Source organism: Neomesorhizobium albiziae (assembly GCF_900114255.1).
Lineage (GTDB): Bacteria > Pseudomonadota > Alphaproteobacteria > Rhizobiales > Rhizobiaceae > Neomesorhizobium > Neomesorhizobium albiziae.
This window is the reverse complement of sequence record NZ_FOSL01000001.1, coordinates 222,730-280,400: the sequence shown is the minus strand read 5'-3', so window position 1 is coordinate 280,400 and position 57,671 is coordinate 222,730. Positions and strand designations below refer to the sequence as shown.

46 protein-coding genes (2 of these 46 only partly in view) are annotated in these 57,671 nt (G+C 63.9%); 22 read left to right on the top strand and 24 right to left on the bottom strand.

The window, feature by feature from the left end:
* The 4 genes from F3H98_RS01330 to ligD form a co-directional block, all read left to right on the top strand.
* A protein-coding gene (locus F3H98_RS01330) for an ABC transporter ATP-binding protein (protein WP_149757489.1) crosses the window boundary here: on the top strand, positions 1-908 show its 3' portion. The gene continues 31 nt to the left of window position 1, outside the view; only the last 908 of its 939 coding nucleotides appear in the window; its start codon lies off the left edge, out of view; its stop codon occupies positions 906-908.
* Positions 905-1,651: an ABC transporter permease gene (locus tag F3H98_RS01325; protein WP_149757487.1), complete on the top strand. Its 747-nt coding sequence runs from the start codon at positions 905-907 to the stop codon at positions 1,649-1,651. Before F3H98_RS01330 ends, F3H98_RS01325 begins: the two co-directional genes overlap by 4 nt.
* 403 nt (positions 1,652-2,054) lie before the next feature.
* On the top strand, positions 2,055-2,930 hold the full coding sequence (gene ku, locus F3H98_RS01320) for a non-homologous end joining protein Ku (protein WP_149757485.1): 876 nt from the start codon (positions 2,055-2,057) through the stop codon (positions 2,928-2,930).
* Positions 2,931-2,942: 12 nt separating this feature from the next.
* A complete protein-coding gene (ligD, locus tag F3H98_RS01315) occupies positions 2,943-5,465 on the top strand; it encodes a DNA ligase D (protein ID WP_149757483.1) in 2,523 nt (840 codons plus the stop codon).
* A 248-nt stretch (positions 5,466-5,713) separates the two neighbouring features.
* On the opposite strand, the gene F3H98_RS01310 is transcribed toward ligD, so the two are convergent.
* On the bottom strand, positions 5,714-7,501 hold the full coding sequence (locus tag F3H98_RS01310) for a glucan ABC transporter ATP-binding protein/ permease (RefSeq protein ID WP_149757481.1): 1,788 nt from the start codon (positions 7,499-7,501) through the stop codon (positions 5,714-5,716).
* Positions 7,502-7,734: 233 nt separating this feature from the next.
* On the bottom strand, positions 7,735-16,299 hold the full coding sequence (locus F3H98_RS01305; protein WP_149757479.1) for a glycoside hydrolase family 94 protein: 8,565 nt from the start codon (positions 16,297-16,299) through the stop codon (positions 7,735-7,737).
* 238 nt (positions 16,300-16,537) lie between these two features.
* Between F3H98_RS01305 and F3H98_RS01300 the strand changes: the two genes are divergently transcribed.
* Both F3H98_RS01300 and F3H98_RS01295 read left to right on the top strand, forming a co-directional pair.
* Positions 16,538-17,437: a UTP--glucose-1-phosphate uridylyltransferase gene (locus F3H98_RS01300; protein ID WP_149757477.1), complete on the top strand. Its 900-nt coding sequence runs from the start codon at positions 16,538-16,540 to the stop codon at positions 17,435-17,437.
* A 284-nt stretch (positions 17,438-17,721) separates the two neighbouring features.
* Entirely contained in the window at positions 17,722-18,939 is a 1,218-nt protein-coding gene (locus F3H98_RS01295; RefSeq protein WP_149757475.1) for a winged helix-turn-helix domain-containing protein, read from the top strand.
* A 144-nt stretch (positions 18,940-19,083) separates the two neighbouring features.
* Here the strand turns inward: F3H98_RS01295 and F3H98_RS01290 are convergent, their stop codons facing one another.
* Together F3H98_RS01290 and F3H98_RS01285 are read right to left on the bottom strand one after the other, a co-directional pair.
* On the bottom strand, positions 19,084-19,884 hold the full coding sequence (locus tag F3H98_RS01290) for a creatininase family protein (protein WP_149757473.1): 801 nt from the start codon (positions 19,882-19,884) through the stop codon (positions 19,084-19,086).
* 195 nt (positions 19,885-20,079) lie between these two features.
* On the bottom strand, positions 20,080-20,463 hold the full coding sequence (locus F3H98_RS01285) for a RidA family protein (protein WP_149757471.1): 384 nt from the start codon (positions 20,461-20,463) through the stop codon (positions 20,080-20,082).
* 253 nt (positions 20,464-20,716) lie between these two features.
* On the opposite strand from F3H98_RS01285, the gene F3H98_RS01280 reads away from it, so the two are divergent.
* The 7 genes from F3H98_RS01280 (at position 20,717) to F3H98_RS01250 (ending at position 27,588) form a co-directional block, all read left to right on the top strand.
* A complete protein-coding gene (locus F3H98_RS01280) occupies positions 20,717-21,721 on the top strand; it encodes an ABC transporter substrate-binding protein (RefSeq protein ID WP_149757469.1) in 1,005 nt (334 codons plus the stop codon).
* Between the two features lie 54 nt (positions 21,722-21,775).
* On the top strand, positions 21,776-22,552 hold the full coding sequence (locus F3H98_RS01275) for an ABC transporter ATP-binding protein (protein ID WP_149757467.1): 777 nt from the start codon (positions 21,776-21,778) through the stop codon (positions 22,550-22,552).
* A complete protein-coding gene (locus F3H98_RS01270; RefSeq protein ID WP_149757465.1) occupies positions 22,549-23,400 on the top strand; it encodes an ABC transporter permease in 852 nt (283 codons plus the stop codon). The genes F3H98_RS01275 and F3H98_RS01270 overlap by 4 nt, the downstream gene beginning before the upstream one ends.
* Before the next feature lie 312 nt (positions 23,401-23,712).
* Positions 23,713-25,008, top strand: coding sequence for a cytosine deaminase (locus F3H98_RS01265; RefSeq protein WP_149757463.1), 1,296 nt, complete (start codon positions 23,713-23,715; stop codon positions 25,006-25,008).
* Positions 25,008-26,411: an FAD-binding oxidoreductase gene (locus F3H98_RS01260; protein ID WP_149758344.1), complete on the top strand. Its 1,404-nt coding sequence runs from the start codon at positions 25,008-25,010 to the stop codon at positions 26,409-26,411. Before F3H98_RS01265 ends, F3H98_RS01260 begins: the two co-directional genes overlap by 1 nt.
* An 11-nt stretch (positions 26,412-26,422) precedes the next feature.
* Positions 26,423-27,004 (top strand): NAD(P)H-dependent oxidoreductase, encoded by a 582-nt coding sequence (locus tag F3H98_RS01255; RefSeq protein WP_149757461.1) that lies wholly within the window; start codon positions 26,423-26,425, stop codon positions 27,002-27,004.
* Complete coding sequence (locus F3H98_RS01250; protein WP_149757459.1) at positions 27,004-27,588, top strand: NAD(P)H-dependent oxidoreductase; 585 nt, start codon at positions 27,004-27,006, stop codon at positions 27,586-27,588. Before F3H98_RS01255 ends, F3H98_RS01250 begins: the two co-directional genes overlap by 1 nt.
* A gap of 143 nt (positions 27,589-27,731) precedes the next feature.
* Here the strand turns inward: F3H98_RS01250 and F3H98_RS01245 are convergent, their stop codons facing one another.
* The 4 genes from F3H98_RS01245 to F3H98_RS01225 form a co-directional block, all read right to left on the bottom strand.
* Positions 27,732-30,179 (bottom strand): GcvT family protein, encoded by a 2,448-nt coding sequence (locus F3H98_RS01245; protein WP_149757457.1) that lies wholly within the window; start codon positions 30,177-30,179, stop codon positions 27,732-27,734.
* Positions 30,176-31,369, bottom strand: coding sequence for a pyridoxal phosphate-dependent aminotransferase (locus F3H98_RS01240; protein ID WP_149757455.1), 1,194 nt, complete (start codon positions 31,367-31,369; stop codon positions 30,176-30,178). The genes F3H98_RS01245 and F3H98_RS01240 overlap by 4 nt, the downstream gene beginning before the upstream one ends.
* Positions 31,370-31,456: 87 nt before the next feature.
* Positions 31,457-33,907, bottom strand: a complete 2,451-nt coding sequence (locus F3H98_RS01235; protein ID WP_149757453.1) for a GcvT family protein — start codon at positions 33,905-33,907, stop codon at positions 31,457-31,459.
* 220 nt (positions 33,908-34,127) lie between these two features.
* On the bottom strand, positions 34,128-34,721 hold the full coding sequence (locus tag F3H98_RS01225) for a helix-turn-helix domain-containing protein (protein ID WP_244621556.1): 594 nt from the start codon (positions 34,719-34,721) through the stop codon (positions 34,128-34,130).
* A 183-nt stretch (positions 34,722-34,904) separates the two neighbouring features.
* Here F3H98_RS01225 and F3H98_RS01220 point away from each other — a divergent pair, with 183 nt between their 5' ends.
* On the top strand, positions 34,905-35,615 hold the full coding sequence (locus F3H98_RS01220; protein WP_149757451.1) for a nitroreductase: 711 nt from the start codon (positions 34,905-34,907) through the stop codon (positions 35,613-35,615).
* 294 nt (positions 35,616-35,909) lie between these two features.
* Here F3H98_RS01220 and F3H98_RS01215 read toward each other — a convergent pair whose 3' ends face one another.
* Entirely contained in the window at positions 35,910-38,018 is a 2,109-nt protein-coding gene (locus F3H98_RS01215; RefSeq protein WP_149757449.1) for an ASKHA domain-containing protein, read from the bottom strand.
* 283 nt (positions 38,019-38,301) lie between these two features.
* On the opposite strand from F3H98_RS01215, the gene F3H98_RS01210 reads away from it, so the two are divergent.
* On the top strand, positions 38,302-38,604 hold the full coding sequence (locus tag F3H98_RS01210) for a GIY-YIG nuclease family protein (protein ID WP_149757447.1): 303 nt from the start codon (positions 38,302-38,304) through the stop codon (positions 38,602-38,604).
* 178 nt (positions 38,605-38,782) lie between these two features.
* On the opposite strand, the gene F3H98_RS01205 is transcribed toward F3H98_RS01210, so the two are convergent.
* The 7 genes from F3H98_RS01205 to F3H98_RS01175 all read right to left on the bottom strand — a co-directional run bounded on the left by F3H98_RS01205 (position 38,783) and on the right by F3H98_RS01175 (position 44,145).
* Positions 38,783-39,754 carry a methyltetrahydrofolate cobalamin methyltransferase gene (locus tag F3H98_RS01205; RefSeq protein WP_149757446.1) on the bottom strand — a complete coding sequence of 324 codons (972 nt, stop codon included), beginning with the start codon at positions 39,752-39,754 and terminating at the stop codon, positions 38,783-38,785.
* A 77-nt stretch (positions 39,755-39,831) separates the two neighbouring features.
* The gene (locus tag F3H98_RS01200) at positions 39,832-40,932 is read right to left on the bottom strand and encodes a methylenetetrahydrofolate reductase (RefSeq protein WP_188130298.1); all 1,101 of its coding nucleotides are present in this window, start codon (positions 40,930-40,932) and stop codon (positions 39,832-39,834) included.
* Positions 40,933-41,002: 70 nt separating this feature from the next.
* A complete protein-coding gene (locus F3H98_RS01195) occupies positions 41,003-41,578 on the bottom strand; it encodes a methylenetetrahydrofolate reductase C-terminal domain-containing protein (protein WP_149757444.1) in 576 nt (191 codons plus the stop codon).
* A complete protein-coding gene (locus F3H98_RS01190) occupies positions 41,571-41,876 on the bottom strand; it encodes a virulence factor (protein WP_149757442.1) in 306 nt (101 codons plus the stop codon). The genes F3H98_RS01195 and F3H98_RS01190 overlap by 8 nt, the downstream gene beginning before the upstream one ends.
* Before the next feature lie 156 nt (positions 41,877-42,032).
* Complete coding sequence (locus F3H98_RS01185; protein ID WP_244621555.1) at positions 42,033-42,695, bottom strand: exopolysaccharide biosynthesis protein; 663 nt, start codon at positions 42,693-42,695, stop codon at positions 42,033-42,035.
* A gap of 127 nt (positions 42,696-42,822) precedes the next feature.
* Positions 42,823-43,398: a DUF4893 domain-containing protein gene (locus tag F3H98_RS01180; protein WP_149757440.1), complete on the bottom strand. Its 576-nt coding sequence runs from the start codon at positions 43,396-43,398 to the stop codon at positions 42,823-42,825.
* A gap of 99 nt (positions 43,399-43,497) precedes the next feature.
* The gene (locus F3H98_RS01175) at positions 43,498-44,145 is read right to left on the bottom strand and encodes a DUF1638 domain-containing protein (RefSeq protein WP_149757438.1); all 648 of its coding nucleotides are present in this window, start codon (positions 44,143-44,145) and stop codon (positions 43,498-43,500) included.
* Positions 44,146-44,209: 64 nt separating this feature from the next.
* Here F3H98_RS01175 and F3H98_RS01170 point away from each other — a divergent pair, with 64 nt between their 5' ends.
* Positions 44,210-44,347, top strand: coding sequence for an entericidin A/B family lipoprotein (locus F3H98_RS01170; protein ID WP_149757436.1), 138 nt, complete (start codon positions 44,210-44,212; stop codon positions 44,345-44,347).
* A gap of 61 nt (positions 44,348-44,408) precedes the next feature.
* On the opposite strand, the gene F3H98_RS01165 is transcribed toward F3H98_RS01170, so the two are convergent.
* Complete coding sequence (locus F3H98_RS01165) at positions 44,409-45,107, bottom strand: corrinoid protein (RefSeq protein WP_149757434.1); 699 nt, start codon at positions 45,105-45,107, stop codon at positions 44,409-44,411.
* A gap of 254 nt (positions 45,108-45,361) precedes the next feature.
* Here F3H98_RS01165 and F3H98_RS01160 point away from each other — a divergent pair, with 254 nt between their 5' ends.
* From F3H98_RS01160 to F3H98_RS01145, 3 genes are all read left to right on the top strand, one after another.
* Complete coding sequence (locus F3H98_RS01160; RefSeq protein ID WP_149757432.1) at positions 45,362-46,939, top strand: trimethylamine methyltransferase family protein; 1,578 nt, start codon at positions 45,362-45,364, stop codon at positions 46,937-46,939.
* A 238-nt stretch (positions 46,940-47,177) separates the two neighbouring features.
* Positions 47,178-47,870 (top strand): hypothetical protein, encoded by a 693-nt coding sequence (locus tag F3H98_RS01150; protein WP_149757428.1) that lies wholly within the window; start codon positions 47,178-47,180, stop codon positions 47,868-47,870.
* A gap of 106 nt (positions 47,871-47,976) precedes the next feature.
* Positions 47,977-48,411, top strand: a complete 435-nt coding sequence (locus tag F3H98_RS01145; RefSeq protein ID WP_244621554.1) for a DUF1810 domain-containing protein — start codon at positions 47,977-47,979, stop codon at positions 48,409-48,411.
* 108 nt (positions 48,412-48,519) lie between these two features.
* On the opposite strand, the gene F3H98_RS01140 is transcribed toward F3H98_RS01145, so the two are convergent.
* The 3 genes from F3H98_RS01140 to F3H98_RS01130 all read right to left on the bottom strand — a co-directional run bounded on the left by F3H98_RS01140 (position 48,520) and on the right by F3H98_RS01130 (position 50,999).
* On the bottom strand, positions 48,520-49,491 hold the full coding sequence (locus F3H98_RS01140) for an SDR family oxidoreductase (RefSeq protein ID WP_149757424.1): 972 nt from the start codon (positions 49,489-49,491) through the stop codon (positions 48,520-48,522).
* Positions 49,492-49,647: 156 nt separating this feature from the next.
* On the bottom strand, positions 49,648-50,025 hold the full coding sequence (locus F3H98_RS01135; RefSeq protein WP_149757422.1) for a COG4315 family predicted lipoprotein: 378 nt from the start codon (positions 50,023-50,025) through the stop codon (positions 49,648-49,650).
* Between the two features lie 170 nt (positions 50,026-50,195).
* Positions 50,196-50,999: an SH3 domain-containing protein gene (locus F3H98_RS01130; protein WP_149757421.1), complete on the bottom strand. Its 804-nt coding sequence runs from the start codon at positions 50,997-50,999 to the stop codon at positions 50,196-50,198.
* A 398-nt stretch (positions 51,000-51,397) separates the two neighbouring features.
* Between F3H98_RS01130 and F3H98_RS01125 the strand changes: the two genes are divergently transcribed.
* Together F3H98_RS01125 and F3H98_RS01120 are read left to right on the top strand one after the other, a co-directional pair.
* Positions 51,398-51,976, top strand: coding sequence for an RNA polymerase sigma factor (locus tag F3H98_RS01125; RefSeq protein WP_149758330.1), 579 nt, complete (start codon positions 51,398-51,400; stop codon positions 51,974-51,976).
* A gap of 2 nt (positions 51,977-51,978) precedes the next feature.
* Entirely contained in the window at positions 51,979-54,054 is a 2,076-nt protein-coding gene (locus F3H98_RS01120) for a vWA domain-containing protein (RefSeq protein ID WP_149757419.1), read from the top strand.
* A gap of 75 nt (positions 54,055-54,129) precedes the next feature.
* Here F3H98_RS01120 and F3H98_RS01115 read toward each other — a convergent pair whose 3' ends face one another.
* Positions 54,130-54,672 carry a hypothetical protein gene (locus tag F3H98_RS01115; RefSeq protein ID WP_149757417.1) on the bottom strand — a complete coding sequence of 181 codons (543 nt, stop codon included), beginning with the start codon at positions 54,670-54,672 and terminating at the stop codon, positions 54,130-54,132.
* 192 nt (positions 54,673-54,864) lie between these two features.
* On the opposite strand from F3H98_RS01115, the gene F3H98_RS31685 reads away from it, so the two are divergent.
* Positions 54,865-55,281, top strand: a complete 417-nt coding sequence (locus F3H98_RS31685; protein ID WP_244621553.1) for a hypothetical protein — start codon at positions 54,865-54,867, stop codon at positions 55,279-55,281.
* Positions 55,282-55,394: 113 nt separating this feature from the next.
* Here the strand turns inward: F3H98_RS31685 and bmt are convergent, their stop codons facing one another.
* The 3 genes from bmt to F3H98_RS01095 all read right to left on the bottom strand — a co-directional run.
* A complete protein-coding gene (gene bmt, locus F3H98_RS01105; protein ID WP_149757415.1) occupies positions 55,395-56,414 on the bottom strand; it encodes a betaine--homocysteine S-methyltransferase in 1,020 nt (339 codons plus the stop codon).
* A gap of 84 nt (positions 56,415-56,498) precedes the next feature.
* Entirely contained in the window at positions 56,499-57,095 is a 597-nt protein-coding gene (locus F3H98_RS01100) for a DUF1989 domain-containing protein (protein WP_149757412.1), read from the bottom strand.
* A 91-nt stretch (positions 57,096-57,186) separates the two neighbouring features.
* Positions 57,187-57,671, bottom strand: the 3' portion of a protein-coding gene (locus F3H98_RS01095; protein WP_149757410.1) for a helix-turn-helix domain-containing protein. The gene runs 373 nt beyond the window's last position; the window shows 485 of its 858 coding nt (coding positions 374-858); its start codon lies off the right edge, out of view; its stop codon occupies positions 57,187-57,189.

The window sequence follows — 57,671 nt, the reverse complement described above, 5'->3', positions numbered from 1 at the left end:
ACGCCGATACTGCGGTGGTGGACAATGTTTCGCTGACGATCGAGCCGCGTACGGTGGCGGCCATCGTCGGCACCTCGGGCTCCGGCAAGACGACGCTCCTCAGGATGATCAACCGGCTGGTCGAGCCGACCTCGGGCATCGTCAAGCTCGACGGTGTCGACAACCGCGCGCTGCCGGGCCATGAGCTGCGCCGCAGCATCGGCTACGCGATCCAGGGGCACGGGCTGTTTCCACACCGCACGGTGGCCGAAAACATCGCCACGGTGCCGGCGCTGCTGGGCTGGGACAAGGCGCGGATTTCTGCCCGTGTCGACGAGTTGCTGACGCTGTTCCAGCTCGACCCCGCCGATTTCGGGCCGCGTTATCCGCACGAACTGTCGGGCGGCCAGCAGCAGCGCGTCGGCGTGGCGCGGGCGCTTGCCGCCGAACCCAATGTGCTTCTGATGGACGAGCCGTTCGGCGCGCTCGACCCGATCATCCGCGCCAAGGCGCAGGAAGACCTGCTGGCAATCCAGAAACGTTTCGGCACGACGATCATCCTGGTGACCCATGACATGGAGGAGGCGATCCACCTTGGCGACAAAATCGCGGTGATGGACGCCGGCAAACTGGTGCAATACGCGGCGCCGGCGGAAATCCTGGCGCGGCCGGCGACCGAATTCGTCGAGACGCTGATCGGCACCGGCGAGCGGCCGTTCAAGCTTCTGTCGCTGGAGGCGGTCAGCGAGGCGGTGGAGCCGGGCAGGGCGCAAGGCGAGGCGATCCCCGCCACTGCGACACAGCGCGACGCGCTGGCCGAACTGCTGTGGTCGGGCAGGCAGGCACTGCCGGTGAAAGGCGAGGACGGCGCCGATCTTGGCAAGGTGACGGTGAAAGGCCTGGTCAAGCGCGCGGCGAGGCCGGCATGAGGCTTTGGCTGCCGACGCTGCTTCGGCTGGTTGCGCTGGTGCTGCTGGTGGCGTTCATCGTCGAGCCGCAATGGTTCGAGCCTATCTTCAAGCCGCTGACGGAGAACAACGCGCCGGCGATCTACAACCAGGGCAGCCTTTTGTCGCTGACGGTCCAGCATTTGCAGATCGTGGCGCTGGCGACGCTTGCCGCGATTGTCGTGGCGGTGGCTCTCGCCATCCTGGTGACGCGGCCGTTCGGGGCCGAGTTCCTGCCGCTGTCGCGCAGCCTGGTCAATATCGGCCAGACCTTTCCGCCGGTGGCGGTGCTGGCGCTGGCCGTGCCGGCGGTGGGTTTCGGCGAAAAGCCGACGCTGATCGCACTGTTTCTCTATGGCTTGCTGCCGATCTTCGAGAATTCACTGACCGGCCTGACGACGCTGCCGCAGCCGGTGGTCGAGGCGGCGAGGGGCGTCGGCATGACCGGCTGGCAGCGGCTCATGAAGGTGGAACTGCCGCTGGCGCTGCCGGTGATCCTGGCCGGCGTCAGGCTTTCGGTGGTGATCAGCCTCGCCACCGCAACCATCGGCTCGACAGTGGCGGCAAAGACGCTGGGCGAGGTGATCATCGCCGGGCTCTTTTCCAACAACCTGGCGTTCGTACTCCAAGGCGGCCTGATCGTGGCCGTGCTGGCGGTGCTGATCCACGATGCGCTCAGTGCGCTGGAGCGGTTCGCGGCGCGGCGGACGGGGCGGGCTGTGTAGTTTTGTAGTTCAGAGAATTGCCCCTCATCCCCCTGCCGGGACTTTCTCCCCGCACGCGGGGCGAAGGGGGCTGGCCGCAACGTCGGCGCCATCGAAAAAAATCGAAAATAATTTTGAGTTGTCGTGGAACCTTTCTTCGGACGGCGCATTCTTGTGGTCTACGGCGGGCGATCCCACCCCCCACCCCATGCCCGCCGTTCTCACTCAGCCGACCGCAAGGTCGGCTTTTTCTTTGCGCAAGGTCCAGGGAACCCGTTCTTGCAGCCGGCGTTACGCCCAGAGCGGTTCGCGATTTTCATGGAATCGTGAAGCCGTTCCAGTTTCGTCGCGTTTCCCTACCGGAAAACCGCCACGCACTTTTCCTGGAAACGCTCTCGTGTGCGAGGGGATGAAGGGATTTACCATGGCTTCGCGTCCCGCCTGGAAAGGCTATCTGAAACTGTCGCTGGTGACCTGCGCGGTCGAACTGTTCAACGCCACGACCCACACCGAAAAAGTCTCGTTCCGCATCCTCAACCGCGCCACCGGCCACACGGTGCGGCGCATCTATGTCGACGACACGACCGGCAAGCCGGTGGACGACGAGAACGAGGTGAAGGGCTACGAGATCGGCAAGGACGAATACCTGCTGGTCGAGGAAGACGAGATCGAGGCGGTGCAGATCGAGTCCTCGCACACGCTCAACGTCGAGGGTTTCGTCCAGAAATCCGAGATCGAGCAGATCTACCTCGATACGCCCTATTACCTGGCGCCGGCCGACGAGGTCGCGCAGGAGGCGTTCGCCGTCATCCGCAAGGCGCTGGCGGAGAAGAAGATGGCGGGACTGGCGCGCATCGTGCTTTACCGGCGCGAACGGCCGGTGGTGGTGGAGGCGCTGGGCAAGGGCATGCTTCTGACCACGCTGCGTTACGACAACACCGTGCGCCGGCCAGAAACCGTGTTCGACGACGTGAAGGACCCGAAGCTCGACGACGAGATGATCGAACTGGCGGCGCACGTCATCGACAAGAAGAAGAGCAAGTTCGATCCGTCGAAATTCGAGGATCGCTACGAGAACGCGCTGCTGGAACTGATCAAGGCCAAGCAGAAGGGCAAGAAACCGCCGGTCGCCACGCCGGAACCTAAGCCTTCGAACGTTGTCGACCTGTTCGATGCGCTGAAGAAGAGCCTCGCCTCAGAGGGCGGCAAGGCGCCGGCAAAAGGCGCGAAGGCGGCGGCAAAGCGCAGCATCGCAAAGAATGCGTCGTCGGACGCGCCCAAGAAACGCAAATCGGCGTAGGGCCGGCGCGCCATGGCCAACCTCGAACAATACCGCGCCAAGCGCGACTTCAAGGTGACCCGCGAACCGTCCGGCAAGGCGGCGAGAGCGAGGTCGAAAACGGCAGGCGGCATCTTTGTCATCCACAAGCATGACGCGACACGGCTGCACTACGATCTCAGGCTCGAACATGGCGGCGTGCTGTGGAGCTGGGCGGTGACGCGCGGCCCGAGCCTCGATCCTTCCGAAAAGCGGCTTGCCGTGCATGTCGAGGATCATCCGATCGACTATGGCTCGTTCGAGGGCAACATCCCCAAAGGCCAGTACGGCGCCGGCGCGGTGATCGTCTGGGACGAGGGGAGCTGGGAACCGGAAGGCGACCCGGCGGCCGGCATGAAGAAGGGGCATCTGAGCTTCACGCTCAAGGGCAACAAGCTGAACGGCGCCTGGCACCTGGTGCGCCTGAAACGCCGTCCCAAGGAAAAGCGGGACAACTGGCTGCTGATCAAATCCGACGACGCGTTCGCCAGCCGCAAGGGCGACATACTCGAAGACGCGCCGCAATCGGTGAAGTCGGGTTTGAGTATCGAGGATATCGCGGAAGGCAAGCGGCAGGCGAAGGCGAAGCCGGTCAAGGCGAGGGCGAAGCCGGGCGCCGGCACAAGGAAGCCGGCAAAATCGAAGGCAAAAATGCCGGGCTTTGTTGCGCCCTGCCTGGCGCGGCTGCAGGACAAACCGCCAGCCGGCAACGAATGGGTGCATGAGGTGAAGTTCGACGGCTACCGCATGCAGGCGCATGTGGACGGCGGCGCGGTGAAGCTCCACACCCGCACCGGGCTCGACTGGACGGCCAAATTCGGCAAGGCGATCGCAGACACGCTTGCCAGCCTCGATCTCGACCAGGCGATCATCGACGGCGAGATCGTGGTGCTGGGCGACAATGGCGTCTCGGCATTCTCCGAACTGCAGCTTGCGCTTTCCGAAAAGCGCACAGAGCGCATGACCTTCTACGTGTTCGACCTCCTTTTCCTCGATGGCGAGGATCTGCGCGCCGAACCGCTGGTCGACCGCAAGGAGCGGCTGCGCGACCTGCTGGAGGGCAGCGACGAGGAAGGGCCGGTTCGCTACAGCGAGCATTTTTCGGAGCCGGGCAAGACGATGCTTTCGCATGCCTGCCGGATGGGGCTGGAAGGCGTCGTCTCCAAACGCGCCGACGCATCCCATTCGAGTGGCCGCGGCCATGACTGGATCAAGTCCAAATGCACGCTGCGGCAGGAGTTCGTCATTGCCGGCTATCTGCCCTCGCAAGCGGCGGGCAGGGGGCTTCGCTCGCTGGTCGTCGCTTATCACGAGGACGGCGCGCTGAAATCGGCCGGGCGGGTCGGCACCGGCTTTGCCGGCAACGCCACCAGCGACCTCAGGAAGAAGCTCGACGCCATCCGCGCGGACGCCTCCGCGTTCGAAGGCACTGCGGCCAGGGAAAAGGGCGTGGTGTGGGTGAAGCCGCAACTCGTTGCCGAAATCGAGTTCCGTTCCTGGACAAGGGGCGGTAGCATCCGCCACGCTTCATTCCAGGGCTTGCGCGAAGACAAGCCGGCAGAGGAGGTCGTCGTGGAAAAACCGGAACCGGCAAGCAAGCCGAAAACCGCAGCCAAGACCGGCGCTGCCGCCAAGCCAAAGCCGGTGGCTGCCGCGGCGGAGACTTCGGTGCAGCTTTCCAGCCCTGACAAGAAGCTGTGGCCCGACGAGGGCGTGACCAAGCAGCAACTGCTCGATCATTATGCGGCGGTGTGGCCACGCATGCGCGACTATGTGGTCAACCGGCCGCTGGCGCTGGTGCGCGCGCCTGACGGCATCAAGGGGCAGCGCTTCTTCCAGAAGCACGCCATGCCCGGCATGCACAAATCGATCTTCAAATCGAACGATCCGGAGGACAATGAGGAGTTCCTGTTCGTCCGTGATTTCGACGGCATTGCCGGACTGGTGCAGCTCGGCGTTGTCGAGATCCACATCTGGGGGGCGACGGTCGACAAGATCGCCACGCCCGACCAGATCGTGTTCGACCTCGATCCGGACGAGGGGCTGGGCGTCGAGGAGGTGCGCGCCGCGACACTCGACGTGAAGGAACGGCTCGACGATCTTGGCCTGCCGAATTTCCTGAAGACATCCGGCGGCAAGGGTTTCCATGTCGTGGTGCCGCTGAAGCCCAAGGCCGACTGGGCGACGGTGAAAACCTTCTCGCATGATTTTGCCCGCGCCATGGAGCAGACCGATCCGAAGCGCTACACGGCCACACTTTCAAAGAAGGCGCGGCAGGGCCGGGTGTTCATCGACTATCTGCGCAATGGCCGCGGCTCGACCACGGTGGTGGCCTATTCCAGCCGCGCCAAGACGGGCGCTACGGTCTCCATGCCGGTACCGTGGGAGGCGCTCGACGGCCTATCGCCGGCGGCGTTCAAGATCGGCGACAAGGCGCTGGTAAAGGCTCTGGCGGCGGACGATCCGTGGAAGGATTATGAAAAGCGCCGCAAGCTTCTGGCGCTGAACGGCGGGTAGGGGTTTTTAAGGTGCAGGCGAAGCTGAGGTCTGCACCGTTCCCACATGGCGCAAACGTCACGGCATGGATCCCCGGGTCTGCGCGACGGCCTTCGGCCTGCTTCGCCCGAGGATGACGATGGAGGTCACGCTGCCCCTCTCCCGTAACCCTTCGACAAGCTCAGGACGGGGAGAGGGAGAGGCGTCGGGCCACAAAAAAACCGCCAGCGTTTCCGCCAGCGGTTTTTGCTTGAAGAGACAGGTGCGGCTCAGGCGGCTTCGACGGGAACTTCCAGCGGAACCGAGATGCGGCTGAGGCGGCGCACTTCCTCGTCGTTGAGCAGGCCGCCGGCGCGCAGCAGACCGGCAAAGCGGCCGTTGCTGACAGCCAGTTCATGGAACGCGCCGGATTCGATGATCTGGCCGTTGTCCATGAAGATGACACGGTCGGCGTCGCGCACCGTGGTCAGCCGGTGGGCGATGATGAAGGTGGTGCGGCCGCTGCGCAGGTGATCGATAGCCTCCTTGACGCGCGCCTCGGTCTCGACGTCGAGCGCGCTGGTCGCTTCGTCGAGCACCAGGATCGGGGCGTCCTTCAGCACGGCGCGGGCAATCGCGATGCGCTGGCGCTCGCCGCCGGAGAGCTGGCCACCGCGTTCGCCGACGACGGTGTCGTAGCCATCGCTCTTCGACAGGATGAAATCCTGCGCGGCGGCGGCAACGGCGGCGGCGTGGACGTCCTGGTAGCTCGCGGTTTCGCGGCCGACGCGGATGTTGTCCTCGATCGAGCGGTTGAACAGGCCGGCATCCTGGAACACGCTGGCGATCGACTGGCGCAGCGACTTGCGGCTGACCGTGCGGGTGTCGATGCCGTCGACGAGGATGCGGCCTTCGTCCGGATCGTAGACGCGCTGCAAGAGGTTGATCAGCGTCGTCTTGCCGGCGCCGGTCGGGCCAACGATGGCAATGGTCTCGCCGGCCTGCACCTCGAAGGAAACCTCACGAACGCCCTGGCCACAGTTAGGGAAAGTGAAGCCGACGTTCTCGAAACGCACGTGGCCGGTCACCTTCGACAGCTCGCGCAGGCCTTCCGGCTCGCGGCGAAGTGCGGACGCATCTTGCATCTCGTAGAAGTCCACAAGCTTGGCGCGGGCTTCGAACACCTGGTTGACGAAGGCGCTGACCTGGTCGAGGCGGCTGATCAGCAGCGTCGCAAAGCCGGTGAAGGCAATGATCTCGCCGATCCGCAGTTCGCCGCGGCTGACCAGCAGCGCGCCGATCAAGAGCACGATCATCATCGACAGGGTCGAGGCGAGGCGGTGCATGGCGCTGGCCAGCGCCCACCAGTCGAGCACCGGATACTGCGCCTTGATCAGCTGGTTGGTGTAATCCTGCAGGGCCTTCGTTTCCTGGCCCACGCGGTTGTAGCTCTGCAGCACCGACACGTTGCCGATGGCGTCGCTGACATGCGAGAAGACCTTGTGGTAGTGGCGCTCGACGGCGGCCTGGCCGTCCTTGGTCTTGCGCATCACCAGCCGGCCGATGGCGACATAGAGAACGCCGAGGCACAAAAGCACGGCCGACATGCGCAGGTCGAGCGAGAGCGCGGTGGGGACGAGCAGAACCAGCGCGACGGCCGTCGACAGGTGCTGGCGCATGAATTCGAGCCACAGGCTGAACATCGCCTCGACGGCGCGCAGCAGCGTGTGCAGGGCGTGCGAGGTGCCGCGGGTGTGATGCCAGGAGAGCGGCATGGTGATGATGCGCTCGAAGGATTCCGTCAGCACGGCGGCGCGGCGCTCATGCGCAAGGCGGTCGGCGCCGCGGGCGACGAGCACGAAAGCGACGATGTTGAACGCGCCGAGGCAGGCCCAGATGGCGAGACTGGAGAAGAGATCGCGCTTGTCCGATATCGCATCGATGATGTTGCCGAACATGATCGGCTCGGCGATCGACACCATCGCCAGCACAATGTTGGCGGCGCAAATGAAGAAAACCCGCCGCTTTGCCGGTGCAAGGTGACGGAGCGCTCTCAGATAGACTTGGAACAAGGACACTATGCTACCCCCACGGGGAAAAATGGTGCAGTGCGATTGGCGTGACAGGTATCGCTAGATGAAGAACTTTACAATGCTGCTGGATGACGCAGGTTCCCTTGTCTTGGACAACAATATGCAGGATCGTTAATTTGATGTGATCGCGTAACGAACTGAGAAATAAGGAAAAATGGCCACACTACGGCGAAAGCAAGGCCCCGGCTCTAGTGGCTAGATCAATTCCGGCCCTGCCATTAGGCCGGAATCGTCACAAGAACATCGCTGTCGCCACTGTCTGAAAGCTCAATTGTGGAGCCTTTTATCTTGCGGCCGTTGACTTCAATGGCGGGAGTTCTTTTGTCGGGGGCTCTTTTGACCTGAATCTTATAGACAGCGCCCGCGAGATTTACTGTGGCGGCGAAGCCTTCCCAGTGGCTGGGCAGCCTCGGCTCGATGCGCAAGCGGTCGCTTTCCCTGCGAATGCCCAGGATTCCCTCGACTGCGGCGCGGTAAAGCCAGCCCGCCGAGCCCGTGTACCAGGTCCAGCCGCCGCGTCCGCCCTTGTCGCCTACGGAGTAGATGTCGGCGGCCACGACATAGGGCTCGACCCGATAATGTTCGGCGGCGTCGGCATCCAGCGCGTGGTTGACCGGGTTCAGCATCTGGAAGCAGCGCCAGGCATCGTCGACCCGGCCCATCTCCGCCAGGGCGATGACGAACCAGGTGGCGGCGTGGGTGTATTGCCCGCCATTTTCGCGAACGCCCGCCGGGTAGCTCTTGATGTAGCCCGGCTCCTTCTCCGTTTTGGAGAAGGGCGGCGTGAACAGCTTGACGATCTTCAGGTCCTCGTCGACCAGCCGCTTCATCGCCGAATCCATGGCGGTTGCCGAGCGCGCGGGGTCGCCGTGACCCGACAGCACGCTCCACGACTGGGCGATGGAATCGATCTGGCATTCGTCGGAATTGCGCGAGCCGAGCGGCGAGCCGTCGTCATAGGTGCCGCGACGATACCATTCGCCATCCCAGCCAGCGCCTTCGAGCGCCTTCTTCACGGTCTTGGCGTGTTTCAGCCAGGCATGGGCGCGCTTGCCGTCGTTCTGGCTTTCGGCGATCGGCGCAAAATCCTCCAGCGTTTTCAAAAGGAACCAGCCCAGCCACACACTTTCGCCGCGGCCTTCGGCGCCGACGCGGTTCATGCCGTCGTTCCAGTCGCCGCCGAGGATCAGCGGCAACCCGTCCGGACCCGTGCGCTGGACCGCGAGGTCGAGAGCGCGGGCGCAATGCTCGTAGAGGGGTGCGTTCTGCTTCGACACTTCCGGCGTGAAGAACGCGTCGTGTTCGCCCTCGGCCAGCTTCTGGCCTTCGATGAACGGGACGCTCTCGGCGAGAATGGAGACATCGCCGGTGACGCGGACATAATGCGCGACGGCGTAACCCAGCCACACCACGTCGTCCGAGATCAGGGTGCGCACGCCGGCATTGGTGCGCGGCAGCCACCAGTGCTGCACGTCGCCTTCGGGGAACTGCCGGCGCGCCGCGTTGAGAATCTGGTCGTGCGCCAGCTTTGGGTCATGCAGAAGCAGCGCCAGCGTATCCTGCAGCTGGTCGCGGAAGCCGAACGCGCCGCTCGCCTGGTAGAAGGCCGAGCGGGCGCGGATGCGGCAGGCGAGGCTCTGGTAGGGCAGCCAGTGGTTGACCATGGCGTCGAAGGCCTTGTCCGGCGTCTCCACCTGCAGCGTGTCGAGGAAGCCGCGCCAGGCACCATCGATTTCGGCCAGTCGCGCGTCGAAATCGACGGCGCGGTGACGCGCTACCAGTTCGCTCGCCTCCTGCGGCGAGCCGGCGTCGCCGAGCAGCCACAGGAGCTTTACTTCGCCGCTCGGCGCAATTTCGATGTCGCGCGCCATCGCCGCGCACGGGTCGGTGCCGGCCTCGATGCGGTTCGAGAGCGCGGCACCGCTGGCCACCGTTTCCGGCAAGGCGACGGAGCCGCGCGCGCCGATGAATTCGTGACGGTCGGCGGTGACGCTGTCGGCGGCCCTGTCGCCGGCCAGGAACGCCACCCGGTCGCCGAAGTCGAGGCTGTAAGCGTTGCGGGCAAGCACGGCACCCGTCTTGTCGTCCTGCGTGGGGACGATGTAGGGCGCCGAGCGCGGGCGGTTGGCGCCGAGCACCCATTCGGCATAGGCGTAGACGCGAAGCCGCAGCGGCACCGAACCGGAGTTGCGCAATGTCAGCCGCGAGATCTTCACCGGGTCGGTGGCGTCGACAAGCTGCGTAACCTCCATCGTCAGCGGACCGCGCCGGGCGCTGAAGGTGGAGAAGCCCTGGCCATGGCGGGCTTCGTAGACCACCGAGGTGTCGCGGGCGATCGAGGCAAAGGGCGAGAACGCCTTGCCGCTGGCATGGTCATAGACATAGATCGCCTCGCCGGGCCGGTTGGTGACCGGATCGTTCGACCACGGCGTGAGCTGGAAATCGCGGCTGTTGCGGCTCCAGGTGAAGGAGGCGCCTTCGGCCGAGGTGTGGAAGCCGAACGAGGCGTTGGCGATGACGTTGACCCAGGGCTGCGGCGTGGCGCGTTCGTCCGATAGCCGCACGACATAATCGCGGCCGTTGCGGTCGAAGCCGCCGAAGCCGTTCCAGAACGCCAGTTCGTCCGACGGGGCCGGCGTCTTGCCGACGGCGCGCAGCTTCGGCGTCGGCGTGGGCCGCGGACGCTCCTCGGACGGCTCGGCAGTCGCCAACGCCGCCAGGTCCGCGTCGCGGCTGGCGAGCGCGGTCGCCTCGGCACGTTCGAGCTGGTCGAAGATGGTGCCGTTGCGGGTGTGGAAGGCGATGCGGGCAGCACCAAGCAGCGTGCGGTAGGACGCCTCGTCCATCAGGTCGCGGCGCACCGCGAAGATGTGCTGGCGGGGTCCGAGCTCACGGCCACGCAGGCGGCTGTTCTCGCAGTGCCATTCGATCGCCTGCTGCAGGTCCTGGACATAGGAGGACGACTGCTCGTTGAGGATGACCAGATCGGCGACGAGGCCGCGGGCGCGCATGTACTCCTGAAAGCGCAGCGTCTGCGCGACGATCTCCAGGTCGGCCTGGTCGTCGATCCTCAACAGGAAGATCGGATAGTCGCCGGAGATCGCCATCGGCCATAGCGCCGACTGGCGACCGAGGCCCGACGCGATCGCCTGCGCGGCGACCCGCACCGACGGATCGGGATAGAGCAGGTAGCGGGCGAGCTTCTGGACGTTGGCGGCCTGGGTGAGGGTGAGGCCGATATGCCTGGTCTGCACCTGCGAGGCGGTCCAGGACAGCATCGCCTGGCGCGAGAAGCTTTCCGTGTGGTCGAGGCGCGAAATCGTCGCCTCGACTTCCTTGCGGTCGGCGCCGACGACGCTCCAGAAGGTGAGCGAGACCTTCTTGCGGGCCGGGATCCTGACCCGGCGTCGGATCGCGGCGATGGGATCGAGCACGAAGCCATGGGCGCCGGTGAGCTTTGCGCCGGGGTCGAATGCGGCGGCGTTGCCGATCGAGCGGCCGCGCCCGAGGAAAGCGCGCCTGTCGGTTTCGGCTTCGATGTCGCGGCCGAAGCCAGAACCGCCGGTGACGAAATGGCCGAACGCGAAGTCCGGATCGTTGTTGTCGCGCTTGCGGCGGCTGGCGAAGATCGTGTGCTTGTCTTCGGAAATCTCCGTCTCGACGAACATCTTGGAGAAGGCGGGGTGGGCGCTATCGGAAACCTCCTGAGCCAGCGCCAGTTCGGCGAACGAGGTCACGTCGATCAGGCGGTCGGTGGTGCCGCCATTGGTGATGGCGATGCGCCGGCCTTCGCCGTTGCCTTCGGAAATGACGATGCATTCGACTTCCGAGCGCAAGGTGCCGACCGACTTCACGAAGGTCGCCTTGTCATCGGAGAAGAGCGTCTGCAGCGTTTCGTCCGGCGCCTGCTTGGGCTCGGCCGTGGCCGACCACCATTCGCCTGTCTCGGCATCGGAAATGAACAGATAGGTGCCGAGCCGGTCCTCTGTCGGGTCGGGCTGCCAGCGGGTCACCGCCAGTTCGTCCCATTTGCTGTAGCCGGAACCGGTCGCCGTCACCATCACCGAGTAATGGCCGTTCGACATCAGGTTGGTGGAGCGCAGCGCGTGCAACGGATTGAGCACGATGCGGGTGTCGGGGCTCACCTCGACGACTTCGGCCTTGAGGCGTTCTTCCGCCTCCGGCTTGATCACCGCGATCGGGATGTCGCGCGGCGCCTTCTCCTGGAGCAGGAGTTCGGCCGCCTCGATGACGGGATCGCTGTGGAAGCGGTCGCGCATGCGGCCCTCGAAGATCGCGTTGGCGATCGCGACGATCGACATGCCGGAATGGTGGGCCATGTAGTTGTAGACGACAGCGCGGTGGTCGCCCTCGGGCACCCGCTGCGGTGTGAAGTCGACCGCGTCGTAGAAGCCAAAACGGCCCATCGCGCCGATCAGCCGAAGCCGGCGCAGGTTGTCGGTGGCTTCACGCGGCATGAACTGCGCGGCAAGCACCGTCGCATAGGGCGCGATCACCGTGTTCTGCGCCAGGCCGCGCTTTAGGCCCAGGCCGGGAACGCCGAAATTGGTGTACTGGTAGGTCATCTCGCGGTCGCGGCCGTTGTAGGCGGCCTCCGAGATGCCCCACGGGATCTGCTTCGAGCGGGCGTACTGGATCTGCCGCTTGATGACGAGGTGGTTGGTCTGGTTGAGGATGCCGCCCTGCGGCTCCTTCATCACCAGCGGCGGCATCAGGTACTCGAACATGGAACCCGACCACGACATCAGCGCGCCGCGGAAGCCGATCTCGACGATCGGCCGGCCGAGCCTGAACCAGTGTTCGGTCTGGATGTCGCCCTTGGCGATGGCGAACAGGCTGGTCAGCCGCGCTTCGGACGCGAGCAGGTCGTAGCAGCTTTCGTCGAGCTGGTGCTCGGCGACCCGGTAGCCGATCGACAACAGCTTGCGGTCTTCGCGCAGCAGGAAAGAGAAGTTCATCTCGAAGGCATATTTGCGGGCGCGGTCGCGCAACTGCTCCAGCCGCTTGCGCAAGGCCGCCAGGTTGCTCTGGTCGCTGTGCGCGTCATGCACATGCGCCTCGCAGGTGGCTTCCAGCTTGGCTGCCCAGCCGGCCAGTTCCTCGCTCCTGGGCGAACCCGTTTCGAGATGGATGGTGTCGGCAAGCTTGCGCAACTCCGCCGCGATGACGGCGAGGTTGATGGTGCGGATCGACGCCATCTCCGGTTCGTTCTTGATGGTGTCGACAGCGCGCCGCATGCCGCCGATGCGGTCGCGCAGCCGCTGGCGCAGCGGCCGCAACTGGCGACGGTCGTCGGGCAGCGCGTCGAGGGTCTCCTCGAGGATCACAACGGTATCAAGCAGCCCGTCGAAATCACCCTGCAGGTGCACGGCAGGCGCCTCGGCCCATTCCTGGCAGGCAGCGGCGAGCGCCACCAGATGGCCGGCGAGGTTGCCGCTGTCGACGCTCGAAATGTAGAGAGGGTAGAGGGGATTGAGGGTGCGCGTGTCGTACCAGTTGTAGAGATGGCCGCGGTGCCGCTCCATGCGCTCGATGGTCGACAGCGTTGCGTCGATGCGGTCGACGGCGTTGGCGAGGCTGATCCAGCCAAAGTCGCGGGCCGAGACGATCGACAGGAAATAGACGCCGATGTTGGTGGGCGAGGTGCGGCCGGCGACGACCGGCGCGGGGTTCTCCTGGAAATTGTCCGGCGGCAGGTGGTTGTGTTCGGCCGTCACGAAGGTCTCGAAATAGAGCCAGGTGCGGCGCGCGATGGAGCGCAGCCGCAAGCGGTCGGGCTCGGATATCTCCAGCCGGTCCTCGGTTTCGGCCGAACGGCTGACCAGCCAGGCGAAGACCGGCGACAGGATCCAGAACAGCGAGAAGATCAGGGCGAGATAAAGACCGGAGGACTTGAACAGGAGAGGCAGCAGCGGTCCGGCGAGCCCGATCACGACTGCGCCGTACATCATGCGGTAGTGGGCGCGGATGTCATTGCCGCGCGACTGTCCGGCCTGCGAGGCGGTGCGCCATTCCAGGAGATAGCGCCGGCTGACGAACAGCCGGTAGAGGGTGCGCACGATGGCGTCGCCCATCATCCACGCGGTGTCGGCGATCAGCATGATCTTCATGGCAACCTGCGCGGTGCCGAAAGCGAAGTCGCGGGCGAGCGCATTGACGTGGCCGCGCACGGTGGCGTCGCGGCTGTCGGGCAGCAGGGAATCGACAACGTCGAAGGTCAGCGCGACGAACAGGCTGAGGATCAGCAGCGCCTGCCACTGGACCGCCGCACTGAAGGGCAAAAGGGTCCAGCCGGCGATCGAGGCCAGCACCCACGCGATCGGGGTCAGCGAGCGGCGAAGGTTGTCCACCATCTTCCAGCGCGATAGCGCAGGAACGCCGGAAGCGCCGAAGATGAAGGGCAGGAGCTGCCAGTCGCCGCGCGCCCAGCGATGATGGCGCGAGGCGTCGACGGCGTAGCGGGTCGGATAGTCCTCGACCACCTCGACATCGGTGACCAACGCGGCGCGCGCCATCGAGCCCTCGAGAAGGTCGTGGCTGAGCACAGTGTTCTCGTCGATACGACCGTCAAGCGCCGCCTCCATCGCGTCGACGTGGTAGAGGCCCTTGCCGGTGAAGGTGCCGTCGCCGAAGACATCCTGGTAGAGATCCGAAACCGCAAAGACATACGGGTCGAGACCGCGATTGGCGGAGAACACCCGCTGGAAGAACGAAGCGTCGTCGCCGGTGGTCAGCGAGGCGGTGACGCGCGGCTGCAGGATGCCATAGCCGGTCTTGACGCAGCGGGTCACGGGATCGAGGACGGGACGGTTGAGCGGGTGGCCGAGCTTGCCGACCAGCCGGGTTACCGCCTCACGCGTCGTGCGGGTGTCGGCATCGAGCGTCATGACATAGACCACGCCCTCGGGAAGCGGGTCGGGCGAGGGCAGGAAGGTCGTGTCCGGGTCGCCGCGCAGCAGGCGGTTCAGTTCATGCAGCTTGCCCCGCTTGCGCTCCCAACCCATCCAGCTGCCCTGCGCCTCGTTGAAGAGGCGGCGGCGGTGCAGGACGTGGAAACGCGGCGAGCCCTCCAGCGGGTAGCGCCGGTTCAGCTTGGCGATCTCCTCGCGCGCGAAATCGAGCAGCTGCAGGTCCGCCGGTTTCTGTTCCAGATCGCTGTCGGGCCAGTCCGACAAAAGGGCGAAGCGGATGTCCCCCTTGCTGTTTGCCAGATAATGAACTTCGAGGTTGCGGACGTTTTCCTCGATCTCGTCGCGGGAACCGATAAGCACCGGAACCACGACCAGCGTGCGCTGGTCCGCGGGAATGCCATCCTTGTGTTCGTAGCCGACCAGACGCGTCGGCTTGAGGAACAACAGTACGGCGGTGTTGAAGAAGCCGAGTGTCGCTTCGGCGGCTGGCAGCGCAAACAGCACCAGCATCACCGCCACCGCGCCAGCGCCCAGTCCGAGGGCGGCGAGTGCAGCACCCGTCACCCACAGGAACAGCGCGGTGAGCAGGGCGACAGGCACAGCGATGCCCGCCCAGCCGCTTTTCTCGAACGACCGGAGGAACCGCTTGCCGAAAGTCGGCCGGTAGCCGATCTCTTGTTCCAGTTCCTCGCGCCGTGGCCCCACCAGCCAGAAGCCGATGTCATCCCCGCTGGGCACCCTGGTCTCGACGTCATCAACGGGAATGTCGGCCGCCTCTTCCGCAAGCTGAAGCGCACGGTCGGTGACGTAATATTCGCTGAGATTGGAACGGCGTGCCAGCTCTTCGATCGCCTGGCGGTACTGGTCGCGCGAGGGGAAATCGAGTGCCGCGAAATCAGTGCGTTCGCGCAACAGCGCGTCGACCCGGCTGATTTCCTCGAACCACTCCGTCCACTCGATGTCGTTGATCTTGCGCAGGCCGCGGATGATGTTGCCGGTGGTGACGTTGCCGCTGGAGAGCGTGCGGTGTTCGCCGATGATGATTTCTTCGGCGTCGGAGCCGGACTTTTCCAGCTCGCTTTCCAGCCAGACCAACGCATTTCCGGCATTCTGCGAACCGTCGCGCAGCCGATAGAGAAGCTGGGTGGCGAAAGTGGTGTCGCGCGCGTGCTCGGCGTAGCCGGCCAGGATGGTTTCGCGGCTGTCGCCGTCACCGGCGGCCAGCACCGCGTCAGCAACGGTGTTGGCGATGTGCCTGAGTTCGCGCGAGCGGTTCACGCGCAGCGCCAGCCGGCGCAAGTTCTCGGTCAGAACGAAACGCAGGAGCGAGGGCAGGGCCCAGAGCTCGCCGATGCGCAGCGGATCGACGGACTGGTAGCCTTCGACGATGGCCTGGAACATGTTGGCCGAAACGGTGCTGTCGACATGGGCGACGTAAATCCAGGCCAGCGCCAGCGCGCGGGGCACTTCGCGGCCGTTGACGGTAAGCGTCGGCAGTTCCCGGTAAAAGCGCCGCGGCAAGTCGCGGCGGATCTGGTAGATGGTTTCCTCGACCAGATAGTGGTTGTCGAGCAGCCACTGCGCCGCCGGCGTGATGGCTTCGCCGCGCGCCTGGGCGTCGTTGGTCAGCCGGTAGACTTCAAGAATCTTGGCCGCGTTTTCGCGGTTGCGTTCCTGGAAGTCGAAAGTTTCGAGCCCATGGAAGAATTCCAGCTCTCCCTTGGCAAGACTCTCGCCCAGTTTTCGGAGTTTCTCTTCTGGAAGAAAAGTCGAACGGATCGGTAGTTCGGCGTTTGCCGGAAGCGGGTGAATACCCTTTTCCAAATGGGTGGGCTCAGTCCGGATATTCATTCAGTCCAATCCATACAACACAAATCGAGCCGCTCCGTTGCCGGGGCAGCCCCACCCCTAAACCGATTCAGGATACCTTGGTTGCAACCTATATCCTGACGCCAAGGCAATTTCTATTTCGCGGCGCAACAAAAAGATTGTTGCGACGCCTGGGAACCGTCGCCAAATAACCGGGTTATTGGAGCATTCTGCGGCAGACACGTTCCGCCCCGTCTCAAATAATATTTCAGGAAGCATCATGCACCGGAAAATTCGGAAGGCCGTTATCCCTGCAGCCGGTTTTGGCACCCGTATGTTGCCGGCAACCAAAAGCATCCCGAAAGAACTCCTCACCATCGTCGACCGTCCGATACTCGACTATATCGTATCCGAAGCGTTTGCATCAGGTATCGAGCATGTCGTGATCGTCACCGGCCGCATGAAATCGGCCATCGAAGATCATTTCGACCATGCGTTCGAACTCGACGTCTCGCTGCGCAAGAGCGGCAAGCATGCCATAGCCGACCGGCTGGCCGGCGACACGCCAGGCGTCGGCGCTGTTTCGTTCGTGCGCCAGCAGGAAGCGCGCGGCCTCGGCCACGCCATCTGGACCGCCCGCCACATCGTCGGCGACGAACCGTTCGCGGTGCTTTTGCCCGACATGCTGATGGTGGCGGACGAGCCTTGCCTGAAGACGATGACCGACATCCATGCACGCCATGGCGGCAATGTGATCGCCGTGGAGAAATGCCTTCCGGAAGACGCGCACAAATTCGGCATCGTGTCGCTGAAGCCGACCGCCGATGGACCGCTGGTCAACGGCCTGGTCGAAAAGCCGGCGCCGGGCACCGCACCGACCAACTTCTTCATTTCGGGCCGCTACATCCTGCAACCGGAAATTTTCGGACTGCTCGAAAACCAGGAGCCAGGCGCGGGCGGCGAAATCCAGCTCACCGATGCGCTGGTGTCGCTGATGGGCATGCAGGAAATCCGTCCTCTGGAGTTTTCCGGCCGCACCTTCGATTGCGGCTCGCCGGCAGGCTTCGTCGCCGCCAACCTGCACATGGCCATGCAGCGCGCCGACATCGCCGAGCTGATCGGCCCGGAGATCGACCGGCTTGTGCCGGAGCGCGCCGATGCGGGATCGAGGGCTGCCTGAAGGCTGTGTTGATATTCAGGTGATGCCGGTCTGCAAAGGGCGGCTTTCTCCGCTTCCGGTGCTCACGTACCCAAACGTACGCTGCGCTCCGGTTCTCGAAATCCACCCTTTTCGCCTCGGCCTGACCTGAATCTCAAACACATCCTGTGCCTGAGGCGCCCCTCGTGCGGCGCTTCTGCGTTTTTGGCAGGAGCCTTTCCGGCATCAGCATTTTCCAGTTGCGCCAGCCTTCGCCAGCCGCATGCTGTCAGAAGCGACGAGCTGGCGACGGGAGCATTGATGGAATGACAGAAAAGATCTCGCTGAAATCGGCGCGCCGTATCGTGCTTGCCGCGCAAGGGTTCGCCGACCGGAAAGCGGGCGGCACAGTCGACCGCCGCCACCTGAAGAAGGTGCTGGCGCGGCTCGGACTGTTCCAGATCGATTCCGTCAGCGTCATCGTGCGCGCCCACTACATGCCGCTGTTCTCGCGGCTCGGGCCGTATCCGCAATCGCTGCTCGACGGGGCGTCCGTCGGGCGCAAGCGGCTTCTGTTCGAATACTGGGCGCACGAAGCCTCGCTGCTGCCGGTGGAAAGCTACCCGTTGATGCGCTGGCGCATGGAACAGGCGGGACGCGGCGAGGGTATATGGAAAGGCGTCGCGCGCTTCATGAAGGAGCGCGGCGATTTCGTCGAGGCGGTTTACCGCGAGGTCGAGGCGCGCGGGCCGATTGCCGGTTCCGATTTCGATGGCAAGCGCGGCTCCGGCGGCTGGTGGGGCTGGAGCGAAACCAAACACGCGCTGGAATGCCTGTTCTGGACCGGCCGGATCACCACCGCCGAACGCAAGCCGAGCTTCGAGCGGCTCTACGACCTGCCCGAACGGGTGCTGCCGAAATCCGTGCTGGCGATGCCGACGCCGGAGACGGCGGACGCGCATCGCGAATTGCTGCGTATCGCGTCGCGTGCGCTGGGCGTGGCGACCGCCAGCGACCTGCGCGATTATTTCCGCATGTCGCCGGGCAGCGCCGACCGCCGCATCGCCGAACTGGTCGAGGCCGGCGAACTGATGCCGGTCAAGGTCGAGGGCTGGACCAGCAAGGCCTATCTCGACCCGAAGGCGCGCAAGCCGCGCAAGGTCGAGGCCAGGGCGCTGCTGGCGCCGTTCGACCCGCTGGTGTGGGAGCGGGGGCGCACCGAGCGGCTGTTCGATTTCCACTACAGGATCGAGATCTACACGCCGGCCGACAAGCGGGTGTACGGCTATTATGTGCTGCCGTTCCTGCTCGGCGAGAGGCTGGTCGGACGAGTTTCGCTGAAAGCCGACCGGTCGAGCGGCAAGCTTCTGGTGCACGCCGCCTACGCCGAAGAGCATGCGCCAGACCACACCGCCGAAGCGCTGCTTGGCGAGCTGAGGAGCATGGCGGCCTGGCTGGAGCTCGACGGCATCGAAATCACCGATGCCGGCAACCTGGCGCCGGCACTGATCGATGCGGCAGGTGGGGCGAGGATCGCTGCGTAGGGTGTGTCGATATTCAGGTGAGGCCGGCCTGCAAATGGCGGCTTTCTGCGCTTCCGGTGCTCACGTACCCAAATGTACGCTGCGCTCCGGTTCTCGAAATCCACCCTTTTCGCCTCGGCCTGACCTGAATCTCAACACATCCCGTCAGGGCAGCCAATCGGCGAGGCGCGCCTTGGTGATGTCGCGCAGCAGCCGGATGAAACCTTCGGCCTGGAACTCGGCGGTGAGGCGGCCCTTTTCAGCGGTGGCGATGCTGGCGTCGCCGACCACGCCATGCGGGTTCAGGTCGGTGGCGATCCAGGCGAAGGCATGGGTGCCGGTCTGCCGCAACAGCTCGAATTCCCGTTCGGCGCGGGCGACATTGGAGACGAAATTCTCCGCCTTGCCCATGTCGACCAGATCGGGCCGGAAATGCAGCATCAGCGAGGTCTCGACGTCGCCGCCATGGATGCCATGGCGGTCTTCCAGATCGGTGTACATGCCGGCCGGCCGGCCGAAGCGCTGCCAGCTCGTCTTCACCGACAGCATGGAAAAGCGCACCCGCAATTCACGTGACACGATGCCCATGATCTCTTCGTTGCCGCCATGCGAATTGACGAACACCAGCTTCCGCACGCCGGCGCGGGCGACCGAGGCGCCGAGCTCCGTCCAGGCATCGATGAGCGTGGCTGCCGGCAAGGTGAGCGTGCCCGGCGCATAGAGATGCTCGTTCGACTTGCCAACCGCCTGGACAGGCAGGAAGCGCACGTCGAGTTCGTCGGGGAGGCGGTCGATCACCGCTTCCAGCATGCCGTGCATGATCGTCGTGTCGGTCGAGACCGGCAGATGCGGGCCATGTTGTTCGATCGCCGCGACCGGAATGACGGCGACGGTCGTTTCCGGATCGATCGCGGCATATTCGGTGGTCCTGTAGTCGCCCCACCAAGCGCGTTTTTTTGACACCATGAACCGCCCTTCCGTAGTTCCGTCGTCGTCGGCGCCGCCCCTCATCCTTACCCTCTCCCCGTGAAGAACGGGGAGAGGGGGATCGCCGAGGTTGCCGCTTCTCCCTTCTCCCCGTTCTTACGGGGAGAAGGTGCCGGCAGGCGGATGAGGGGCGGCGTTTGTGAATGATCTAGCGGGATAGCCGCGACCTGTCGATTACCCCGCCGCGATCGCCTCGATCTCGACCTTGAATTCCGGGCGGGCAAAGCCCGAAACGATCATCAAGGTGGAAGCCGGGGCGGGATCGGAAAACAGCCGGTCGCGGACATCCATGTAGGCGCGGAGATAGGTGCGCTCGGTGACATAGGCGTTGATACGCACGATGTCCGACAGTTTCAGCCCGGCTTCGCCGAGGATCGCTGCGATGTTGGAAAAGCAGAGTTCGGCCTGCGCGCCGGCGTCTTCCGGAATGGTGTCATCAGGCCCGATGCCGACCTGGCCGGAGCACAGCACGAGCCGTTTTCCAGCGGGCACCTCGACGCCATGGCTGTAGCGCGCGAAGGGCGGCTTGATCGTCTTCGGGGTCAGGAAGCTGAACATTTCAATCTCCGGCTGGGGGCAGCACCCTAGAGCCACAGGGATAGGTGGTTCAAGCGTTTCCGGTGTTCCGGCCTGATGGACAGCCGCCCTGAAAATGGGCACGATGATGACGCAAGCAGCAAGCGCGGGTCCGAAGTTCCACCATAGGCGGGAAAATCCGGAAGAGGCTTTGTGGCACGTGTCTTGCGTGGGCGACCGTGGGTTTTCGAAATGCCCGCGCGCGAGGCGCGGGCCAGAAAAAAGGGTGGTCTCGATGACGATTAAGTTCAGGACGTCGGTTACGGCATTCGCGGTGCTGGCGGCTTCCGCGCCAGCGGCCTTTGCCGCCGAAAAAGTCACCTTCATGACCAACTGGCTGGCTCAGGCCGAACATGGCGGCTACTACCAGGCCGTCGCCGACGGCACCTATGCAGCCTGCGGCCTCGACGTGACGATCTCACCGGGCGGTCCGCAGGTCAGCGGGCGTCCGCTGCTTCTGGCCGGCAAAATCGACTTCTACATGGGCGGCAATCTTTTGCAGGCCTTCGACGCGGTGCAGCAGGACATTCCGCTGAGGATCGTCGCGGCTTCCTTCCAGAAGGAGCCGCAGGTGGTGATGTCGCATCCGGGGCAGGGCCTCGACAAATGGGAAGACCTGAAGAACGCCGAGCAGTACATTCTGGGTGACGAGGGAGCCCAGAGCTTCTTCCAGTGGATGATCACCGACTACGGCTTCGATCCGGCCAAGCGGGCGCCTTACACCTATAATACGGCGCCGTTCATCGCCGATCCCAAATCGATCCAGCAGGGCTATGTGACCTCCGAGCCCTTCGCGGTGGAGAAGGAGGGCGGCTTCAAGCCCAACACCTTCCTGCTCGCCGACTACGGTTTCACCACCTATGCGACGACAATCGAGGCCATGCAGGACACGATCGACAAGCGGCCGCAGGTCGTCCAGTGCTTCGTCGATGGCTCGGCCAAGGGCTGGTACAACTATCTCTATGGCGACAACGCCGCAGCCAACGCGATGATCAAGAAGGACAACCCGGACATCACCGACGAGCAGATCGCCTTCTCGATCAGGCAGATGAAGGATTTCGGCATCGTCGATTCCGGAGATGCCGAAAAGCTCGGCATCGGCGCCATGACCGACGAGCACATCGCCAAATTCTACGAGACCATGGTGAAGGCCAAGGTCGTGCCGGAAGGGCTGGACATCAAGAAGGCCTACACGCTCGACTTCGTGAACAAGGGCGTCGGGCTCGACCTGAAAAAGTGAGCCTGGCCGTTTCAAGCATGCTTCTACAGCCAGACGTACGAACGGAGTGGGGCGATGAGTGATGGCGCTCCACTCCTGGTGATGAACAATGTCGGCAAGACATTTTCCAACGGCGTCACCGCGCTCGACGGCGTCAACCTGACCATACGCGAAGGCGATTTCGTCAGCCTGCTAGGACCTTCCGGCTGCGGCAAGTCGACGGCGCTGCGCCTCATCGCCGGCCTGTCGATGCCGACGACCGGCCGGCTCGAGTGGCGCAAGGCAGTGGGCGACGACTGCGTCGGTTTCGTGTTCCAGGAACCGACGCTGCTGCCCTGGGCGAGCGTCTTCGACAATGTCTGGCTGCCGCTGCGGCTGCGCGGTGTGTCGCGCAAGGAGGCCGCCCCCGTGGTCGGCGAGTTGCTCGAACGCGTGCATCTGTCGGGTTTCGAGAACGCAGTGCCGCGGGAATTGTCGGGCGGCATGAAGATGCGGGTCTCCATCGCACGCGGGCTGGTGACGAAGCCACGCGTGCTGCTGATGGATGAGCCGTTTGCAGCACTCGACGAGATCACCCGCTTCAAGCTCAACAACGACCTGCTCGAACTCTGGCAGGACGAGCGGTTCACCGTCGTTTTCGTCACCCACAGCGTGTTCGAAAGCGTTTTCCTGTCCAACCGCATCGTCGTCATGGCGGCGAGGCCGGGCCGCGTGCATGACGAAATCGCCATCGATGCCGCCTATCCGCGAGACGACTCTTTCCGGACATCCCCCGACTACGCGGCACTGTGCCGGCAGGCATCGGACGTGCTGGTGGAAGCGATCAATTCAACGCGTGGAGCGGCGGCATGACGGCGGTCGAAAACCCCGTGGTAGCGCTCGATCCGGAGGAAGCACGGCGGCTGCGCAACGCGCGGCTGGAGCGCATCGGGCGCTGGCTGTTGCCGCTGATCATCATGGCGCTGGCGATCTTCCTGTGGGACCGCATCTGCGTCTGGAACGGCATCCCGCAATATATCCTGCCGCGGCCGGGCGTGGTTCTGAAAACACTCGTCAACGATGCCGGCCTGCTGTTCGGGTCGCTGCTGGTGACGCTGAAGATCACGTTTCTCGGCCTTGCGCTGGCGGTGATCGGCGGCGTCGGGCTGGCCGTGCTGTTCACCCAGTCGAAATGGGTGGAGATGTCGTTCTTTCCGTTCGCTGTGGTGCTGCAGGTAACGCCGATCGTGGCGATCTTTCCGCTGATCAACATCTACGTCGACAACCAGACCGCCAAGCTTCTGCTTTGCGCGTGGATCGTCGCCTTTTTCCCGATCCTGTCCAATACGACGCTCGGCCTGAATTCGGTGGACCGCAACCTGCTCGACCTGTTCCGGCTGAACGGCGCGACGCGCTGGCAAGAGCTGTGGCATCTGCGCCTGCCGGCGGCGATGCCGTATTTTCTCGGCGGCCTGAAGATCGCCGGCGGCCTGTCGCTGATCGGCGCTGTGGTGGCGGAGTTCGTCGCCGGCGCCTCCGGCCAGTCGTCGGGTCTTGCCTCGCGCATCATCGAGGCCGGCTACCGGCTCAACGCGCCGCGGCTTTTCGCGGCGCTGATCCTCATTTCGCTGACCGGCATCGTCATCTTCCTGGTGCTGTCGCTTGTTTCGCATCTCGCCTTGCGCCGTTGGCACGAGAGCGCATTGAAGCAGGAGCGGTAGGGTGTTTGAAGGTTTGGCGCTCGACGTTGCCCCCCTCTGTCCTGCCGGACATCTCCTCCTCAAGGGCAGGGCAATCGCATATATGTGGTCGACCCCCACTCCGGTTTGCTTTGCAAACCACCTCTCCCCCGATCGACGGGGGAGAGGAAGCGCTGGCCGCTATGCCGGGCTTCCCTTCCTCTCCCTCCGGAGGGGGGAGAGGTGGCCCGCAGGGCCGGAGTGGGGGAAGACAGAACCCATATGCGATAGCCCCGCCCTCAAGGGAGGAGATTGGCCGCTTCAGCGCAGGGCCAAACTCCCGGAATGCTCCCGATGATTCCCACATCCGGCGCATACATCCTCGCCAACGCCCGCGTGAATCAATCGCTGACGCCGGGTCTCGATACGGCGTTCGACAGCGACGGGTTCGCGCTTGCCGACATCGCGGTGGATGGCGGCAAGGTTGCGTCGATTGGAGCGGCGGGAGCGCCACCCGAGGGAGCCATCGATCTGGCCGGCCGCATCGTGCTGCCGGCTTTCGTCGACTGCCACACTCATATCGACAAGGGCCACATCTGGCCGCGCGCACCCAATCCGGACGGCTCCTTCATGGGCGCGCTCAACGCTAACGGCGCCGACCGCAGGGCGCGCTGGACGGCAAGGGATGTGGCGCGGCGCATGGATTTCTCGCTGCGCTCGGCCTATGCGCACGGCACCAAGGCACTGCGCACGCATATCGACAGCGAAGGGCCGCAAGGCGAAATCTCATGGCCGGTCTTCACCGAGATGCGCGAGCGCTGGCGCGGCCGCATCGACCTGCAGGGAGCCTGCCTGTTCGGCATCGAGGCGGCGCGCGACAAGAAATGGTTCGCAGGCCTCGTCAGCCAAGTCGCGGCGGCGGGCGGCGTGCTCGGCGCGGTCACCTACATGGTGCCCGACCTGGAGGAGCTGCTCGACCGCATCTTCGCAGCCGCAATGGAGCACGGGCTCGATCTCGATTTCCACGCCGACGAGACGGACGCGGTGTCGGCGATTTCGCTGAAGAAGATCGCCGAAGCGGCGTTGTGGAACAGTTTCGACGGAAAGATACTGGTCGGCCACTGCTGCTCGCTGTCGCGGCAGCCCGACCTCGATGTGCTGGATACGCTGGACAAGGTGGCGCACGCTGGCATCGCCGTCGTGTCCTTGCCGATGTGCAATCTCTATCTGCAGGACCGGCGCCACGACGCCACCACTCCGCGCTGGCGTGGCGTCACGCTGCTGCATGAAATGAAGGCGCGGGGCATCCCGGTCGCCGTCGCCTCCGACAACACGCGCGACCCGTTCTACGCTTATGGCGATCTCGACATGCTGGAGGTCTACCGCATGGCAACCCGTATCCTGCATTTCGACCACCCGGTCGGCGACTGGCCCAAGACAATCGCCGCCACGCCGGCAGCAGTGATGCGGCTCGACGGGACGGGCGTGCTGGCGAGCGGCGGGGCGGCCGATTTCATTGTCTTCAAGGGCCGGAGCTGGACCGAACTCCTGTCGCGGCCGGAACATGACCGCATCGTCGTGCGCGCTGGCCAGGCGATCGCGCGCGACATTCCCGACTATGCCGAACTCGACGACCTGATGGTGGAATGATGGATCTTTTGGCGCTGAAGCGTGAACTCGACGGCATGAAGATCGAGGACAACGAAAAGATCGTCCAGCAGAAGAGCCGCGACTTCTATTGGTACAGCCCTGTGCTGAAGCGCCAGCTCGACCATGTTACCGGCGACCTGATCGTTTCGCCGAAAAGCGAGGCCGAGGTGATCCGCGTGCTCGCCGCCTGCCACAGGCTCGGCATTCCGGTGACGCCGCGCGGCACCGGCACCGGCAATTACGGACAGGCGATGCCGCTTTCGGGCGGCGTCGTGCTGTCGCTGGCCGAGATGAACGAGATCAAGGCGATTTCGCCAGGCCGGGTCGTGACCGGCCCCGGCGCCATCCTCGCCGACATCGACCGGGCGACGCGGGCACATTCGAGCCAGGAACTGCGTATCCACCCCTCGACCTACAACACGGCCTCGATCGGCGGCTTCATCGCCGGCGGTTCGGGGGGCGTCGGTTCGATCAATTTCGGCGGGTTGCGCGATTTCGGCAATGTGCTGAGGCTGCGCGTCGTCACCATGGAGGCCCGACCCAAGGTGCTGGAACTCACCGGCGAGGATTTGCACAAGGTGACCCACGCCTACGGCACCAACGGCATCATCACAGAAGTGGAGATGCCGCTGACGGCGGCATACGACTGGGTCGACGTTATCGTGGGCTTCGACACATTCATGGGGGCAGCGCGCTATGGCAACGCGCTTGCCTGCCAGGACGGCCTGCTCACCAAGCTGATCACGCCGATCGCCGCACCCGTGCCGCAGCTCTACTTCAAGCGCCACAGCAAGTTTTTCGCCGAGGGGCAGAGCATCGTCGCCGTGATGGTGGCGCCGCATGCGCTCGATGCCTTCCTGGCCTTCACCCGCCGCGAGGGCGGCGCGGTCGCCTTCAACGCCGCGACGGCGAGCGATGACGACAGGAAGGGTCTGCCGCCGGCCTATGAACTAGCCTGGAACCACACGACGCTCCGGGCGCTGCGGGTCGATCCGTCGATCACCTACCTGCAGTCGCTCTACCCGTTCCCCAACCATCTTGCGCTGGTCGAAAAGATGGACGGGATGTTTCCCGGCGAGGTGTTTTCGCACCTCGAATTCGTGCGCTTCGACGGCAACATCACCTGCTTCGGCCTGAACCTGGTGCGCTTCACCACCGAGGAGCGCCTCGACGAGATCGTGAGGCTGTTCGAGGAGAATGGCTGCCCGATCTTCAACCCGCACCGCTACACGCTGGAGGAGGGCGGCATGAAGCAGACCGACGACATCCAGCTTGCCTTCAAACGCGAGGCGGACCCCCAAGGCCTGCTCAACCCCGGCAAGATGATCGCCTGGGAAAACCCGGACTACGATTATCGCAGCGGCAAGACGTTCCTGTTCAAGGGCCTGCAGAAGGCGAGCTGACGGGGCGACATGTGAATATCCTCGTCCTTCATGCGCATCCCGTCGAAACCAGTTTCTGCACGGCGCTGCGTGACCTCGCGGTCGAGCGTCTGACTGCCAGGGGCCATGCGGTCGATGTCTGCGATCTCTACGCCGAAAATTTCGATCCGCGCATGACCCGCGCCGAGCGGCTTGCCTATCACGATGTGCCGGCCAATGCCGCAGGCATCCACGCTTATGTCGAGCGGCTGCGCAGGGCGGAGGCGCTGGTGCTCGTGTTTCCGGTGTGGAATTACGGCTATCCGGCCATTCTGAAAGGTTTTTTCGACCGCGTCTTCCTGCCGGGAGTGTCGTTCAAGCTGGTGGACGGCGCGGTGGTTCCCTCGCTCCACGGCATCCGCAAGCTCGCGGCGGTGACGAGCTATGGCGGCAGCCGCTTTCGCGCCATGCTGATGGGCGATCCGCCGCGCAGGCTGGTGAAGCGTGCGCTGCGCGCCACGATCAAGCCCGGCGCGCCGGTCTCCTATCTCGCGCATTATTCGATGAACCTGTCGACCGACCGTTCGCGGCAGAAATTCATGGCGAAGGTGGCGGCAGCGATGGATGCATTCTGATGCGAGTGCTGATCGTCTATTGCCATCCCCTGCAGGACAGCTTTTGCGCCGCCTTGCGCGACACCGTGCTGGAGGCAGTTGCGGCGAAGGGATGCGAGGCGCGGCTGATCGACCTTTATGCGGAAAAGTTCGATCCGGTGATGTGGGGCGACGAGCGGCGGATCTACAATCTGGCGGCCCCTGCCGACCCGGCGCTGCAGACCCATATCGGCCACCTGAAATGGGCCGAGATGATCGTCTTCGTCTACCCGACCTGGTGGTATGGGTTACCGGCGATGCTGAAGGGCTGGCTCGACCGTGTGTGGGCGCCCGACGTGGCGTTCAAGCTGCGGGGCGACGGCTCGATCGAGCCGCTGATGACCCAAGTCTCGAAGATCGCCGTGGTCACCACCTGCGGCGCGCCGCTGTGGTGGTCGCATCTGGTCGGCCATCCCGGCCGCAAAACCATCCTGCGCGGCATTCGCGCGCTGTGCGCCAGGCGCTGCAAGACATTGTTTCTGGCGCACTACCTGATGGACGCCTCGACGCCGCAGACACGCGCGGCGTTTCTGGGCAAGGTGAAGCGGAAGCTGGAGCGGTTTTGAGGGTTTTCCTCTCCCCGCTTTATGGGGAGAGGATGCCGGCAGGCAGGTGAGGGGCTACCCAAGCCCTCAGACGTTCGCGCTGCCCCTCATCCGGCCCTTCGGGCCACCTTCTCCCCGTAAACGGGGAGAAGGAAAGGGCGCCGCTACATCCTGACCCGCTCGGCCTTGGGGTCGTACATCGGCTTCAACGAGACATGTGCTGCGAACCGTTCGCCGGCGATTTCGATTTCGTAGGAAGAGGCGAGCACGTCGGCTTCGGTCTGTCCCTCGCAGGGAACGTAGCCAAGCCCGATGGCGCCGCCGAGATGGTGGCCGTAATTGCCTGACGTGATCGTGCCGACGATTTTTCCATCGCGCACGATCGCCTCGTTGTGGAAGAGCAGCGGTTCGGGATCGGTGAGGCGGAATTGCACGAGGCGGCGGTCGAGGCCAGTTTCCTTCTTGCGCAGCACCGCGTCGCGACCGAGAAAGTCGCCCTTGCCGGTCTTCACGGCAAAGCCGAGACCGGCTTCCAGAACATGATCCTCGTCGGTGATGTCGTGGCCGAAATGGCGGAAAGCCTTTTCGATGCGGCAGGAGTCCAGCGTGTGCAGGCCGCAGAGCTTGAGGCCCAGTTCCTTGCCGGCTTCCTCCAGCGCCTCGAACACATGCGCCGTCTGGTCGGTCGACACATAAAGCTCCCAGCCGAGCTCGCCGACGTAGGTGACACGATGGGCGCGGGCGAGCCCCATGCCGATCTCGATCTCCTGCCAGGTGCCGAACGGATTTTTGACGTTGGAAAAATCGTTGGGACTGACTTTTTGCATCAGCTTCCGCGCGTTCGGCCCCATGAGGCAAAGCACGCTTTCGGCTGCCGTGACATCGGTGATGATGACGACGAATTCGTCGCCAAGATGCTTGTGCAGCCAGGCGAGGTCGCGCTGCAAGGTGGCGCCGGGCACGACGGCGAGGAAGGCCGTTTCCGACAAGCGCGAGACGGTGAGGTCGCTTTCGATGCCGCCCTTGCTGTTCAGCATCTGCGTGTAGACGATTTTTCCGGGCGCCACGTCCATGTCGTTGGCGCACAGGCGCTGCAGGAAGGATAGCGCGTCGCGGCCTTCGATCCTGATCTTGCCGAACGAGGTCATGTCGAACAGGCCGACGCCGTTGCGGACGGCGAGATGTTCGTCGCGCTGGTTGCCGAACCAGTTCTGCCGCTTCCAGGAATATTGGTACTCGCGCTCCTGGCCCTCTTTCGCGAACCAGTTGGCGCGCTCCCAGCCCGCGACTTCACCGAACACCGCGCCGCGCGCCTTCAGGTGCTCGTGCAAGGGGGATCGCCTGACATTGCGCGACGTCGCCATCTGGCGGTAGGGGAAATGGTCGGCGTAGAGCAGGCCGAGCGTTTCGGAAACGCGTTCCCTGAGATAGCGGCGATTCTTCTGGAAGGGCTGGGCGCGACGGATATCGACCTCCCACAGGTCGAACGGCGCCTCGCCGTCGTGGATCCACTGCGCCAGCGCCATGCCGGCGCCGCCGGATGAGACGATGCCGATCGAATTGTAGCCCGCCGCCACCCAGTAGCCGCCGAGTTCGGGCGCTTCGCCGAGGTAATAGCGGTCGTCGGGGGTAAAACTCTCCGGGCCGTTGAAGAAGGTGTGGATGCCGGCGGTGGCCAGCATCGGCATGCGGTTCACGCCCATTTCCAGGATCGGCTCGAAATGGTCCATGTCTTCCGGCAATTGGTCGAAGCAGAAGTCTTCGCGGATGCCGTCCATGCCCCACGGCTTGGCGACCGGCTCGAAGGCGCCGAGCATCATCTTGCCGGCGTCTTCCTTGTAATAGGCGCACTCGTCCGGCACCCGCAGCACGGGCAGGCGGGAGAGGCCGGGTATCGCCTCGGTGACAAGATAAAAATGCTCGCAGGCATGCAGCGGGATGGTGACGCCGTTCTGTCCGGCGAGTTCGCGCGCCCACATGCCGGCGCAGTTGACGACGATGTCGGTTTCGATGGTGCCCTGCTCGTCGCCCTGCGCCCAGGAAACGCCGCTGACGCGGCCATCCCTGGCGTGAACCTTCGTCACCTTCACGTTCTCGACGATCCTTGCGCCGCGCTGGCGCGCGCCCTTGGCGAGCGCCATCGCAATGTTGGCGGGATCGCACTGGCCATCGAGCGGCAGGTGAACGGCGCCGACCACGTCGGACACATTGAGATGCGGGTACATCTCCTTGACTTCGCTCGGAGAAACCTCGCGGACATCGACGTTGAAGGCGCGGGCGAGGGACGCTTGCCTATAGATCTCGTGCTTGCGCTCCTCGGTCAGCGCCACGGTGATCGAGCCGACCTGACGCATGCCGGTGGCGACGCCGGTTTCCTCCTCCAGCCTGACGTAGAGGTCGGCCGAATATTTGGCCAGCCGCGTCATGTTTTGCGAGGCGCGCAACTGGCCGATCAGCCCGGCCGCGTGCCAGGTGGTGCCGGAGGTGAGCTGCTTGCGCTCCAGAAGCACGATGTCGGTCCACCCGAGCCTGGCCAGGTGGTAGGCGACAGAGCAGCCGGAAACGCCGCCGCCGATGATGACGGCGCGGGCTTTTTGCGGCAGTGGGGTCATGCGGATTTGCTCTGGGTGATGGTTGCGTAATTCGCCACGAAACGCTTCAGGCGCGTCGCTGCTTCCTTCAGCACGTCCTCGGACTGGCAAAGGCTGACGCGGATATGGCCGGCTGCCGCTTCGCCAAAGCTTGAGCCCGGCATCACCGCGACGTTTTCGGTGTCGAGGAATGCCCAGGCGAATTTCTCGCAGTCCGGTTCGACGGCGCGGATGTCGAGCATGGCGTACATGCCGCCTTCGGAGCCGCGCACCACGACATTGTTCAGCCCGTGCATTTCGTCCAGCCAAAGTTTTCGGCGGCTGGCGTAACGTTCCGCGATCTCCTTGACGCCGTAGCCCTGTTCGAGAGCTTCGGCCGCCGCCCGCGAGACGAAATCGGTCAGGCCGTAGGTGGTCACCACATTGAGGCTTATCAAAAGTGCGACGATGTCTTCGGGTCCGGTCAGCCAGCCGATGCGCCAGCCGGTCATGCCGTGGCTCTTCGACATCGAGTTGATGACCAGCGTGCGCTCGGCCATGCCGGGCAGGGCGCGGGGCGACAGGTGTTCGCCACCGCCGAGCGTCCAGTAGACCTCGTCGGAAAGCAGCCAGAGATCGTTCTTGCGGCAGATATCGGCGATGCCTTCGAGCGACTTGCGGGTATACACCGCGCCCGTCGGATTGCTTGGCGTGTTGATGAGAATGGCGCGGGTGTTGGGCTGCAGCGCCTTGCGGATCGCCTCGGCGCGCGGCTGGAAGCCGTCTTCGGCAACCGTCTCCACGACGGTGAAGCCGGCGCCGGCGGCGCGGAAGGTTCCGGGGTAGGTGGCATAATAGGGCGCCACGACGATGGCATGGCCGCCGGGATCGAGCACGGCCTGCACCGCCGCATAGAGGGCGGCCTGGCCGCCGGGCGTGGCAATGATCTCATTGGCCGAGGTTGGTACGCCGGTGGCGCGGGTTGAAATTTTCGCCATCGCCTCGCGCAGCCGGGGAATGCCGGCAAGCTGGGTGTAGTGGTGGAAACCACCGCGCACGGCGGTGACGCAGGCCTCGACCGTTTCGGATGGCGTGTCGAAATCATGATCGCCGACCGACAGCATGATGATCTTCTCGCCGGCCTGGTGGCGGCTCATCGCGGCGAAATGCACCTCCCAGCCATCCTTGCCGGAAGGCGTGATGCCGGAAATGCGCGAAGAGGGACGGGGCATGGGTTCAGTCTTTCAATCGTTGAATTGGCATTTCCAGAGGTTGGCGCGGCCTCTTAGGAGCAGTGCCCAAGGTCCGGCTGTTCATGCTTACGCTCTCAATCTTGCATTCTGCGGGTCCCACAAAGGCCTGTCTTCCTGCACGACCGCCGGAAAATTCTCCCCGAAGATTTCGACATCGACCCTCGTGCCGGGCTCTGCCAGGTCCGCGCGGATCATGCCGAGCGCGATCGATTTGTCCACCCGGTAGCCGAAACCTCCTGACGTGGTTTCGCCGACGATCTTTCCGTCATGCCAGAGCGTCGACATATAGGGCGCATCATGTTCGCCGGCTTCGACCACCAGCGTGACGAAGCGTTTTTTCACGCCCTGCTGTTTTTCGCCGAGTAGTGCCGCCTTGCCGCGGAACTCCGGCTTGTCCCATTTGACGAAGCGTTCCAGCCCGCCTTGCAGGATGGTGTAGTCGGTGGAGAGGTCGCCCTTCCAGGCGCGGTAGCCCTTTTCCAGCCTGAGCGAATCCAGCGCCCACATGCCGAAAGGCTTGAGCCCATGCTTCTGGCCCGCCGCCCAGACGGCATCGAATATGGCGGCGGTGTCTCCCACCCTAGTGTGGATTTCCCAGCCGAGCTCGCCGGCGAAGGAGACGCGCACGAGATGGCACCAGCGTCCCTTTATCTCGGTCGACTGATGTGTCAGCCACGGCAGCGACAGATCGGCGCCACAGACTTCGGCCAGGATGTCGCGGGAATTTGGCCCGGCGAGTATCTGACATGAGAGTTCGTCGGTGGCGATGCTGAGATCGATCCGGGTGTCGTCCGGAAGGTGATTTCGCAACCATTCGAAGTCGTGCCATTCGGCAACGGCGGCCGTGATCAACACGAAAGTGTCTTCCTCATGCGCGATGATCGACATTTCGGTGACGATGCGGCCCTTGTCATCGGCGAAATAGCCGAGGCCGATCTTGCCCGGTTTCGGCACAATGCCGGTGACCATGGTCGACAGCCAGTCGCGCGCGCCCGGACCTCTCAATCGGAAGCGCGAGAAGCCGGGCAGATCCAGAATGCCGGCGGCGTCGCGCACCGCCAGGCATTCCTCGCGGATGCGTTTCTCCCACGGCCCTGACCGGGCGAAGGTCTGGGTGGACTGTTCCGACGTGTCGTCGCCGGCTTGCGCAAACCAGGTGGCGCGCTCCCAACCGTTGTAGGCGTTGAACTGAGCGCCCAGCGCCTTCATGCGCTCGTGGAGCGGCGAGAGCTTGCGGTCGCGGGCGGCCGGCCAGGCGTGGCGCGGAAACTGGATGGCGTATTCGTGGCCGTAGACTTCCATGCCCTTGGCGACGGCATAGTCGTGGTCGGCGGCGAATGTCGTGAAACGGCGCGGGTCGCAGGACCACATATCCCACTCGGTCTGGCCTTGGGTGACCCACTCGGCCAGCACCTTACCGGCGCCGCCAGCCTGGGCGATGCCGAAGGTGAAGACGCAGGCTTCGAAGGCGTTGGGCACGCCCGGCATCGGCCCGATCAGCGGGTTGCCGTCCGGCGCATAGGGGATCGGGCCGTTGATGACTTTCGACAGGCCCGCGGTGCCGAGGATTGGCACCCGGGCGGTGGCGTCGTTCAGATACCACTCCAGCCGGTCGAGATCGTCGGGGAAGAGCTGGAACGAAAAATCGTCCGGCATGGGGTCGTTATGGGTCGCCCAATGGGCGCGGCAATTCCTCTCGTAAGGCCCGAGATTCATGCCGTTCTTTTCCTGGCGCAGGTAGTAGGAGGTGTCGACATCTCGCAGAAGCGGCAGTTTTGCGCCCGCTTCCCGCGACCAGGCGGCGAGTTCCGGGATTTCGTCGAACAATATGTACTGATGGCTCATCACCATCATCGGGATGTCGCGGCCGAACAGCTTGCCGACTTCCCGGGCGCGGTAGCCGGCGGCGTTGACGACATACTCGCAGCGGATCTCGCCTTGCGGCGTCTCGACGATCCACTCGCCGTTTTCCCGGCGCACTCCGGTGACCGGGCAGAAGCGCACGATCTTCTGGCCCATGTCGCGGGCGCCCTTGGCCAATGCCTGGGTCAACTGCGCCGGGTCGATGTCACCGTCGCTCGGGTCGTAGAGCGCGCCTTCCAGGTCGTGAGTCTCGATGAAGGGATAACGCGCCTTGATCTCGTCGAGGCCGACCACGTCGATGTCCATGCCTTGGTAGCGGCCCATGCCTTTGGCGCGCTGGAATTCCTGCATGCGCTCCTTGCTGTGCGCCAGCCGCAGCGACCCGGTGACATGATAGTTCATCGGATAGTCGACTTCTTTCGCCAGGCCCCGGTAGAGCTCGGTCGAATAGCGCTGCATGTTCATCAGCGACCAGGACGACGAAAAGGTCGGCACGTTGCCGGCGGCATGCCAGGTCGAACCCGACGTGAGCTCGTTCTTTTCGAGAAGCACGCAGTCGGTCCAGCCGGCCTTGGCAAGATGGTAAAGCGAGGAGACGCCGACGGCGCCGCCGCCGATGATGACCACGCGTGCGGAAGAGGGGAGTTCAGCCATAAAAACCGGTTCCTATTTGAAGCACCCCAACTCCCGAAGCGACCCCCACCTCTAACCCCTCCCCACAAGGGGGAGGGGAACTTTGCGGTGTTGCCCTCTTGCTCCAAGCTTGGCGATCTCGAGCGAAACTGGCGGCAAAACTGTCTCCCTCCCCTTGTGGGGAGGGGTTGGGGGTGGGGGTAAAAGGTCGGGCAGATCCGTCAAGACTTGCATCAATCCCTCAATAAACCGGCGGTGAAACCACCCAGATGACGACGGCCGGTTCGCTGCCCGGGTTCTTCCATCGGAACGGCTTGTTGTCGAAGCGGAAGCTGTCGCCGGCCGACAGGCTGTGCCAGACGCCGTCGATCTCGATATCGAAGACACCAGAGACGAGATAGCCGGCTTCCTCGGTCGGCCGGTGCGCCACCGACTGCAATTCAGCGCCCGGCGCGAACTCCGAGCGCAGCACCTCGAAGCTGCCGCCGAGATCGGGCGACAGCAGTTCCTCGACCAGACCGGAATCGCTGGAGCCCAGCGAGCGGCGGCGGCCTGCCCGCACGATGACGCCGCGTTCATGCTCGTTGGGCACCTCGTGGCCGAAGAACAGGCTGATCGGCACCGCGAAAATGTCGGCGAAGGCCCGCAGGTCGGCGATCGAGGGGGTGGACAGGCCGCGCTCGACCTGGCTCATCCAGCCCACCGAGCGGCCGAGCCGCAGAGCAACTTCCGCAAGGGTGAGACCGCGCGATTTGCGCAAGGCACGGATGTCGCGCGCCAGCAGCTGGTCGCTTGAAGGCGTCTCGTCGGGCGCTCGTTCGGCAGGCAGGGGCACGGCTCTCTCATGAAAATTTCGTTTGGAATTTCACGGAAGCCGAGTCCGCCGGAAAATTCAAGCGAAATCCGGTCTGTGCCAAGATTTGCTTGCGGGAAACGGGCGGCTGGTGCAAAGCCAGAAAAAACCGAAGCGGCGCTTTGCGCCGGCTCTGGAGCCCCGGAAACCGGGAAGGACTTTTTGATGCTTTCACGCAATAAACAGACCGCGAGGTCGAACGAGGCGGCTATCGTCGACGAGGCGATCGTTTCGCGGCGTTCGGTGCGCGCCTTTCTGCCCGATCCGGTGGATGATGCGACGGTCCGCGAAATACTCGATGTAGCGGCGCGCGCTCCGTCCGGCACCAACATGCAGCCCTGGCGCGTCTATGTGACCAAGGGCGAGGTCAAGCAGCGCATCACCGACGCGGTGATGAACTCCGGCATCCGCGCCGAAAAGGCCAAGTGGGACGAATACAAATATTATCCCGACCAGTTCTTCGAGCCGTATTACGCGCGCCGCCGCAAGGTGGGGTTCGACCTCTATGGCGCGCTCGGCATCGGGCGGCGCGACGTCGACCAGATGCGTGAGCAGCATGACCGCAATTTCGTGTTCTTCGATGCGCCGGTGGGCATGATCTTCACCATCGACCGCCGGCTGAACCAGGGCTCGTGGATCGACTACGGCATGTTCCTGCAGAACATCATGGTGGCGGCGCGGGCGAGGGGACTGCATACCTGCCCGCAGGCGGCGTTCGCTCCCTATCACAACCAGATCCGCCCGGTGCTCGGCATTCCCGACGAGGAGATCGTGGTGTGCGGCATGGCGCTTGGCTACGAGGACACGTCGAAGCCGGAAAACAGCCTGCGCACCGAACGCGCCCCGCAGGATGAATGGGTCAAGTTCTGCGAGTAGGTGGATTTCGCGGGCAGTTTGCATCGGAGCGGACGCCCCCCTGTCCCGCCGAACCCTCCTCTTCTGCGGGCGGAGTGATCGCATATGGGTTCTGTCTTCCCCCACTCCGGCCCTTCGGGCCACCTCTCCCCCCTCCGGAGGGAGAGGAAGGGAGCCCGGCATAGCGGCCGGCGCTTCCTCTCCCCCGTCGAGCGGGGGAGAGGTGGTTTGCAAAGCAAACCGGAGTGGGGGTCGACCAACTATATGCGATGCTCTGCCGTAAGGACTGGGCGAAGGAACGTGGTCGCCTGACCTTCAGTCGCGGTTACGGCGGGCGGCGCGGTCCTCGCGGGAGCGACGGCGCGGCGTAGCATCTCCGGCGGCGCCGTCCTCGCCGGCCGACTTGCGCGGCGGCAATTTCACCTGTTCGGACAGTTTCGGGAACGGGTCGACCTTGTTGGGCATCGCCATGGCGTTGATGAAGAGCTGCTGGAAATTCGGCTCGAGCGCCGTCTCGATCTTCTCGATGCGGGCCACTTCCTTCTCGATCTCACGGCGATGGTCGCGGTTGAGCAGCGCCATCAGCGCACCGGTGCCGGCGGCATTGCCGACCGCCTTGACCTCGGCCAGATCGCAATCCGGGATCAGGCCGAGCACCATGGCGTATTTCGGATCGATGAAGGAGCCGAAGGCGCCGGCGAAGCGGATGGTGTCGACCGTCTCGACGCCCTGCTTTTCCATCAGGAGCTTGACGCCGGCATAAAGCGCCGCCTTGGCGAGTTGAATGGCGCGGATGTCGTTCTGGGTGACGGTGATGCGCGGCTCGCCCTGGCGCCCCTCGCGCAGCAGGTAGGAGAAGGTGCGGCCATTCTGGACGATGCGCGGGCTTTTGGCCATCAGCGAACCGTCGACGACGCCGTCCTCGGAGATGATCCCGGAAAGATACATTTCGGCGACCACCTCGATGATGGCGGAGCCGCAGATGCCGGTGACGCCCGTGGTCCAGGATTCCTCCTCGAAGCCTTCCTCGTCCGACCATTTGTCGACGCCGATGACGCGGTACTTGGGTTCCAGCGTTTGCGGATCGATGCGCACGCGCTCGATGGCGCCGGGCGCAGCGCGCTGGCCCGACGAAATCTCCGCGCCCTCGAAGGCCGGGCCGGTCGGCGAGGAGGCCGCCACTACACGGGTGCTGTTACCCAGGATGATCTCGGCGTTGGTGCCGACATCGACCAGCAGCATCATCTTGTCCTGCCGGTATGGGCCTTCGGAAAGCGTCGCGCCGGCGGCATCGGCGCCGACATGGCCGGCGATGCACGGCAGCGTGTAGAGCCGCGCGCCGCGATTGACGTCGATATCGATCTCATGCGCCCAGAACTGCAGCGAACCCGACACGGCGAGCGCGAACGGCGCCTGGCCGAGTTCGGTCGGGTCGATGCCGAGGAACAGGTGGTGCATGATCGGGTTGCCGACGAAGACGCAGTCGAAAATGTCGTGGCGGTCGACATTGCCTTCCTCGCAGACCTTGCCGATGAGCGTGTTGACGGCCTCGCGCACCGCCTTGGTCATCGCCTCGCGGCCGTCCGGGTTCATCATCACGTAGGAAACGCGGCTCATCAGATCCTCGCCGAAGCGGATCTGCGGGTTTGAGGTGCCGGACGAGGCGGCGATGCGGCCCGACAGCAGCGACACCAGATGCATGGCGATGGTGGTCGAGCCGATGTCGCAGGCGATGCCGTAGGCTTCGTTCTTCAGGCCGGGAAACAGGCCGATGATGAAGGGCCGCGAGGAATCCATGTCGCGGTGGATGGCGGCGGTGACGCCCCATTTGCCGGGCGACACGGGAGGCTGGTCCGGCAACGTGGTGCGCATGATCTTCTGGATCTGCGGGATGAGGTGCGGGGCGATCAGCAGGTCCTTCCAGCCCCAGTCAGTCTCAAGCGCCACCTTGAGCCGGTCGAGGTCGCCGAGCGGCTTGTGCATGTCGGGTTCCTCGACCTCGACATAGCAGAGCTGGACGGCGGCGTTGCGCTCGATGACGCGGTCGGTGGCCGCCTTGCGCACCACCTGCGCGTTGATGACGGTGTCTTGGGGCACGTCGATGACGAGGTCGCCCTGGACGGTGGCCGAGCAGGAAAGGCGGCGGCCATCCGGCAGGCCGCGCACGCGCTCGTAGCGCTCTTCCTTCGGGCCCTTGGGCGAGATGTGGTCGAGCGCCGAAATGATCTTGTGCTTGGCGAAATTGCCTTCCTGCACCTCGATCTGGCAGCGGCCGCAGGTGGCGCGCCCGCCGCAGACGCTCTCTACATAGACGCCGAGCGAACGCGCGGCGTCGAGCAGCGGCGTGCCCTTCGGAAAGCGCCCGCGCTTGCCCGATGGCATGAACAGGACGAGGGGGTCGGTGATGTTGGCGGGCGGATTCATGTTAGTTGTGCGTCCTTCGAGGCTCGCCCGTCCGATGTGCAGCCAATGTTTCTACGTATGTGCGGGCTCGCACCTCAGGATGAGGGAGACCGGTGCCAGACGTCACCCAAATTCTGCTGCGCCGGCATTTCAGAGCTTGGCGTGACGCGCTCAAACCTCGCTCATCCTGTGGTGCGAGCCTGAGCTTGTCGAAGGCGAGCCTCGAAGGGCGCGCCTCTGTATTTTGACGCCGCTTTGGATAGACTAACTCCCGGATGAGCGTTCGCTTTGGGGGAACACGTTCATGCAATTCGAGATGACCGTCTACATTCTTCGTTGCGCCGACGATTCCTACCACGTCGGATCGACAAAACAGGAGGTCGAAGCTCGGGTGTGGGAGCACAACAACCTTCCCATCGACAGTTACACCGCAAAACGCAGGCCGGTGGTTCTGGTGTTCACCGAATCCTACGACCGCATCCTCGATGCCATCGCACGGGAGCGCCAGATCAAGGGGTGGTCGCGGCGAAAGAAAGAGGCGCTCATCGCGCTTGCCTACGAAGCGCTGCCTGAGCTTTCTCGACGAAGCCACCTGATGCCGAAGTAGGGGTGCGTCCTTCGAGGCTCGCTTCGCTCGCACCTCAGGATGAGGACCGTTTTTGCTGCCTGTCCCAAGGATGGAGGCGTGGTGGCAGGACCTTGCATGCGAACGGCGCCAACCGTCCTCATCCTGAGGTGCGAGCCTGAGCTTGTCGAAGGCGAGCCTCGAAGGACGCACCACAATATTATCCCCTTGCCATCCGGGCCTCGCGGCCGCCCCGACGGCGACCGTTGTTGGCGGCTTCGCCAGGTGCGTTGACTGCAACCGGTGCGGCAACCGGGTGGCCGCCTTCGGCCGGCTTGTAGTCCTTGTATGTCTTGATCCAGGTGGTGCAGTTCTCGTCGGTGCCGTTCAGCACATTGGCGCCGCGCACGGCTTCCATTTCCTGCGGCCGCACCGGATTCATGATCGCCGAGGTCATGCCGGCGCCGATCACCATCGGGATGAAGGCGGCGTTGATGCCGTGGCGGTGCGGCAGGCCGAAGGAGATGTTGGAGAGGCCGCAGGTGGTGTTGACCTTCAACTCCTCGCGCAGGCGGCGCAGCAGCGCGAACACCTGGCGGCCGGCGTCGCCCAGCGCGCCGATCGGCATGACCAGCGGATCGACGACGACGTCATGCGCGGGGATGCCGTGGTCGGCGCAGCGCTCGACGATCTTCTTGGCGACCGCGAAACGCACGTCCGGGTCCATCGAAATGCCGGTCTCGTCGTTGGAAATGGCAACGACCGGCACATTGTATTTCTTGACCAGCGGCAGGATGGCTTCGAGCTTTTCCTCCTCGCCGGTGACGGAGTTGACCAGCGGCCGGCCCTTGGCGACCTTCAGCGCCGCCTCGATGGCCGCGGTGACGGAACTGTCGATCGACAGCGGCAGGTCGACGAGGTTCTGCACGATCTCCAGCGTCTGCACGAGCAATGCAGGCTCGGTGGCGTTGGGGTCGACAGCGGTGACGCCGGCGTTGACGTCGAGCATGGTGGCGCCGCAGGCGGCCTGTTCCAGCGCGTCCTTGATGACAGTTTCGAAATTGCCGGCAACCATCTCGGCCGCCAGCTTCTTGCGGCCGGTCGGGTTGATGCGTTCGCCGATCACGCAGAAGGGCTGGTCGAAACCGATGATGATCTCTCTGGTCGCCGAGGCGACAATCGTGCGGGTCATGAAGTTCTCCGTAAGATATAAAGACTTCTTTATATCGTTTCTGGTTTCGATCAAGCGGTGCGCTCAGAGCGGAATGCTCAGTGCGCGGTTTTCACCATGTCGACCTGGGTTTCGGTGACATTGTCATGCAGCAGATGGTCGAGGCGGTCGGCGACAAGCCGGTCGTCGGCGCGGACTTCGCGCTTCCAGGGCTGGCGGCCCTTCAGCACGCCCGATTCATCGACGATCTCGGCGACATATTCCTCCTGGCGGTAGGCCATCACATGGACGCCTGAAACGCCTGCGATTTCCTTCACCTCGTTGATGATGTCGATGCAAAGCCGCTTGCCTTCGGCCTTCTGGTCCTCAGCGCCTTCGAGCCGCTTGATGATCGCATCGGGAATATGAATGCCCGGCACGTTGGAGCGGATCCATTTTGCCGTCTTGGCGGAAGCAAGCGGCCCGACGCCGCACAGGATGAAGACCTTTTCGGTGTGGCCGAGATCGCGGGCGCGCTGCATGAAGGTGCGGAACATCGGCACGTCGAAGCAATATTGCGTCTGCACGAACTGCGCGCCGGCGGCGATCTTCTTGCCGAGATGGATTGGCCGGAAATCGAAAGGCGGCGCGAAAGGGTTCACCGCCGCTCCCAGGAACAATTGCGGCGGCGTCGTCAGCTTGCGCCCGGACAGGAACTTGCCGTTGTCGCGCATGATGCGGATGGTTTCGAGCAGCGACATGGAATCGAGGTCGAACACTGGCTTGGCGCCGGGCTGGTCGCCGGCCTGCACGCCGTCGCCGGTGAGGCAGAGCATGTTGGCCACGCCCATGGCCGCACCGCCGAGCACGTCGCCCTGGATGGCGATGCGGTTCTTGTCGCGGCAGGCGATCTGCATGATGGGCGCATAGCCCATGCGGGTGAGCAGTGCGCAGATGCCCACCGACGACATGTGGCAATTGGCGCCGGAAGCGTCGACCGCGTTGATAGCGTCGACCCAGCCGTCGAAGATTTTCGCGCGGTTGTAGACGTCTTCGGGATTGGCGCTGTCGGGCGGGTTGAGTTCGGTGGTCACGGCAAATTCGCCACGGCGCAGCACGCGCTCCAGGCGGCCGCGCGAGGTGTGGCCGGGCAGCGGCTCGAGCGGCAGGTCGATGCCGGCCGGATTTTCGTCGATTTGTGGAGGACGCGGCGGATTCACGCGGCGGCTCCGGTTCGATCTCTTTGCTGGAACATGATCTGTTCCGAAAACCGGTTTCCACTTTTCGGGATCATGTTCGTGCCGCTTCCTTCGCTGCCGCGGCCTGCGCAGTGACCCGCAGCCATGCCGAAGTTTCGCGCAGCGACTGATCGACGGGCTTCTGCACATTGAGGATGGCGTCACCATTGACCATCTGCCGGGAGCCTTCCCAGGCCTTCACCCAGACGCACGGCATGTCCGGCTCGACCTCGCAATTTCCGTTGGCGCGCACGCCGCCGCACGGGCCGTTGCGCAACTGCTTGGGGCAGTTCATGGGGCAGGACATGCCGGTGGAGGAGAGGACGCACTGGCCGCACATGCGGCAGTCGAACATGAAGCCCTTGACGTGCTTCTCGACGAATTTCACCGGCGCTTCGACGCGGCCGTAGCCGATGCCTTTCCACAAGGGATGGAGGAGCAGAAAGGCGTCGGCGAATTTTGCATAAAACCACTCCAGCGCGCGCGAATGGCGCACCGACCACAGCCTGACTGCAAACGAGCGCTGAACGCGCCGCTGCGGCGACACGTCCGCCGGCTTGTAGTCGCTCTTGGGCGCTGCCTTCTTGACCAGTGTGGCCTGGGTAACCGCCGGGACAGAGTCAGACATTGCCCTCTTTCCCGCCTGCCTTGACCAGAGCGACCAGCCGCTCACGGGTGTAACTGCCTTCGAAGTCGGCGAGCGCTTTCTCGGCCTCGGCTTCGAGGTCGTCGCCGACCGCGACCGGCTCGGCCTTGCGCCACTCCGCGAGGTAGGCATCGGTATCGCCGGCGCCGGTGCGCATCGCGCACATGTCGATCGCCTCGGTGAAGCGCAGCGACAATTCGCGCTTGGCGTTCTGCCGCCCCTTCTTGACGATGATTTGCGCGGGAATGTCGCGCCAGTAGACGACGATCAGATCGGCCATAAATTCGTGCTCCTCGTGAATTTCAGCATTGCCGGAACGGCGCCTGCCCCGCTTGTTATGAGACGACGCGCGGGCATTCAAAAGCGACGTGCCGCAAATGGGCAATGACAGGGAGCGGATGCGGCTGGCGAAGGTGGAATGCCGCCGGAGCGGCAATCAGATCGGCAAGAACTGCCAGAGGGTGCCGATCAGCGCGGTCGCCGAGCCGACCACGGCGGCGATGACGGCAAGTGCTGCGATGCCGACCACGGTTCCCACGGCAAACAGGATGCCGTCGCGCTCGATCAATGCCAGGCCGAGCAGGGCGCTCGAAAACGCCGGCAGCCAATTGCCAAGCGGTATCGGCAGGGTGACGACGACGGCAAGCAAGAAGATCATGATGCCGATGAAGCGGTCGCCCTGCTTGCGCCAGAACGGCCAGTAACGCGGCTTGATCATGCGTTCCAGGCTGATCAGGCGGGGAATCAGGCGATCCATCACCGTGCGGAAGCTTTCGGCGGAGATCGAATTGTCCATGACGAAACGCGGAAGCCAGGCGCGCTTGGAGCCGTACATCATCTGCGCCGCCACGATAACCAGCGGAAGGCCGAGGATAGCCGAGGAGGGCGGCGGCAGCGGGATCATGTTGAGCGCGGCGAAGAAGACGATCAGCGCCGCGAAGCTGCGGTCGCCGAGCGCGTCGCGAATGCTGGCCACCGAAACCGGGCCGTCGGCGTCACGCGCCATCTGGGCGAAGAGTTGCGAAAGCCGGCGCGGCCGGCGCCTAACTGGCGCGCCGTCGATCTGTCCGTCCTCGAAACCCCGCATTTCCTGTCTCATGCGCTCCCGCACCGCTCACACTTGTCCACCCCTGGCGCAGAACGACAATAGTGGCGGTAACCAGTTAATCGTTGATGACGCCAGCGCATAACGCCGGCCTGTGAAAACCGGATGACTCTCTCGGGACCTAACGGCGAAATTCCAGAATATCCAGCTTGGATTCGTAATGTGGGGCCGGAAATTCAATTCGCCACTCTTTCGGACCGGTCCGAAAGGCGTAGCCCACCTGATCGGTTTGCGGACCGCTGCCGTATTTCTTCGGCTTCTGCCCGGCGATGAAAGACGAACCGAGATAGGTCAGCCGCTTGTCATTGTCGGTGAAGAAGCGCCCCTTGGTGCGCTGCGAACCGGAAATCTTCTCCAGCATCCAGCCGGAGCCGTCGTCGGTGACCCGGCATTTGAACCAGTCGTAGACGATGAGGGGGCTGATGCCGCCGGCCTTGATGGTGCGGCATTGCCAGTTGCCGGTCATGTCGAAACCGCCGAAGGCGAGCACAGGCCTGGCGACGACCTCGTCGAGAACGGCAACCTCCCGCGCGTAGCCGGCCCTCGCTTCAGCGAGTGCTTCCTTACGCGTCTCGTTATATTTCTTCAGGCGGGCATCGTCGGCCGGGGTGATCAGGTTCTGGATCTCGCCGGTGGCCAGCGCCTGGGTGACGGGCGCCGCCAGAAAGGCAGCGAGAATCAGTTTGCGAAGGATCATGTTGCGGCTCTATCTCATTGTTTCAGCGTGGTCTTTGCCCGAAAACCAATGCGCATTTTTCGGGACCATGCCCCGGATGGGGCGAAGGAGCCTGCAGAATCAGGCTCTTTCATGAAGCGATGCGGAGCGCGCGGCAGCCTGGAGTGCGTCGGGAAGGTCGCCATAGCCGGTGAAGCGCCGCTCATAGACGAGGCCGAGCAAGCGCGCCGCGTCTTCGGCTACCTTGTCCAGTTCCGGGTCGTTGGTCTGGGCGAGGTAGACAAGCTTCTCGTAATTGCCGAAATAGTCGGCGATCAGCTCCGGGTGGCGGTCGAGCCCCAGCGGCTTGAGGAAGAACGCTTCGAACTGGCGGCACAGAAAATCGGTCATGTAGAAAGACATCATGTCGCCGTCGGCGATCTTCGCGTAGGCCTCCATGCCCTGATAGAAAGCGAAGCAGTGCGGCCCGGCCATCCGTTCGACGCCGTGTTTCTCGCATATCCCGTCCAGCAGGCCGCCGGTGCCGCAATCGGCGTAGCCGACGAAGATGTGGGCGAAACCTTCGGCCTTGGCCTTGACGATTGCCGCGTCCATGGCCGGCGCGATGCGGTCTGGATAGAAGTGGAACTCCGCCGGCAGGCAGGTCAGTTCGAGATGGTCGAGCCCCAGCTGCTGCTTGGCGGCCAGGATCTCGCGCGCGATCATGCCGCAGGCAATGACCAGCAGCTTTTCGCCTTGGGGATGAACGGCCTTGCGGGATTGCTTCATGGAACCACTTTGCCCAAAATCCGTTCTGGGTGGGCGATATTAGCGAACGAGGGAGTACCCGTCCATGAAACTGTCCAGGCTAGCACCAGTGGTACTGGTCATCAGCGCGGTTGCGCTGGCGGCATGCGCCAATACCGTCCGTGGCGTGGGAAGAGACGTGAAGGCGACCGCCAACGCGGTCGAGGACACCGTCGAGAACTGAGCCACGTTGTCCAACGAGGAGAGGGGCCGCGCATGACGCGGCCTTTTTCATGTCGCCGACATCACGCCGTGGCGCGAACGTTGTGCTTGCGCTTCATGAAGTCCTTGGCCGTCTCGACCGCGACAGCCGCGTCGCGACAATAGGCATCGGCGCCGACGGCCTTGCCGAATTCCTCGTTGAGCGGCGCGCCGCCGACCAGCACCACGTAGTCGTCGCGGATACCCTTTTCCTTCATCGTGTCGATGACGACCTTCATGTAGGGCATCGTCGTGGTCAAAAGCGCCGACATGCCGATGATGTCGGGATGATGCTCCTCGATCGCGGCCAGGTATTTTTCAACCGGGTTGTTGATGCCGAGGTCGATCACGTCGAATCCGGCGCCTTCCATCATCATGCCGACGAGGTTCTTGCCGATGTCGTGGATGTCGCCCTTGACAGTGCCGATCACCATCTTGCCCTGCTTCGGCGCGCCGGTGGCGGCAAGCAGCGGGCGCAGGATGAACATGCCGGCCTTCATCGCGTTTGCCGAAAGCAGCACTTCAGGGACGAACAGGATGCCGTCGCGGAAATCCTCGCCGACGATGCGCATGCCTTCGACCAGGGCTTCGGTCAGCACCTTGTAGGGCGCCCAGCCGCGCTCCAGCAGGATCTGCGTACCTTCCTCGATCTCTTCCTTCAGCCCGTCGTAAAGGTCGTCGTGCATCTGCTGCACGAGTTCGTCGTCGGAAAGCTCGGAGAGGATGATCTCGTCGTCTGACATTCTGAAGCTCCTGTGGCCGCCTTATGCGGGACTTTTACGGCGCGCGAATTCAGGTCAATATCTATTCTGCAAGCATTGCACTTCCATAGCTGATTTGCGACTTCCTGCAAAAGGAAAGCGACCGGGAATCCGTTGTTCTTCTTGTCGATTTTGCGACAGGCGTTGGCGCTCACTGGCCGTTTCGGATAGGGTGTATGGCTACGATCCGGCGAGGGACCGTTGGGCGGTCGAACGGATTTCAGGGAAAAAAGATCATGAGCGAGAACGCGGCAGTCGATCACGAAGCGGCGGCGGGCGGCAGGCGCGGACGCGGCGCCAGCGGGGGTGCTGCTGCACGGCGTGCGGCGCGTTCGGGCGGTGGCCCCGGCATCCAGCAGACCTACATCAACCGCAAGATCAAGGTCTACGAGGTGCTCGACGAGGAAGGCCTGGCGCTGATCGAGAAGAACGCCGACACAGTGCTTGAGGAGATCGGCATCGAATTCCGCGACGACGCCGAGGCGTTGGCGCTCTTCAAGCAGGCCGGCGCCGACATCAAGGGCGAACGGGTGCATTTCCCGCGCGGCCTGCCGCGCTCGCTGCTGAAGACCGCACCATCGCTCTACACCCAGCATGCGCGCAATGCCGATCGCTCCGTGCAGATCGGCGGCAACGCCACTGTGTTCGCGCCGGTCTACGGACCGCCATTCGTGCGCGACCTCGACGGAAAGCGCCGCTATGCGACGATCGAGGATTTCCGCAACTTCGTGAAGCTCGCCTACATGGCGCCGTCGATCCACCATTCGGGCGGCACGGTGTGCGAGCCGGTCGACGTGCCGGTGAACAAGCGCCACCTCGACATGGTGTATTCGCACATCAAATATTCCGACAAGCCGTTCATGGGCTCGGTGACGGCGCCCGAGCGCGCCGAAGATACGGTGGCGATGGCCAAGATCGTGTTCGGCGACGACTTCGTCGACAACAACACGGTGCTGACCAGCCTGATCAACGCCAATTCGCCGATGGTGTTCGACGAGACCATGCTCGGCGCGCTGAAGGTCTATGCCCGCAACAATCAGGCCTGCATCGTCACGCCGTTCATTCTGGCGGGCGCGATGAGCCCGGTGACCGTCGCCGGCACGCTGACCCAGGTGCTGGCCGAAGTGCTTGCCGGCGCTTCGCTGACGCAGCTGATCCGGCCCGGCGCGCCGGTGCTGTTCGGCACCTTCGCCTCCTCGATCTCCATGCAATCGGGGGCGCCGACCTTCGGTACGCCCGAGCCGTCGCTGGTTTCTTATGGCGCCGCACAGCTTGCCCGCCGGCTCGGCCTGCCGTTCCGCACCGGCGGTTCGCTCTGCGCGTCGAAAGTGCCGGACGCGCAGGCGGCTTATGAGAGCGCCAACACGCTGAACTCCACCCTGCTTGCGGGAACGAATTTCGTGCTGCATTCGGCGGGCTGGCTCGAGGGCGGCCTGGCCTCCTGCTACGAGAAGTTCATGATGGACATCGACCAGCTCGGCATGAGCCAAAAATTCGCCGAGGGCGTCGACCTGTCGGAAAACGGCCAGGCGATGGACGCCATCCGCCAGGTTGGGCCAGGCAGCCACTATCTCGGTTGCGACCACACGCAGGCCAATTTCCAGACTGCCTTCTACCGCTCCTCGATCGCCGACAACAATTCCTACGAGCAGTGGCTGGCGGAAGGCGAGAAGACCGCGCCGCAGCGCGCCAACGAACTCGCACGCCGCTGGCTGGAAAGCTACGAGGCGCCACATCTCGATCCGGGCATCGACGACGGGCTCAAGGATTTCATCGCCAGGAAAAAGGAATCGATGCCCGACGCCTTCACTTGAAGGGAGCCCGATTCAGGCGGGGCTAAAGTCGCCAGCATCATTCACAAGGAAGTCTGGCGCAGCGCATTCAAGCGGCCGGGCGAGGGGTGATAGCGTGCGCGTGATCGTGGTGAGGTTCGCGGGACAGCGCCCCCCCTCTGTCCTGCCGGACATCTCCCCCACAAGGGGGGAGATTGGCAGCTTTGGCCTTCCCGCTCGGGCTGGGAGGGGGGCAACGTAGAGTGCGGGCGTTTCCACAATGACGGACGGCGACGATGTGGCTCGACGCATCTCAGCCGCCCTGGCGCCCCACGGTCTCATCCTGCGCGGCGGCTTCGATTTTAATGACAGCGAGTTCGCGCCGCCCGGTCCTTCGGGCCTTCCCGCCAAATCCGTGGTGCTGGTCGGCAATGCCGGCGCTGGCTACTGGCGGCATTTTCAGGCTTGGCGGGAAAGCCGGCCCGGCGATCTCGAAAATCCGCTCGATACATGGTGCCGCGTGATCATCGGGACGGTTGCGGAAAAATTCGGCGCACGGGCGGTGTCGCCATCGGACAAGCCCTATCTGCCGTTCCAGCAATGGGCGATGAGGGCGGAGGGGCTGAAGCCGTCGCCGCTCGGCATCCTCATGCATCCGGAATATGGCCTCTGGCACGCCTATCGCGGGGCGCTTCTGTTCGACGCCGGGATTGCTATCCCCGCGCCTGACAAACAGAATCACCTTTGCGACGCATGTGTCGGAAAACCCTGCATGAAAGCCTGTCCGGTAGCTGCCTATTCCGAGGCCGGATTCGCCTATGACGATTGCCTCGGCCATGTGCGCGGTGAAAATGGCGCGCCATGCCGCGATCGCGGCTGCCTCGACCGCAACGCCTGTCCCTATGGCACGGCGTATCGCTATCCCGCCGAGATTCAGGCCTTTCACATGGCGGCATTTGCCAGAGTGTGTTGATATTCAGGTGATGCCGGCCTGCAAATGGCGGCTTTCTCCGCTTGCCGCGGCTCGCGGCTGGCGGAGTTCTTCGGCGAGACGCTGGGCTGATCTGAGGTACAAGCAAGTGGCTGACGATCCCTACGACCTCAACCGCTTCGTCGCGGCGCAAGCTTCCGTCATCGAGACCGTGCTCGGGGAGTTGCGGCGCGGGCAGAAGGCCAGTCATTGGATGTGGTTCGTCTTTCCGCAGATTGCCGGGCTGGGCTCCAGTGCGATGGCGCAGAAATACGCGATCGGCTCGATTGGCGAAGCGCGGGCTTATCTCATCCATCCAGTGCTGGGCGAACGGCTGCGGACATGCGTGGAACATGTCCTGGAAGTTCGGGAGCGCTCGGCACACCAGATCTTCGGCAGTCCCGACGACATGAAATTCCAGTCGTGCCTCACGCTTTTCGCCGAAGCTTCCGGCGAGGAGGTTTTCCTGCGCGCGCTCGACAAATATTACGACGGGGAGCCGGACCCCGGGACGGTCAGAATACTGGCCGGGCCGAAGGCGTGACGCGCGTTGGAGCGGTTCCGGTTCTTCCAGAACCGGTAATTCGCTCTAACTATTTGTTTTGCCGCATTTTTGCGGACACCAAATGAATTCATTTGGCTGCAAAATGCTCTAATACCCGCCGATGATCGGCAGGATTTCGCCGGTGATGTAGCTGGAACATTGCGGCGAGGCCAGGAACACATAGGCAGGCGCGATCTCCTCCGGCTGGGCTGGGCGTTTCATCGGTGTCTTGGCGCCGAATTTGGAGACGTCCTCGGCTTCCTTTTCCGAAGGGTTGAGCGGGGTCCACACCGGCCCCGGAGCCACCGCATTGACCCGAATGCCCTTGCCGACAAGGTTGCCCGAGAGTGCGCGGGTGAAGGCGTGGATGCCGCCCTTGGTCATCGAATAGTCGACCAGTTCCTTCGAGCCGTCGATGCCTGTGATGGAGCCGGTGTTGATGATCGCCGAACCCGGCTTCATGTGCGGCACGGCTTCCTGCGCCATGTGGAAATAACCGTAAAGATTGGTCTTCAGCGTGGTGTCGAAATGTTTTTCGGTGAGGTCGGCGAATTCGGCTGAATGGACCTGAAAGGCGGCGTTGTTGACTAGCACGTCGAGGCGGCCGAGCTTCTTCACGGTGTCGGCCACCGCTTTTCTGCAATAGCGGCGCTGGCTGACGTCGCCCGGCAGCAGGATGCAGCGCCCGCCTTCCTTCTCGACCGCCTGCTTCGTCGCCTCGGCATCCCGGTGTTCCGAAAGATATGAAATAGCCACATCGGCGCCCTCGCGGGCAAAAAGCACGGCGACTGCACGGCCAATGCCGGAATCGCCGCCGGTGATCAGCGCCACCTTGCCGTCGAGCTTTTTCGAGCCGATCCAGAACGGCGCCTCGTACATCGGCGCCGGTTCGATCTTCCATTCCTCGCCGGGCTTGGGGTGATGCTGCCTGGGGAAGGGCGGCGCGGGATATTTTCGGGCGCCAGCCTGCATGGCCTTCCCATCGGCCCGATCGGGCTTACGGCGATCGTCGGCATCGACCTTCTTCTGGATGATGCGCTGCTTGCGTTCCGCAGCCTTGGCCGAAGCTTGTGCGGGCATGGGTCATCTCCGGTTCCTGGAGAATGCCTAACGCGCGAGGCCACGAAAGGTTTTCACGAGCCGTGCTCGACAGCCCAGCGAAATTGCGAGACGCTGGGCAAATCACCGGAGACCTTACGACATTGACCGCACTGATCGACGCCGAGGGCGTTCGTGTCAGTCCGCCTTTGCGACGTGCCAGACGCCACCCTTGCCTTCGCCGGTGACGTCGCCGGCCTTCTTGTCGTCGATGTAGGTGTATAGCGGCTTGCCTTCATAGGCCCACATCTTGGTGCCGTCGGTGCGCTCGACGAGGCTCCATTCGCCTTCCGCCTTGGCGTCGGCGGCGGCCATGAAAGGCGGCCAGTTGGTGGCGCATTTGTCGTAGCAGTTGGACTTGCCGGCTTCGTCCTTGTCGAAGGTGTAAAGCGTCATGCCCTTGGCGTCGGTGTAGACCTTGCCGGCCGAGCTATCCATGGCCTTGGCGGGCTCCTCGGCGAATGCGGCGGCCGAGGTCAGCAGCAATGCGGCGAACCCTAAAGCGATCGTCTTCATGTCGTGTCTCCCTTGGAATGATGCGTTGCAGCCGGAGGGCTGGCGTCAATCACACCAACGCCGGGAGAGGCGCGATTATTCCGAGGAACAGTGTGTTGATATTCAGGTGATGCCGGCCTGCAAATGGCTCGGCCTGACCTCAATCTCGACACACCATAGGGCGAACCGCGCTATCTGATGACGAAGCCCTTGTAGACGAAGCCGCGGCGGTCGTTGAAGACGATTTCGCACCACGATTTGCATCCGACAAGACTGACGGTGGCGTTGCCCGGCACGACGGTGATGACGGATGCCTCGTCGGCGGGCCCCGAGCGCATTTTCACCGCGGTCCGGATCCTTACCTGACGGGACGTCTGTGCCTGCGCCTGCCTTTGGACGATTCCGGAGATCGGGTCGCTGGGCAGCGGCACCTGCACTGCCTTCGCCTTGCGAGCAACGGCGGCCGTGACGATCGGGTCGTCCACCGGTTTGGGCATCGGGATCGGGACGTTCCCGGCGCCGATCTGCGGCTCAGCCTCGGCGAAAGCCGCTGCGACCACATCGGTGGGAGCCGGCAGCGTCTCGCCGTCCACAGTGGTGGAATTGAGCGCCGCTATGGCCATCGCGTTGTTGGCCGCAACAACCGCCCAGCGTGGGTCGTCGGACGGGATTACCGCGATCTCGGGCTCAGGTGCGGCAACCGGCAGGGCAGCAGCCTGCGGCGGCTGTACCGGCTGGGATGCTGTCGCGGGCTCAGGTCTCGGCGCGGTCGCCGGTGCAATGGCTGTGGCCTCGACCGGAGCCGGGGCTTTCTCTTCGGACTGTGGCTCGGGTTTGCGGGCTTGCGCCGCCACCGGGGCCTCGACGGGTTGCGGCGCGGGCTCGGCCATTGCCTGAGGCCCGGCTTCCGCCTGGGAACTCGCGGTCTGGTCGACGACGAAGGCAGCCAGCAGACCGACACCAAGCAAGGCGATCAAACCCAAACCGGCCGTCATTGCGTCCGGTTTGCCACCCCGGCGAAACGGGTTGTTGTCGCCTCCAAGCTGCAGCGGCCGGCTTTCAGGCGCGCGCCATTGCGTGCGCGCACGAGGTTTTGCCGGACCCGCAGATTTTCGCCCGAACAGGCTTTGCAATACTGAACTCTCCACGCCTACCGACGTCTCGACCGGGCCAACTCCTGCCCCTCCGACCAGCCGACGGTGTGTTCAACGCAGAAACAAACGGGGTTGCCACCCATGTTTCCCTCAATCCATTAGCTTGAATGCGGATTATGGCTTTGGCAAGACTTTGTTTACTTTTGGGCTATCCGACTAAATATCGAGGGCGGCCGCAGGCGCAAAAATAAGTATCGGGCACCCCAAGGAACGCCACAATCGCCTCGTCTCACATGTCGATGATGGCAATGACGCTGGAAGTGGGGATGCTGGAAAAGGGCGATGCGTCCGACGGCCTGTTGATCGGACTGGCGCGCGACGGGGACGAGACGGCGTTCGGCAGGCTGGTCGAACGTCACTATGATTTCGTCTACCGGGTCGCCTACCGCTGGTGCGGTAGCCGGGCCGACGCCGAGGATATCGCGCAGGAGGTATGCATCAGGCTCGGCCGCGCCATACGCGGCTTCAAGGGCAATGCGGCGTTCACAAGCTGGCTCTACACACTGACCCTCAACGCGGCGCGCGATCTCGCCCGCAAGGCGAGGCGGGATGCGGTCAAGACCGAGGCCTACGGTGTCCATGCGCTGGTCTCCGGCGCAACGGGTCTGCTGCCCGACGATCCCGCAGAAGCGATGTGGAACGCGGTGCGGACGTTGCCGGACAAGCAATGCGAGGCCGTGGTTCTGGTCTATGGCGAGGGCTTCAGCCATGCCGCGGCGGCCGAAACGATGGGTTGCGCGGAAGCGACCGTTTCCTGGCACATCCATGAAGCGAAAAAGCGGCTCAAGGTGCTGATGCGCCGGGCCGGGGAAGTGTGACCATGGCTAACAAAGACGACGAATTCGACGTTTTAAGGAACAGCCCGGCGCCATCGCCGAGCGCGCAAGCCAAGGCGCGCGCCCTTGAAGCCGCGCGGGAGGCCTTCAATCTCGAAAAAACCTCCACCGCCGGCCAAGGAACCCGGCACGGCGTTCGTCTCACCGAACGAGCAACCAGGCTCTGGAGTGAGATCATGCAAAGGAAACTCATCGCAACGCCGGCACTTGCCGGGCTCGTCGCGCTGCCGGTCGCCGGCTACGCCACCTTCTACCTGCTTCAGGAAGCGCCGTTCGGGGCTGCGCCGCAAAAGTCCGTCAGCGAAACCGCAGCACCCGCCGAAAAACCGGCGGACGCGCTGGCCAAGGCCGAACGGGATGCGCTTTCGCGCGACAATGCATTGCCCGATGCGGCGGCGCAGCTTTCCGCCGAACCGCAATCGACGCCCAAGCAGGAGGCGCCGGCGGCGAGCGCGCCGGTGCTCCAAGAGAGCGCCGCAGCGGGCAGCACGGCCCTTGAGGCGGCACCTGCACCGGCCGATGCGGCGCGCAGCCGCGCATTTGAGCCAAGCGTTGCCAGCAAGCCGATGGCGGATCAGGCCATCGCATCGCTGCCGGCGCCGCCCGAACCCATGCAGCCGGAAGCCGAAAGCCGCGATCGCATCGAGGATTTCAAGACCAATCCGGTGCGATCGGCGCTGGAGGACCCGGTCTCGACCTTCTCAATCGATGTCGATACGGCCTCCTATTCCTTCGTGCGCCGCTCGCTAAAGGAGGGCCTGCTGCCGCAGCCCGACACCGTGCGTGTCGAGGAGATGATCAACTACTTCCCCTATGACTGGAAAGGCCCGGACGAGGCTTCGACGCCGTTCAATTCCACGATCACCGTGATGCCGACGCCGTGGAACGCCAACACCAGGCTGATGCATGTCGCCATCAAGGGCTACGACGTGAAGCCAGCGGAGAAGCCGAAGGCCAATCTGGTCTTCCTGCTCGACGTGTCGGGCTCGATGGACGAACCGGACAAGCTGCCGCTGCTGAAATCCGCGTTCCGCCTGCTGGTCAACAGGCTCGGCCCCGACGATACGGTCTCGATCGTCACCTATGCCGGCAATGCAGGCACGGTGCTCGAACCGACCAAGGCCTCCGAGCGCCAGAAAATCCTGAACGCGGTGGACACGCTTACCCCCGGCGGCTCGACGGCGGGCGAGGCGGGCATCCGGGAAGCCTACCGGCTGGCGGAAAAGTCCTTCGTCAAGGACGGCGTCAACCGGGTGATGCTGGCGACCGACGGGGATTTCAACGTCGGCCAGACCGATGATGACGACCTGAAGCGCATCATCGAGGAAAAGCGCAAGAGCGGCGTCTTCCTGTCGGTATTCGGCTTCGGCCGCGGCAACCTCAACGACCAGATGATGCAAACCATCGCCCAGAACGGCAACGGCACCGCCGCCTATATCGACACGCTGGCCGAAGCCGAGAAGGTGCTGGTGCAGGACGCTTCGTCGACGTTGTTCCCGATCGCCAAGGACGTGAAGATCCAGGTCGAGTTCAACCCGCAGAAAGTCTCAGAGTACCGGCTGATCGGCTACGAGACGCGGGCGCTCAACCGCGAGGACTTCAACAACGACCGCGTCGACGCGGGCGAGATCGGCGCCGGCCATGCGGTGACGGCGATCTACGAGATCACGCCGAAGGGCAGTCCGGCAACGGCGATCGACGACCTGCGCTACGGGCAGGCGAGAACCGACAATCCGACGGGTGTGGCCAATGCCGACGAATACGCCTTCGTGAAGATCCGCTACAAGGCGCCGGACGGCGACGTCTCCAAGCTGATCAGCACCCCGGTCACATCGGCCAACGAAGTCGCCAATTTCGACGCGGCGAGCGCCGACCAGCGCTTTTCCGTGGCTGTGGCGGCATTCGGGCAGAAGCTTCGCGGCACCGACCAGGTTGCCGGCATCAACTACGACCGCATCGCCGAGATCGCCACGGCGGCACGCGGCGCCGATCCGTTCGGCTATCGGGCGGAATTCCTGTCGCTGGTGCGGCTGGCCGCGGCGCTGGATGGCGGCAAGTAGCTTCCCCAAGCGTTGGCGCGACGTTGGGCGGCGGGCGAAGGATCATCCTCGCCTGCCGTTCGATTTCAAGCGGCGCTATCCGCCGACGTAACCGCCGACCAGCCCGAAAAACCTGCTGATCACGCCTTCGCGGGCAGCGTCGATCTCGTGCTGGCGTCGCTCGGCGTAGCTGTCCTGCTGTTGCATGAGGCCATCCACCCATGCGGGCTGAGGGAGACGCGTCGCGGGATCTCCGGTCCAGCGAAGATCTGCCTTCAGCGAGCGGACGGCGATCGGCTTGTTCATGGCGTCGAAGGCCGTGACCCGGATCTCGTCGGCTGCCGCCGCCGTCTCGAACTGGACCCAGACCAGCGCCGTATTGCTGCCGGATGGTTGGGGCAGGGGCAGGTTGATCACCTGGCCGGCATCGAGGAATTCGCCGGCGCTGAAGGCCCTGGCCTGGAACCGCATCTCGCGGTCTCCGGTATAGGCGACTTCGATGAAAACCGGCTGGCCGATGGCAAGGGTTGACGTCAGCTCCGACGAGGTGCGGGGCGTCGAAAACGACACTTCGACCGCTTGCGCGGTTTCGGCGAGCGCCGATGCAAGGAGAAAGCCGATCAGAAGGGAGAGGCGCATGCGATGTTCCAGAAGACGACTGCCGGCTTGCTCGCACAGCAGCCGGAAATATTTCCTTCGCGGGAATGATAAACTTGTCTCGGTCTGCCGGAGAAAACAGGCAACAATTTTAATCAATTGCCGCCATTTTTCAAAACAGGATGGCAGGAGCCGGCTGCTAGAAGCGGGGGGTCAATTCTGTCGGGGGATGAAATGCTGCTTGGAGGCCTGGGGGCGAGACTTGCCCTGACTGTTTCTACGACCGGCCAGCCTGCCGCATCCACCGAGGGGGAGAACCGGAGTCAGCCGCAGCAGGCGCCTGCCACCACGGAAGACGCGGCGCGCAGCCGTTATGTCTACGTGCCCTCCAGAACGGCGCCGCAGCCTGCAGATCGCGCAGACGACATCGCCTCCGACCTCGAAACACCGGCCCAGACGATGAAAAACGACGTAGCAGAAGCCCGCAGAACCGCCTTGTCCGCCCTGAACAACGAACGTTTTCGCCTGGTCCTGGAACAGGTTTCAGGAGCGGGCTCGTCCGATGCGGTGATGATGATGCGGCGCGATCCGCAAAGCGCGGGCACCGATTTCAAATCGGCGCGCTCGCTCTACGCGGAAAACAGCGAATAATCAGGCCGGCTTTCTCAGAGCGTTCCGGTTCTTCAGAACCAGAAACTCGCTCCAACTATTTGTTTTGCCTGCATTTATGCGGACGCCAAATGATTTCATTTGGCTGCAAAATGCTAGACGCGGGCGCGGCGACGTTCGCGGCGCGCGTCGCTCGTCTCGGCGGTGTTGGCGCTAGCCTGCTTGTTGCGCAGCGGGCCGATGCGGCTGACAATGGCTTCGACGGTCGGGCGTTCAGCCTTCTTGTGCGCATCGAGAGCCTGGCGCATGGCGGCGAGATGGGCAAATGACGTGCCGCAGCAGCCACCGATGATCCTGGCGCCGCCGTCGACCGCGAGGCGCACATAATCGGCCATCAGTTCCGGGGTGCCGGAATAGTGTATCTCGGCGCCGCGGAATTCCGGGATGCCGCAATTGCCTTTCACGATCACCGTCGCTTCGGGTTTCGCTTCAGTCATGTCGAGCAGCGAGGCCAGAATGTCGGATGCGCCGACACCGCAATTGGCGCCAACGCCAAGCGGCGCTTCGGCAAGGCCGTCGGCCACGCCGTGAATATCCTTCGGCAGCAGGCCCATCATGGTGCGGCCGGCAGTGTCGAAGGAACCGGTGTAAGTGTAGGGCAGGCCGACGCGGATGGCGGCTTCCGCCGCAGCGCGGATTTCGTCCGGCGCCGACATGGTCTCAATCCAGGCGACTTCGGCGCCACCAGCCTTCAGGCCCTCGATCTGGTCGGCGAAGGCATCGACCGCTTCCTCATAGGTCATGGCGCCGAGCGGCACCAGAAGCTCGCCGGTCGGGCCGACCGAACCGGCGACGATCACCTTGCGGCCGGCCTTGTCGGCAACGGCGCGGGCGATTTCGGCGGCGCGCTTGTTGAGCTCGTGCACGCGGTCCTGCGCATGATGCAGCTTCAGCCGGTGGCGGGTGCCGCCGAACGAATTGGTCAGGATGATGTCGGCGCCGGCATCGACGAAATTCTGGTGCAGCGCCGTGATCTTGTCGGGCGCGGTGTCGTTGAGCAACTCCGGCGCCTCGCCGGCTTCGAGGCCCATGGCGAAAAGATTGGTTCCGGTGGCGCCATCGGCCAGCAGAACGCCTTTTTCGGCCAGAAGGGCGTCGATCGGATTGGTCGTCATCGGGAACAGCTTTCAAATAAAGGAAGTGATAAGGATATAAAGAAGTCTTTATGTCTAGTCAATGACGCGTCGGGCTAACCGCGATTATTCCGGTCGCGTGACCTCGACCTCGATTTCGGTGCAGACGCCGCCATTGGTAGGGTAATAGTCGACCGAGCAGGCGGTGACGACCAGCAGCAGGTCCTGTTCGGCCCGCAGCGTGATGTAACCGCCGGGCGGATTGATGGACGCGTAGACATCGAGCCGGCCATCGGGCAGGGGCATGGAATTCTGGAACAGGTCGACCGGGTCCGGCGTGAAGGGGAGCGTGATGCCCTCGGCCGCCAGCGCCTTGTGAAGATTGTCCTGGCAGTTGGGATGGCCATGGAAGCCGGCGCGCTCGTAGAGGGCATTGCTGCAGGCGGGATAAAGCATGTCGTGCGGGCCGGGCGACCCATCCTCGACGAGTGTGAGCAGCGGCTTGCCGGCAGTGCTGTAAAAACGCTCGCCCATCGCCGGGAAAAGCCGCTCGCCGATATCGCGCGTGTGCGACGTGCTCAGCCAGTCGAGTGTTTCGCCGGTGGTGAAGGCCCACAGGTCGGCGACCTGCTGGCCCTGGGGATCGACGATGCGGATCAGATCGCCTCTCGACACGCGAATGGCGCGGCCGGATTGCGGCGGGATGACGGTTCGGTTTGGCATTTTTTCCTCAACGGGGCGCTGACGGCAAGCTAACATCAACAGGGTGCGTTGCGGTCAGGCCTCGGCTACCCCAACCGACAGGCCAGCGTGATCAGATGCCGTCGCCATCGAACGAGACGCCGGCAAGATTGCGGGCGAATGCCGCCGCCTCATGGGCGTTGATTTCGGCGGCGCGCACCAGGTTGTCGAAATGCCGGGTCAGGGTGCGAACCGGCTGGGTGGCGTTGAGCACCATATACATGTCGCCGACATAGATGGCGGCGCGTAGCGAGCCGAAGATCGTGTAGGGCACGGAATAACGCACCCGCCCGTCATAGAGAAAAAGCCGGAAGGTCGGATAGAGGTCGTCGAGCAGGTCGGCCATGTGGTTCAACTGGTCGCGGCGCGCATCCTGCGAAAATCCGCTCCACACGCCGAGCCCGCGCGCAAAGATTTCCAGCGTGTGCCGCGGCATGCAGACCTCCATGTCGGTCTCCGGCCGGCGGTTGTATTCGATGCGGTATTGCGTTTCGCCTGCCTGCTTTTCGCGGTTGCGGTGGGAAATGTCGGCTTCGTAGTCAATCAGCGCATCGGTGC

Coding starts and splice junctions, on each gene's coding strand:
- F3H98_RS01325 (WP_149757487.1), top strand. CDS start 905: ATGAGGCTTTGGCTGCCGACGCTGCTTCGGCTGGTTGCGCTGGTGCTG.
- ku (WP_149757485.1), top strand. CDS start 2,055: ATGGCTTCGCGTCCCGCCTGGAAAGGCTATCTGAAACTGTCGCTGGTG.
- ligD (WP_149757483.1), top strand. CDS start 2,943: ATGGCCAACCTCGAACAATACCGCGCCAAGCGCGACTTCAAGGTGACC.
- F3H98_RS01305 (WP_149757479.1), bottom strand. CDS start 16,299: ATGAATATCCGGACTGAGCCCACCCATTTGGAAAAGGGTATTCACCCG.
- F3H98_RS01300 (WP_149757477.1), top strand. CDS start 16,538: ATGCACCGGAAAATTCGGAAGGCCGTTATCCCTGCAGCCGGTTTTGGC.
- F3H98_RS01295 (WP_149757475.1), top strand. CDS start 17,722: ATGACAGAAAAGATCTCGCTGAAATCGGCGCGCCGTATCGTGCTTGCC.
- F3H98_RS01290 (WP_149757473.1), bottom strand. CDS start 19,884: ATGGTGTCAAAAAAACGCGCTTGGTGGGGCGACTACAGGACCACCGAA.
- F3H98_RS01285 (WP_149757471.1), bottom strand. CDS start 20,463: ATGTTCAGCTTCCTGACCCCGAAGACGATCAAGCCGCCCTTCGCGCGC.
- F3H98_RS01280 (WP_149757469.1), top strand. CDS start 20,717: ATGACGATTAAGTTCAGGACGTCGGTTACGGCATTCGCGGTGCTGGCG.
- F3H98_RS01275 (WP_149757467.1), top strand. CDS start 21,776: ATGAGTGATGGCGCTCCACTCCTGGTGATGAACAATGTCGGCAAGACA.
- F3H98_RS01270 (WP_149757465.1), top strand. CDS start 22,549: ATGACGGCGGTCGAAAACCCCGTGGTAGCGCTCGATCCGGAGGAAGCA.
- F3H98_RS01265 (WP_149757463.1), top strand. CDS start 23,713: ATGATTCCCACATCCGGCGCATACATCCTCGCCAACGCCCGCGTGAAT.
- F3H98_RS01260 (WP_149758344.1), top strand. CDS start 25,008: ATGGATCTTTTGGCGCTGAAGCGTGAACTCGACGGCATGAAGATCGAG.
- F3H98_RS01250 (WP_149757459.1), top strand. CDS start 27,004: ATGCGAGTGCTGATCGTCTATTGCCATCCCCTGCAGGACAGCTTTTGC.
- F3H98_RS01245 (WP_149757457.1), bottom strand. CDS start 30,179: ATGACCCCACTGCCGCAAAAAGCCCGCGCCGTCATCATCGGCGGCGGC.
- F3H98_RS01240 (WP_149757455.1), bottom strand. CDS start 31,369: ATGCCCCGTCCCTCTTCGCGCATTTCCGGCATCACGCCTTCCGGCAAG.
- F3H98_RS01235 (WP_149757453.1), bottom strand. CDS start 33,907: ATGGCTGAACTCCCCTCTTCCGCACGCGTGGTCATCATCGGCGGCGGC.
- F3H98_RS01220 (WP_149757451.1), top strand. CDS start 34,905: ATGCTTTCACGCAATAAACAGACCGCGAGGTCGAACGAGGCGGCTATC.
- F3H98_RS01215 (WP_149757449.1), bottom strand. CDS start 38,018: ATGAATCCGCCCGCCAACATCACCGACCCCCTCGTCCTGTTCATGCCA.
- F3H98_RS01210 (WP_149757447.1), top strand. CDS start 38,302: ATGCAATTCGAGATGACCGTCTACATTCTTCGTTGCGCCGACGATTCC.
- F3H98_RS01205 (WP_149757446.1), bottom strand. CDS start 39,754: ATGACCCGCACGATTGTCGCCTCGGCGACCAGAGAGATCATCATCGGT.
- F3H98_RS01195 (WP_149757444.1), bottom strand. CDS start 41,578: ATGTCTGACTCTGTCCCGGCGGTTACCCAGGCCACACTGGTCAAGAAG.
- F3H98_RS01190 (WP_149757442.1), bottom strand. CDS start 41,876: ATGGCCGATCTGATCGTCGTCTACTGGCGCGACATTCCCGCGCAAATC.
- F3H98_RS01185 (WP_244621555.1), bottom strand. CDS start 42,695: ATGAGACAGGAAATGCGGGGTTTCGAGGACGGACAGATCGACGGCGCG.
- F3H98_RS01180 (WP_149757440.1), bottom strand. CDS start 43,398: ATGATCCTTCGCAAACTGATTCTCGCTGCCTTTCTGGCGGCGCCCGTC.
- F3H98_RS01175 (WP_149757438.1), bottom strand. CDS start 44,145: ATGAAGCAATCCCGCAAGGCCGTTCATCCCCAAGGCGAAAAGCTGCTG.
- F3H98_RS01170 (WP_149757436.1), top strand. CDS start 44,210: ATGAAACTGTCCAGGCTAGCACCAGTGGTACTGGTCATCAGCGCGGTT.
- F3H98_RS01165 (WP_149757434.1), bottom strand. CDS start 45,107: ATGTCAGACGACGAGATCATCCTCTCCGAGCTTTCCGACGACGAACTC.
- F3H98_RS01160 (WP_149757432.1), top strand. CDS start 45,362: ATGAGCGAGAACGCGGCAGTCGATCACGAAGCGGCGGCGGGCGGCAGG.
- F3H98_RS01150 (WP_149757428.1), top strand. CDS start 47,178: ATGACGGACGGCGACGATGTGGCTCGACGCATCTCAGCCGCCCTGGCG.
- F3H98_RS01140 (WP_149757424.1), bottom strand. CDS start 49,491: ATGCCCGCACAAGCTTCGGCCAAGGCTGCGGAACGCAAGCAGCGCATC.
- F3H98_RS01135 (WP_149757422.1), bottom strand. CDS start 50,025: ATGAAGACGATCGCTTTAGGGTTCGCCGCATTGCTGCTGACCTCGGCC.
- F3H98_RS01130 (WP_149757421.1), bottom strand. CDS start 50,999: ATGACGGCCGGTTTGGGTTTGATCGCCTTGCTTGGTGTCGGTCTGCTG.
- F3H98_RS01125 (WP_149758330.1), top strand. CDS start 51,398: ATGATGGCAATGACGCTGGAAGTGGGGATGCTGGAAAAGGGCGATGCG.
- F3H98_RS01120 (WP_149757419.1), top strand. CDS start 51,979: ATGGCTAACAAAGACGACGAATTCGACGTTTTAAGGAACAGCCCGGCG.
- F3H98_RS01115 (WP_149757417.1), bottom strand. CDS start 54,672: ATGCGCCTCTCCCTTCTGATCGGCTTTCTCCTTGCATCGGCGCTCGCC.
- F3H98_RS31685 (WP_244621553.1), top strand. CDS start 54,865: ATGCTGCTTGGAGGCCTGGGGGCGAGACTTGCCCTGACTGTTTCTACG.
- bmt (WP_149757415.1), bottom strand. CDS start 56,414: ATGACGACCAATCCGATCGACGCCCTTCTGGCCGAAAAAGGCGTTCTG.
- F3H98_RS01100 (WP_149757412.1), bottom strand. CDS start 57,095: ATGCCAAACCGAACCGTCATCCCGCCGCAATCCGGCCGCGCCATTCGC.